This is a genomic window from Flavobacterium psychrotolerans (assembly GCF_003097635.1).
In the GTDB taxonomy this organism is placed as follows: domain Bacteria; phylum Bacteroidota; class Bacteroidia; order Flavobacteriales; family Flavobacteriaceae; genus Flavobacterium; species Flavobacterium psychrotolerans.
This window is the reverse complement of the sequence record NZ_QCZI01000007.1, coordinates 1-57,385: the sequence shown is the minus strand read 5'-3', so window position 1 is coordinate 57,385 and position 57,385 is coordinate 1. Positions and strand designations below refer to the sequence as shown.

Genomic DNA, 57,385 nt, shown 5'->3' with positions numbered 1-57,385 from the left:
ATTGTAAAAACGCCTCCTTTCCTCTAAGCCCGAAAGGACTAACCCAGGAACCGCGACTGAATTTCCAAATTTGTCTTTGGCCACCATAGTAAAATAGGAGGAATTACAGTGCTTAATTTCTCCGGATTGAATGTTTTCAGAATCTACCCGAATGCCTATCACCATGGATGTTTTACCAACATAATTCACGGATGCTTTCAGGGTAACCAATTCTCCAATTTCAATAGGGCCCAAAAAATCAACCGTGTCCACAGAAGCCGTCACGCAATAGGATCCCGAATATTTTGAGGCACAGGCAAAAGCGATTTGATCCATTAAGGACAAAATATAGCCTCCGTGTATTTTGCCATTAAAATTGGAATGGGAGGGTAACATCAATTGTGAAATAGTGATTTTTGATGCTGCTACGGTTTTAAAATTGAGACTCATCATTTACTATTAAAGGGTGATTTTTCTTTTTCGACATTGATTACAAAATACTTGCTGTCTCCCCACCACGGAAAGGTTCTAAATCGTTCAACATAAGTGACTTTTACATATTGGCCTTGCATTTCTTGTAAGTCTTCAATCACTTTTTTGTCGCGGTCCAGAACGGAAAAAGAGAAGATTTGAGCCCCCGAAATTCCTTGGCTCATTTCGCCTTCCCAGGTTTTGAAAATAACGCCCTTATGGCTCACTTTTATCAATTCGCCAGCTCGAACCCCTTCGCTATAGGTAGCAAAATACAAAAAGGTAAAATAGGCGGTAATTCCTAAAAGGATAGTTAATAACATGTAACCAAGTGTTCTTTTCATTTTTTTGCTAATTTAAAAGTTCAATTTCATCATTTTCAGCTCGTTTCAAGATGCTATCTGGTAGGGATTTCTTGGCCTTGGCCCCCATTTTTTTGAGTTTTTCCACACTCGTGATGAGGTTTCCGTTTCCAGAATAAAGTTTTTTCATAGATTCTTCATAGACTTTTTTTCCTTCGTCCATTTTTTTTCCTACCAAGACTAAATCAGTATAAAACCCTTCAAATTTATCGTATAACGCTCCAGCCTGTCTCGCAATTTCATAGGCGTTTTCCTGTTGCTTTTGGTTGGCCCACATGCTGTCGATGGTTCGTAAAGTGGCCAATAATGTTGATGGAGTAACGATCACAATGTTTTTCTCAAAGGCTTTGTTGTATAAGGCTAAATCCTCATTTAGGGCAACGGCAAAAGCAGGTTCAATAGGAATAAAAAGCAGCACAAAATCGGGGCTTTCTATTTGGTATAAATCTTGGTAATTTTTTTCTCCCAATTGCTCCACATGGCGTTTGATGGAATTGACGTGCTCCTTTAAATAACCGCTTTTTAAAGCATCGTCTTCTTCGTTAATGTATTTTTCATAAGCAGTAAGGGAAACTTTAGAATCAACAATCATCTTTTTTCCGTCAGGTAAATTAATCACCACATCGGGAAAAACGCGCTGTCCGTCACCATTAGTATGCGATTGCTGCACATAATATTCGCGATCTTTTTCCAAACCTGATTTTTCTAAAACGCGTTCCAATACCAGTTCGCCCCAATTTCCCTGCATTTTGCTATCACCTTTTAAGGCTTTGGTCAGGTTGATGGTTTCCTTACTCATTTGCTCGTTCATCTTGCTAAGGCCAATGATTTGTTGGCGTAAAGCTGCATGATAATCAATGCTTTCCTTGTGGGTGTCCTCCACTTTTTTCTCAAAAAGATGAATTTTATCCTGCAAAGGCGTTAGGATGTTTTTCATGTTTTCTTTGTTCTGTTCCGTAAATTTATTCGATTTTTCTTCCAGAATCTTGTTGGCTAGATTTTCGAATTCTTTGGTGAATTTTTCTTGTAGTTTCTCTACTTCGTCCTTTTGTTCTTTGTTGCGTTCCCACAAATTCTCAAAATCGACTTCCTTTTTGGAGAGCTGAATAGCGAGGCTATCTTTTTCATTTCGAATGGCTTCTTTTTCACTGCTGGCAACCAATAGCTGCTTTTCGAAAGCTGTTTTGTCCTTTTCAAGTTGTTCTTTCAGCAAGTTGAATTGTGAAGTTAAGGCAATCCCTTTTTCCTCCAAACTAATTTTTTCGGTTTGGAAACGGGCAGAAAATAGTAGTTTCCCCATAAAAAAACCAAGGGCAAGGGCAACGATAAAAAGAATTAAAAATGGAAATAGATTCGACATAAAAAATACTGTTTTAGTAGAAAGTAAAAGTAAGGAATAATATCAATTGTAGAATTCAAAAGAAGATAATTTCAAAATTGTATTTTTACGCAAAATTATAGCTTTCCCTATGCACCACCATTTCATTATTCACAAACCCTACGGTTATTTGAGCCAGTTCATTTACGAATTAAAGCGCAAAAAGAAATTACTGGGGGAATTGCATGATTTTCCCGCCGGAACCATGGCAATAGGCAGGCTGGACGAAGATTCCGAAGGCTTGCTTTTGCTGACCACCGACGGGAAAATGAGTGAAATAATACGCAGCAGAAAAGTTGATAAAGAATATTACGTTCAGGTGGACGGCATCATTACCCAAGAAGCGATTGAGCGGTTGCAAAACGGAATAGAAATAGGATTTGAAGGCACAAAGTATATCACGAAACCTTGCAAGGCCTTTATTGTAAATGAAATCCCAAATTTTGGACCAAGAGGAAAAAAGATTCGTGATGAACGTCACGGACCCACTTCCTGGGCCTCCATAATTGTTAACGAAGGCAAGTTCCGGCAGGTTCGGAAAATGACCGCTGCTGTGGGATTTCCAACCCTTCGATTGGTTCGCGTTCGCATAGGAAACGTACATCTAAACGATTTAAAAGCTGGAGATGTCCTAGAAGTCCCCAATTTCCCAATAACCTAACAATAAGCACCCAAAAATCAACACCACCCCCAAAATGTTAAACATCGTTTTAGTAGAACCCGAAATCCCAAACAACACTGGAAACATAGGCCGTTTGTGCGTAGGAACCGAAAGTAAATTGCACTTAATTCACCCGTTTGGTTTTGTCATTAACGACAAGAATTTGAAACGTTCCGGATTGGATTATTGGGTACACCTTGATGTCACCGAATACCAAAATGTGGAGGAGTGGACTGCTCAAATACGGGATAAGTCAAGAGTTTTTCTCATGAGCTCTCATGCCAAAACGTCTATTTATGAAGCCAACTTTCAGGATGGCGATTGGTTGGTTTTTGGCAAAGAAAGCGTGGGTTTGAGCGAGGCGGTTCTCCAGTTGTTTCCCAACCATTTAACCATTCCGATGTCTAAATTGATTCGGAGTTTTAACATTGCCAATTCGGTGGCGTTTGTGGTGGGCGAGGCGAAGAGACAGATTTTAATTAATAATGGATAATTGGCAATTGACAATTATCCATTATTCTCTGATGGCGATATTGTTTATTGGGCGATGCTCATGCCAGCAAGGGGAATACCTTTTTCCTTCTATTCCGTCATTTATCTACACAGTCAACTGTTGTAAATTTATATTTTACCCGATCAAAATCTATGGGAGCACCTTTAACAAAATAAGAGGCACCCATAGTGGTTTCTATTTTTCCATTGCCTAAAATGAGTTCGTTTCCTCGCTTTAGAAATGCCATTGGATTTTTGTACGTTGTTTTATTATTCATTCCAGCAATAAACGTGTAGCTAGCAAATAAGGTATCTCCACTAAATTCGCCGTAAATTTTTCCAACCTTGTTCGGCATCTTAAAAACTTTCATCACCATATCACCGCTAATTTTTCCGGTTTTTAAAGTGTTTATTTTTAATTCCACAGTGTCTTTTTCATACAGTGCTTTATAACACTGAACGCTTATCGGCTTTTCAGCCTGGGCTTGAGTGGCTTGATTGTTTTTTGGGCTTTGATTTTTTTTACAGCTTTGGAGTCCAACACAAGCCAAAAGCAAACAAAATAGGCCTAGATTTTTCATAGTAGTACATATTTAGTTAATAAATTGCGGCAATATCCATATCTAATTTACGCATAAATAACGTGCAATGATGCCTATTTTGCATTTAATATTAGTTGAAAATTGTCGCGATAAAACAGTCGTATTGGTAGGGTTCCTTATTCAAAGTGTTCGGTAACGCTCTGCAAAATAGGGGACTCCGTAGCGTGTTACCGAATACTTCACTCTACAGGCACTGATTGCAAATCAGCACTATAGAACCACTTATAGCTGTGACATCTGGGGTTTAATTGTGATTAACTCTGCTCCGTTCGGCTTGCAACCTCGGGTGTAGCTAATCGTGAGGCACCTAATTCTCAGCAACCATTATTTTTGCTAAAGTCACGTTTAAAAAGGATCTTATTATTTCGCGCAATATAGTCGCCCGATAGAATCAAATAGGGATGATTATTCGAATACCCTGCACTGTGGCTTCTTATACTTATTTTGTCGTTAACTTTCAGGCTTTTTAACTGCTCAAATTCCTTAGGAATAAATTGCATCATGTATTCTTCGCCATTAATTTTGACTATAAGCCATTTTGGTCCTGATGATTTCCCCTTTTCGCGCTGAAAAGTAACAGAGGTGACCACAGCCTCCATATTGGTGAACCCCTTTATGTGCTTCTTTATTATATCATAACTGGCATGCACTTTTTTACCTTCAGGAGAAACCTCCCATTCTTTGTACTTTATACCGTCAGGAGAAGCCTCCCATTTTTTCCTTTCATCCAGGTTGGCTTTCTTGTTAGCAATAGACAACGGCTTTGGGTATGGCTTAGTTTCATTTTTAATTTCACGATTAGTAAATACCAGTCCGCTTACCACAACCAGCAGTAAGATCAGCACATAGATGATTTTTTTCATATGTTTCATATCCTTATTAAATTGATACTGCGAATTTACATTGATATTTTTCGGTTTGAGAGATTGGGATTGTAAATAAAAATGTAAACTTTGTAAATAATAAATTGACACTATGCATCTTAGTCGAAATCTCCTCTCCGGAAAACGCAAATTTCTATTTGCATTGCTACTACTCTCATTTATCGGTGTAATCTGTGTGGCTTTCAGCAGTGAGGATAGTGATGACTTTGACTTTGCCAGAAGGGAAGTTTTGCTCCGCAGAATCGGACATGAAATACTGCTACAGTCGGGCGATAGTACATCAAGAGTTCTTCCCATAACAAAGATTGCTGAAAATGAATATCAGATTAGGTTTGAGAATGAGCTTACTTTTCTACCAGACTCCCTAATGAGTATTACCCGGCGTTTTTTGGACAACGCGCCACTCTCAAGTAATTATATTGTTACTGTTCTGAATTGTGATAACTCCAGTATAATCTATGGATATGCTATATCCAAAAATAAAAAAGATGATATTGTAACTTGTAAAGGAAGAAGGCAACCCAAAGCCTGTTATAGGATTAACATTAAATTCAAACCGACAGGAATAACTACAGCAAAAATGGGATATCTTTTGGGCAGCCTGTCATTTTTAGCATTTGTCGGTTTTATTTTTTTGAGAGTTGTTAAACCACGAAAAGCTTTACCTGCCTGTCAACATACTAATAGGTTCGCTTTGGGCTCGGTGTTGTTTGATGCGAAGAATCGGAAACTCATCACAGATGGAAAGACAATAGATCTGACCGGAACGGAAACCCGTGTATTGCTCATTTTCGCATCGTCTCCCAACGAGACCATAGAGCGAAGCCGAATTCAAAAAGAGATATGGGAAGATGAAGGTGTTATAGTGGGACGTAGTCTGGATATGTTCATATCAAAACTTAGAAAAAAACTGGAAATGGATCCGAATATCAAAATTGTTGTTATACGTGGCAAAGGATATAAGCTTGAAATAGCACTTGCTGCGAAGTTGGGAGACTTCGCAGAGCGTTAACGAACACTTCGCAGAGCGGGGTGTAGAGACTTCTCGGAGCGTTACTGAACACTTCGCAGAATGGGCACTGATTGCAAATCAGCGCTAACGAACCGCTTATATATGTGTGACTTCTGGGATTACTAATACATTTCTGGTGCTTTCCATTTTATCTTTTTTTGAATTTCTTCAAAACTAAAGTCTCCAATTTGTAAAATTTCTCCATTATCATTTATATATCCGTGTTTTTTACACACAATCGAGTAGTGGTGACAATCCTCTTCTTTTGCGTGCTTATCCCAAGGGATTTTATCACAACTTTCTCCAATAATTGCTTTGCCTTTATGAAATGAAGTTGCTATTTCAAATTGAGGTTTTATGATAATCTTTCCTTTATAATCGGCAAATCCAATTTTATTATTTTCATCAACAATTCTTATCTTATTCTCAATGATTTCATCAGGCGTAGGTTCTCCAAAACTTGTGTTATAAATTTTAAATAGAATCCTTTCACTACGATCTATTGCAGACCAACCGCTTTCACCCTTTATCATAAAAACAGCAAAATATCTATATCTGTCATCGTTCAATGAAATGACATATTTTGCTGTATCCAATTCTTTTATAGTTTTTCCTTTTTCGTTGACTAAGTAATAAATCGATTTCCAACTTTTTGTTTCCACTTGCTTTATCTTGAACTTTTCTTGACCAAAATTATTGAAGGAAATTAAAAACGTTATTATATAAAAGATGTGTTTCATTTTATGAGATTATTTATAAATTGTCTACAACTCGTATAATACTCACTACAAACTAGCATATCGAATTCCAAATGTACTGAAATAATATTAATTGATTGTAAGAAAACAGGGTCATGTGGGGCACTGGGACTAATCAGGGTTTTACTATCAAAACGTCGTAGCATTTGTCATGGACATTGCTAAAAGCCAATTTGGATAAATCCAACTTCTTTTCTAAAGAGATTTTACCTTTTCAAAACCTGCAGTAACAATTCTTTTTCAGATTCCAGTATTCTTATTTTTCCCTTTAGGGATTCTATTTCCACTATTGCAGCAGTATCTTTCGGGACATCGGTGGTATAATGGCTGGGTAGTTTTGCCGCTATATCTTGGAAGAAATTGTGCTCCAGCCCTACACAAATTTTGAGCATGGTTTCTAAAGGTTTGTTTCTAGTCACCGTGTACCGCAACAAATTCGAGTAGGGCATCCCTATTTTTTTGGCTAATGCCGATTTTGAAATTTTGTTTTTGCTGAAATAATTTCGGAATAATTCTCCGCTGCTAATAGATACTGGATTGCTCATGCTTTTTTTAACAAAAATAGCTTTTTTTAAGTTTACCACTATAAAATATAGGTATCACTTACATAAAATATAGGTATAACCTACATAAAATATAGGCATAACCTACATAAAGTATAGTTATAACCTACGTAAAATATAGGTATAACCTACATAAAGTATAGGTATAACCTACATAAAGTATAGGTATAACCTACATAAAGTATAGGTATCACCTACATAAAGTATAGGAGATCCTATGCAATAGTAAGGAAGGCATAAATGGAATGGGGTATTAGTTAAAATTAAACTTCCCTTTTTCGCTATCAAAAGTGATGTGTTCGTCCTGGAATAAGGTAGCAAAACTTCCTTTCGAAATCAGGTTGCAAGGTTGGTTCTGCTCCACGGTTTGGGGAGTCATGATAATGATTTCGTCGGTCAACTGGATGGCCATATCAATATCATGGGTAGAAAACAGGATGCACTTTCCGGTTTCGTGCGCCAGTTTTTTCAGCAATTTGAATACCGAAACTTTGTGCAACAAATCAAGGTGGGTTGTGGGTTCGTCCAGAATAATTAGGGGAGTGTCTTGTGCCAAAGCCCTTGCAATTAAGACCTTTTGCAGTTGCCCGTCGCTAATTTCATAATGTTTTTTGGTTGCCAAAGAACTGATTTGAGTGAGATGCATCGCCTCGTTGACTTTGGTAATGTCCTGGGGCGTTAGTTTGCCAATCCAGTTCGTGTAGGGTTGTCTGCCAAGGGCAATGAGTTCAAAAACGGTGAGGTTGCTTGGCGGCAATTTTTCGGTAAGTACCAGGCTCATTTGTTGGGCAAGGGCTAAGGGTTCGTATTCCTGTATGTTGGTGTTATTCAAAAAAACGCTTCCCGAAAGTGGTTTTTGGATGCCGGTTAGGGTTCGCAAAAGCGTCGATTTTCCTATACCGTTCGCCCCAATTAAAGCAACGAGTTTTCCTTTTTCTAGGGATATATTTAGATTTTCGGCAATAATGGTGTTCTTGCCTTTGGAATGGTATCCAATGCTGATATTTGAAGTGGAAAGTATTTCTTTGTTATAGGTCATATATAATAAATCAAATTTTTTAAACACATAGAAACATAGATTTTTATTCTTTTGGTAAATTTTTGAAATATTCATTTACTAAAGTTTTCTGTCCTTCTTTGAAAATATTGAAACAATTAAAATTTATTATAATCCCTTTTGGAGCTTTTAAAAGTTTCATATAGGTTTGAAGCTGTGCTTCAATTATAGGGTTTAGTTGCAATACCGATTTTAACTCGACGACCAAACAGTTCTCTACAAATAAATCACATCTAAAATCTACTTCAAGTTCTTTATTTTTATAAATTAAAGGAACTTTCATTTCTGATAAAAAGTTTATTTTTCTAATGGATAATTCTTCCTTTAAGCACTGATGGTAAACACTTTCTAGTAAACCTCTCCCGATGTTTTTATGCACTTCAATTGCAGACCCGATAACCTCGTAAGTCAATTCATCTAAATATTTTTGTGTAATCATTTTAATTTATTGTCATTAATTGTTACTTATTTTTTTAAGACTTATTTCAACGCTTTTCAAATTAGGCTCCAGTGATTTAGATTAGCGCTATGCGGAAAAATAATTTTCTATATTAGTTCTTTCAATTCGTTTTTTTCTATGTTTCTATGTGTTTCAATTTTCACCACACTTTTTCATCATCCCATCATTTTTTGTTTCCGAATCAACAACCAAATCACTATAGGCGCACCAATTATGGATGTAATGGCATTAATAGGCAAAATTAAATCGCTTCCCGGAAAATGGGAGAAGATATCGCAAATCAACATGATGATGGCCCCAAAAAGCAAGGTGCTCCAAAACAATACAGTGTGATTACTGGTTTGAAATGCCAACTTTGCGATATGCGGAACGGCCAGTCCCACAAAGGCTATTGGGCCAGCAAAAGCGGTGATGCTTCCAGCTAAAATGCTTGTGGCAAAAAGAATAATTAATCGGGATTTGGAGTAATTCAAGCCGAGACTTTTGGCATAATTTTCTCCAAGAAGCAAGGCATTCAAAGGTTTTATGCTGAAAAGACTTAAAAGCAATCCTACGAAAACCGAAATGGATAAAATGGATATGGAGGTCCATGATAGATTTCCGATGTTGCCGAGGGACCAAAAAGTGAATTTCTGCAATTGTTCGGCGGTGCTAAAGTAGGTGAGTACCCCTACAATGGCGCTGGTAAAACTGCCGAACATTAACCCCACAATCAGGATGGCCATGGTGTCGCGCAAGCGGTGCGAAACAAATAAAACGGCTAATAAAACCAGAAAACTCCCTAGACAGGAAGCAAGAACAATTCCGTAAGAAGACAATAGGAGCGAGGTGGCAAATTCCGGTAAAAGGCCTGCCCCAAGCACCACAAAGGCAACTCCCAAACTCGATCCCGAACTCAAACCCAAAACATAAGGCCCTGCCAATGGATTCCGGAAAAGCGTTTGCATCAACAAACCACTAATAGACAATCCCATCCCCACGAGAACGGCCGTGATGGCTTTGGGCAAACGATAATTAAGGATAATATACTGCCAGGTTTCTTTGGATAGATTCTCGCCAATCAGGCTTTTGAAAACTTCCTTGATGGGAATGGCAACCGACCCCAAACTGATATTCAATAGGAATAGGAATAGCAATAACAGGGTTAAAACTAGGAATAAAGTGTTATTTCGTTTGGAGTTTTGCATTTATTTTAAGGGCTCAAAGAAAAACAATTTATAGTCAGGTAACAACTCCGGATGCACAATTTTCAAAATGTCCTTCAAAACTAAATCGGGACGGTTGGGCGCTAATTCATAATAAATGACGCCGCCAGTTTTTCCTTTTTTGGAACTGAAGGAGTATACTTTTTTGTTTTTGAAAGCGCTGAATTGCATGTAATGGGCGTTGGCATCGGCCATTTCTTTGAAGGAAGTGAATTGTCCCGGACCAATCCAAAAATCGGCATCCTTTGCTTTTTCCAAAACGGTTTCAAAGGAAAGCGCCAGACTACCGGTTCCGTTTGTTTCTTTCCAAAGATAATCCGCAAAAGCGTCTTTTATAAAATAGCTTCCCCAGGAGTTTCCTTGTGGCATAAACCATTGGTTTTCATAAATGGCTCCGGCAAAAACGGTTGGTTTTGTTTTGGCTTTCAACGCCAGTTCCATTGTTTTTTTATATTCATTTTCGATGGTCGTGAAAATGGAATTTGCTTTTTTGTCCAAACCGTATATGGCTCCAAAAAACTTAATCCATTCGGCTTTTCCCAAAGGGGTTTCCTCGTTCCAGTCACCGTTGAGCATTACTTTTAAACCGCTTTTTTGGAGATTGTCTAGCGCGGGATTGTTGTTGTCAATACCGTAACCAATGATTAAATCGGGTGCGCTGTCTAATAAAACTTCGGTGTTTAAATCTTGGTTGTTGCCCAATTCCCTGATTTTCCCCTGTTCAATTCGGGTTCGGACTTTCTCGGAAGAAATGTATTCCAAATGCGGAAAACCGATGAGTGAATTTTCGACGCCCAGCATTTCCAGGGAAGGAATATGGGTTGTTGAGGTCACTACAATTGTTTGTATCGGCACCGCAATTGTGGTATATTGTTTTAAACTGTCGGGAACAATTCCGTTTTTTTCTTTAAGGATGTAGGTGAAGTTCTGGTTTGCTTTCGGCCAGGGATTGGAAACGTTTACAACCGAAAAGCCTTTGTATTTATAGATAGAAAAACCTTTGGCATAATGAATTTGATTTTCCGAATTTGTTTTTTTTGCCGCAACGGAATTGCTATCATTTTGTTTGCATTCCGTGAGGGAAAGCGCCAATAAGAACAGTGTAAATTTCAGGAAAAATGATTTCATCGGATGGGTTTCAAAAACGCAAAGGTATATGTAATCACATTTAAAAATCAAAAATAATTATTTATTCAAATGATAAAACTATATTTGCACCCGAATTAAGGTTGTGATTTTATTTTTAGAATCACATTAAAAGGGAATTAGGTTCAAAACCTAAGCTGTTCCCGCAACTGTAAGCTATTAAGCTTGTTGTTATCTACAAAAACCACTGTCACGCCTTGCGTGGTGGGAAGGCAAACAACAAGACGCAAGCCAGGAGACCTGCCTTTTTTCTTAACGAATATCGAACTTTCGGGAAAAAAGGTTCAGGAATTATGACTTTAAGAAAACTATTTGTTGGTTGTTTTGTATTTGGTTGCCAATTCATTTCGGCACAAAACGACAGTATCGTACCATTAAGGGAAGTAATCGTGTCCGATGCACAGCTCAAAAACTTCTCCCAAACTCAATCGGTTTCTGTACTTAATGATTCTGTCATCAAGAAAAACCAGTCGTCATTAACCTCATTGCTCAATTACAATTCGGCAATTTATTTCAAGGAAAATGGCTTGGGCATGGTTTCTTCCCCTTCCTTTAGGGGAACAACGGCACAACAAACAGCCGTGATTTGGAACGGAATCAACATCAATTCGCAGCTCAACGGACAAACCGATTTTAATACCATTACGACACGGGATTTTGACAATGTGGCGGTTCGTGCCGGAGGCGGAAGTGCCATTTACGGTAGCGGTGCCATTGGCGGAAGCATTCATCTCAACAACGACATGGTTTTTAGAGAGCAGTTTACAAACGAATTGCTACTTAATTGTGGCAGTTTCCACTTTATTGGAGCCAATTATAAAATTAGGGCTTCTACTGAAAAAGCGAGTACTCAGATTAGTGTTTCGAGAAACTCATCGGATAATGATTATAAATATTTGGACACGAATCGGAAAAACGAGAACGGACAGTTTCAGAACACCAGTATCCATGCGAATTTTGGGTATCAATTAAATCCTGCTACTATTTTGAAATTTTACAGTCAGCTTTTTGAAGGGGAAAGACATTTTTCGGGAACGTTGGCCGCACCGTCAAAAAGTAAATATCGGAATTTGGATACCCGAAATTTGATGGAATGGGATGGGGTGTTTCATTCATTTGTATCCAAATTTAAATTGGCCTTTTTGGGGGAACAGTACACTTATTTTGAAGACAAAGACCAATCCTTTTATACTACGGGACGGGCAGAAACGGTTGTTGTTAAACACGATTTGACGTATAAAGTAAATGCAAAATTGATATTTAATTCTATTGTAGATTTTACTCAAACCAAAGGATTTGGTTCGGATGTGTTGGCGCATAAACGTCAAATTGCATCTGGAATTTTTTTGATGAAGCTCCACGTTTTCAAACAGCTTCAATACGAAATCAGTGTAAGAAAAGAAGACACCCAAAACTATAAAAGTCCTTTTTTATACGCAATTGGGACAAAATACGATGTTACAAAAAATTATAATTTGAAATTGAATTTCTCCAGAAATTTCAGAATTCCAACTTTCAATGATTTGTATTGGAAAGGCAGCGGTAATGCCAGTTTAAATCCGGAAGATGCCTATCAGTTTGAAGTGGGACAAGAAATGGTTTTTAAAAACATTCGAATTTCCGCAACGGGGTTTTACAATAAAATTGAAAATATGATTAGCTGGAAGCCCAACACATCAGGGGTTTGGCGGCCAGAAAACACGAATAAAGTTCATGCCTACGGTATGGAATCTAATTTGAACCTGAATGAAAAAATCGGGAAGCATAACCTCAATTTACAGGCAAATTATGCCTATACCGTTTCTGAAAATCAGGAAACAAAAAAACAGTTGATCTATACTCCATTTCATAAAATGATCACTTCACTGGAGTATTCGTACAATAAAACGGCTATTTATTGTCAGTTTTTGTATAACGGAAAAGTTTTTACCTCTTCGGATAATTTCTATAAACTCCAGGAATACAAAGTTTTCAATATGGGGTTTGATTATGATTTTGGCAAATCAAAAACCTATAAAATAGGCTTTCAGATTTTGAATTTGTTTAACGAAAAATATCAAAGCGTGTCCATGCGCCCTATGCCAGGCATAAATTTTAATATTAATATGAACCTTAAATTATAACAACATGAATTTTAAGAAAGTAATTCTTCTAGCCCTTTTGAGTCCAATTTTTCTCGTTTCTTGTACCAAAGACGAAGATCCTATTATTGAAACTCCGCTTGGAGCTTATGACAATGGAATATTGATTTTGAATCAAGGCGGGTTTAATAAAGGGAATGCATCGATTTCCTATCTATCGAATGATTTTTCGACATTACAAAACAACATTTTTTCTTTGGTGAACCCAACATTAATCTTAGGAGACGTAGCCCAAAATATGGCGATTTATGGCGATTTGGCGTTTATTGTGGCAAATATTTCCAATAAAATTGAAGTGGTAAATCGGTATACGATGGCGCATGTTGCCACAATTACTACGGGTATGAACAATCCCAGATATATTGCTTTTGCAAATGGGAAAGGATATGTGACCAATTGGGGTAATGGAAGTAGTGTTTCGGATGATTTTGTTGCCGTTTTAGATTTGACAAACTACACTGTTTCGGGAACGATTTCAGTTGTTGAGGGGCCAGATAAAATAATTGAAAACAATGGTTACCTGTATGTTGCCCATTCCGGAGGGTTTGGATATGGAAACACGATTTCGGTAATCAATACCATTTCGGATGCAGTAACTTCGACTATAAATGTTGGAGATGTTCCTAATTCTATGGAAATTAATAACGGTTCGTTATATGTTCTTTGTGAAGGAAAATCGTCTTGGTCAGGAGCTGAAACCGCCGGGGAATTGGATAAAGTTGACTTGGGAACAAATACAGTGACCAGCAGTATCAATTTTTCCTTAACCGCCCATCCGTCTAATTTAGACATTGATAATGAAAAGTTGTATTATACTTCGGGTTCTTCAGTTTATTCTATGGGTATTGCCGCTACAACTTTACCCACTTCTGCTTTGCTTACTATTTCCGCTCAAGGGGGTAACACTATTTATAGTTTTGCTGTAAAAAACAATTATATTTATGTAGGAGATGCCGGAGATTTCAGTGCCAACGGAAAAGTCTTTACCTATTTTTCTTCGGGAACTTATGTGCATTCCCATACTGTGGGGGTTATCCCGGCGGGTTTTTGTTTTAACAAATAAGTACAGTGAAATTATTCAAAAAAAGCTTTCTGTAACGGAAAGCTTTTTTTATGCGGTTACTTCAAAAATCCTTCCAGAGCGGAATCAACATACATTTCGCTTTTCAATCGCTTTTCGGGTTGATTACCAATAACATTTTCGAAGACTTTTGCTGGATTTTTTGGTATTCTTCTGCCTCCTCCTGAAATTTTGACAATGGCAGTATTCAATAGAGGTTCATTGCCATCACCAAGAATCCCCATATTGGATACATCTTCTTTTAACAAACTATCGGGTTGTAAACCTGTAATATAATCCCCAAAACCCACTTTGTTAACGATTTTCAAAACTAGAGGTTGCATGGCGTAGTGATGGGATGGGTTTATATCCTTTTTTGTAAATGTTGGAGAATCGTATAAAGTGATGGAACCTACATTTTTTCCGGTGGTTACATCGCCAATTTGCACGACATTAATATAGGGCTTTAATCCATTTATGACCAATTCACTGGCCGATGCCGTGCTTTTTGAAGTAAGAATATAAATTTTGCTTAGATTCAAAGAATTTAGGGCAGCGTTCGTGTTGATCCTATTGGTAAATAAATTAGACAGGCCTCCCGTATTTTTGGAACTAAAATAGGCTTCTGCCTTTGCATTCCACTGTTGTTTGGCAAAAACCTGTCCCGTAAATTGCCCCGTAATCATGCTGGCCAGTCGGGTTGCCGTTGCCACGGAACCGCCGGAATTGTAACGCAAATCCAGAACAAAGTCGGTAATTCCTTGCGATTTTAGTTGGCCAAAGGCATTGTTCAGTTGATTTTCATAGTTGGGGTAAAAGCCGTTGTACATCAAATAACCAATTTTGTGAGTGCCATTTTCTATGACTTTATTGATTAAAACGGGATTTTCAGACAATACGGTTTTTGTTAAGTTGACCGATCGGGAATTCGGAGTAATGTTTCCGTTGTCATAATCGGCCAGATTAAGAGTATAGGCTTCATTTCCTAAAAGAGTATTGATATTGCTTTTATTGAGGGGTTCTCCATTTACCGCATAAAAAATATCGCCTCTGTGAATGTCTTTTTTACTGGCATCAGAATTTGGGATGACATAACGAACCACACCAAATATGGAAGTTGCGGAGGCATCTTTGTAATAGAATCCAGATTCCAAGCCGTCATTTTTTGTGGTTCCGGATAAAATGCCTTCCAATTGCGTATAATCCGAAAAGAGAACACTAAACCGGTCTATTGCCTCACCAACGGGGAATTTACTTTTAGGTTTATTTAACAAGTCTTGAAATAAATCTTCAGGTATTGGGTGTGCATATAAAAAGCCATTCAAATCCTGTTGGTTCCTAAATTGGGTATCTGCCAAATTCGGAACATCGGCTTGCCATAAATAATACAAATTTAGTCCCTTCCATACAAAATCATTCACTTTTAAATCACTTGGAGTTGATGCGTAGTTATAGTCTTCGCAGCCTTGAAAAGTAAAAAAAAGCAGAAATGATAAAAGTATAAATTTGGGAGGTATTCTCATGGTTGTAATTTTTGATATTTAATCAACGTAAAAATACTAACTTTAGTTTTATTTTATCTTCTTTGTAACAAATATATAGATCTTTCGTCTTGATAGTATAACCCAATACAATACACGCCCTTTATGAACCAAAATGAGTTTGTGCTGCTAATCGCTCCATTCAAAGACAAGGTCTTTCGGTTGGCCAAGCGATTACTCATAAGCACGGAGGAAGCTGAAGACGCAACCCAGGAAGTTTTGGTAAAATTATGGAATAAAAATGGCAGTTTGGATGGTTATAATAATGTAGAAGCTTTTGCGATGACGATGACCAAGAATTATTGTTTGGATCAGTTAAAATCAAAAAGAGCGGGAAATCTTAAAACGGTACATACTAATTTTACGGATAAGGAACCCAGTTTAGATAAGAAAGTTGAAGACGATGATAGTTTGAATTGGGTTGAAAAAATAATTAACCAACTCCCGGAACAACAGCGATTAATTATTCAGATGCGGGACATTGAGCAATATGAATTTGAAGAAATCGCAAAAATTTTAGAGATGAATGAAACCGCCATTCGGGTGTCCCTTTCAAGAGGGAGGAAAAGGATACGGGAATTTATGTTAAAAACACACAGTTATGGATTGCAATAATATAGAAGAGCTATTAGAAAAATATTTTCAAGGGGGAACCAGTATTGCCGAAGAACAGGAGTTGCGAAAATATTTCTCCTCATCAAATGTTTTGCCTCATTTAGAACAATACAAGCCTTTATTCGGATACTTTTCTCTTGTGAAAAAGGAAGAATTTGAGCGGGAGATTCTGCCGCAAACAAAGAAATACAATCTAGCATGGCTGTCCATTGCAGCTTCGGTTGTTGTTTTGCTGGGAATTGGAACATACGTATATTTGAATAACAACAAAGCAAATCAGAACCAAGATTTAGGAACCTATGATGACCCTGAGGTGGCTTATAGGGAAACACAAAAAGCATTAGCCTTATTATCAAATCATGTTAATGTTGGGATTGAAAGCGTGCAATACGTTCAGGAATATCAGAATTCAAAAAATTTAATTTTTAAACAATAATAAATCAAAAAAAATGCAAAAATTTATAATCACATTAGTACTATTGGTTTCCAATACTTTTTTCGGTCAAACCGCTTTCGATAAATTCGACGGACAGGATGATGTAACATCAATTATAGTGAACAAAAAAATGTTCGAATTGATGAGCAAGGTGAAGATGGATGCAACCGATAAACAGGCGCAACAATATCTGAATTTAATCAAGAAATTGGAAAATCTTAAAGTGTTTACCACAAAAAGTACCCGAGTGGAGAACGAAATGAAAGCTGCCACTGAGAAATATATAAAAACGGCTGGTTTGGATGAACTGATGCGGGTAAATGAAAACGGAAGGAATATAAAAATTCTAGTGAAATCAGGAACAAAAGATTCTCAAGTGAGAGAGTTGCTCATGTTTATTGAAGGTGCAAAAAGTGACGATACCGTTTTAATGTCATTGACGGGTGATTTCGATTTGAATGAAATCTCTATACTAACCGATAAAATGAGAATTCCCGGCGGAGACGATTTGAAAAAAGCAACAAAAAGATAAAAGTAATATGAAACTGATTTTTAACTTTTTGGCAATATGCAGTTTGTGTTTAACAAGTTGCAATTCAAAACCTTCCCTGCAAAAATATTTTGTGGAAAATACCGAAAACAAGAATTTCATCGCACTAGACATCGCGCCAAGCATTTTGAACATTGATAAAACAAAATTATCCGCAGAACAAAATAAAGCATTGCAATCTTTCGATAAAATGAATATTTTGGCTTTTAAATTGAATGGTACCAATAAAGCGCAATTTGAAATTGAACGGGCAAAAGTAGATACCATTTTGAAAGAGGAGAAGTACCAGCAGCTCCTGAAATTTGGTTCGGGTAAAGAAGGCGCTTCCGTAAGTTTTGTGGGTTCCGATGAGCATATTGAAGAATTTGTTCTTTTTGCCAATAAAAAGGAAAACGGATTTGCAGTGATCCGGATTTTGGGGAAAGACATGAATCCCACAAGCATCATGACCATGATGACAATCCTACAAAGTGGCAATATTGATTTGGAGCAGTTGAAACCCTTGCAAGAAATGTTTAAAAAATAGTTTTCAGCCGTTAATTCTAATGAAAAAGCGTCCCGATTATACTATCATTGACGCTTTTTTTATGAAGTATCTACTTTTTGAAATATTTAAAAGGAACCATTAACATCCCGAAACATTCTCCATCTTCTTTTCCTACATGTTTATGATGCATTTTGTGTGCCCTCCTAAGGGCTCTGGAATAGACATTATTTGCATTTCGGAATAATTTAAAGCGTTGGTGAATAAAAACATCATGAACCATAAAATAAGCCAATCCGTAAGCGAAAATCCCTAATCCTAAAGCCAATCCAATTTCTAGAATATTGTTCTGCCAAAGTAAAAAACATCCAATGCTTATTACGGCATAAAAAATAAAAAAAGCATCATTTCTTTCAAACCAGGATTCATGGTCTTTTTTATGATGATCGGCATGCAATGACCACAAAAAACCATGCATAATATATTTATGACTGAACCAAGCCATGAATTCCATGAAGAAAAAAGTAATGAAGAATACCAGAATATGCAACCACATGATTTTTGAATTTAGATAATGTTCAATTTGTATGAGAAATAACATTTGGCAAAAAGTCCGTATTTTTGATAATCGGGCACCCTGATTCGAGTGTTTTTTATTTCGGCCGAAGGCGTATTTTTTAATTTTGAAAGCAGTTTTTTGTAGTACACATAGGCCATATAGACACCAAATTTTGCTTCCAAAGGTAAATTTAGAATTCCTTCATAGCCAGCCTTGAAATCGGCTTCAATTTCTTCGATGATTTTTAATTTTGAAATTTCGTCCAATTTATTCAAATCCGTATTAGGGAAATAGGTTCTGTTCAATCCTTCAAAATCGGCTTTTAAATCCCGAAGGAAATTCACTTTTTGGAAAGCAGATCCTAATCTCATGGCGGAATGTTTCAATTCTTCAAATTGGGCAATATCTCCTTTTACAAAAACTTTCAAACACATTAAACCCACTACATCGGCCGACCCAAAAATATATTCGTTATATTCATCCTGCGTTTTATATTCGGTTTTAAACAAATCCAGTTTCATACTTTTCATGAAAGTGGCAATCAATTCTTTCGGAATATTATTTTTGGTAACTGTATGCTGGAAGGAGTTTAAAATAGGGTTTAGACTAATTTTTTGTTTCAAAGCCAAAGCTAGGTCGTATTCGAAAATATCAAATAACTCTTCTTTATTGTAATCGTGAAAACTATCTACTATTTCATCTGCAAAGCGCACAAAACCGTATATATTATAGATGTCCTGCCGTATGCTTGGTGCTAACATTTTTACTGCCGAGGAAAAAGAAGTGCTGTAGGATTTGGTTACATTCCTACTGCAATCAAAAGAGACTTTATCAAAAATAGATTTCATATATGTAAAATTTATTTGTCAGCGGTCAAATATGGTATCGCCTTTTTATTTATTGGTGTTTGCTTGGGCAAACGGCTTGTTAGTGGCGATTTCATAATTAAATATTTTTTTCTATTAATTCAGCAACTAATTTACCCGAGATCAATGCGGGAGGGACTCCTGGTCCAGGCACAGTTAGTTGCCCGGTGAAATATAAATTTTCAACTTTCTTACTTTTTAGTTTGGGTCTTAAAAATGCAGTTTGCAATAGGGTATTTGCCATTCCGTAGGCATTTCCTTTATAGGAATTATAATTAGAGACAAAATCATTTTTGCAAAATGACTGTTTAAAGATAATATTATTTTTCACGCTTTGTTGCGTCAGTTTTTCAAAACGATCTATTATTTTTTCAAAATAAGCAGTGCGCAATTCTTCAGTATCCACAATTCCTGGTGCCAATGGGATTAGAAAAAAAGCCGATTCCATTCCTTTTGGTGCCGCAGTTTCATCGGTTATTGATGGAAAATTAGCATAAAATAAAGGTTCTTTTGGCCATTTTGGTTTATCGTAAATAGCTGTCGCATGCGCATTGAAATCGACATCAAAAAATAGGGCATGATGCGTAATATTTTTTATTTTTTTGTTGAACCCTACATAGAATAGTAGGGAAGAAGGAGCAAAAACTCTGCTTTCCCAATATTTTTCAGAATAAGCCCGATATTTTTCGTCTAATAAAGTTTCCGTATGATGGTAATCTGCTCCGCTCAAAATCACATCTGCGGGGATAACTTTACCATCAATCGCTATTGCGATTGCCTTGCCTTTTTCTACAATTATTTTTTCAATATTGGAATTTACATGAAAGGTGACACCCAATTCTTTTGCCAATTTTTCTAAGGCTAAAACAACATCAAACATTCCCGTTTTTGGGTGCCAAGTACCCAATCCAAAATCGGCAAAATTCATGAAGCTATAAAATGAAGGCGTATCAGAAGCTTTTGCTCCAAGAAACAAAACCGGAAATTCTAAGATTTGAATTAGGCGTTCATTCTTGAATTTTTTGCGAACGTCTTTACTAATCGTACTAAAGAACTGACCTACTCTCATGGCAGTTTTAGCCGTAATTAATTCTAATGGAGAAACTCCCGGGCGATAAACCAAATCTTTTATGGCAATGTCATAATTGCTTTTGGCTTCAATCATGAACTCTTGAAGGATTTCTCCACTACCTTTTTCGATTTCTTCAAAAGCCACTAAGATATCGGGTAAATTGTCTGCTATGGTTATGAAATCATTGATTCCATAATATACCCTGTAGGCTGGGGATAATTTTATGAGCTCATAATAATCGAAAGTTTTTTTACCAAAATCCGCAAAAAAGCGTTCGAAAACATCGGGCATCCAATACCAGCTTGGTCCCATGTCAAACGTAAATCCGTCTTTTTTTAATTGTCGTGCTCTTCCGCCTATGGTATCATTTTTTTCGTAAACGGTTACTTTATGACCTTTTTTAGCGAGATAGCATGAAGCTGATAGTGAGGAAAAACCAGAACCGATAATTTTTATATCTTTTTTCATATTGTTCAACAAAAGTAATTAAAAGTTAAACAAAAATAAATATTCTTAACTCAAATTTACAGATTATTTACCAGTTGCGTGAGGGATTGGTGTATTATCACGTTAGCAGGTAATTTTGAAGTGTCGATAAATTCTACTAATCTACCTAAAAGCCATAATTCTGAGGTTTCATCCAGAATTTCGGTGTTCATTTTAGCGACATAATCATTCACCAAGTCTTTATTCGGCTCTACAGTCAAATAGGAAACATAAACAATAGATTCGAAATATTTTTTAAGGTCTTTTAAGCTCTCAAGAGGCACACTTTCGCCCAAATAAATGGCTTTATATCCGTGAAAAATGATTTCATAATTAAGGTACATCAATCCCAATTCATGGATTTCATTCGAAGGCAGATAGAGAATGAAAATTTTATCTGTTTTAGTTGGCTCAAGAATTTGTAGTTTCTCCGTGTTTATTAATATTTTCTGTTTAATTAAATAGCTTACAAAATGTTCGTGGGCTGGAGTAATGGTGTCCGTTTGCCACAATAGACCTACTTCATTCATTAATGGAACAAGCACATCGCAGAATATTTCACGAAAGGATTTTTCGGAAAGCAAATTATTGTAAGTGTTTAAAAATAGCCTTTGGTCAAAATTCATCATAGCGATTTTAAACGCATTGATGGCATGGTGTTTAGCGCTTTTATCAGAAATAATTTCCCGAACCAATGAGGGGATTGTTTCTGGAGGGTATTTTGATATTTTTGAAATTTTGTAGCCGTGATTGTGCAACAAAGTAATGTTCAGCAGTTTTTGTAAACTCGCTAAATCGTAGTACCGAATATTAGTTTCGGTTCGCATAGGTTCAAGTATACCGTATCTTTTTTCCCATATTCGAATGGTGTGGGCTTTGATACCCGAAAGATTTTCTAAATCCTTGATGCTAAAAATATTTTTTATATTGTTCATTGCTTTGCTTAAATCTATTAAACAAAAGTAATGTTATTATTTTGTTTGACGATAGGTCCATAAATTATTTGGTAAAATAAGTTTGAATAACTTATGGAGCCCTGTCGATATCTTACATTCATGAGACCTCATTTTTTATTTGACTCAAAAAATTAGTTATATTGAAAAATGCTCTTTCTGGCTGTAATTTAGTTTGGTCTGAGAATTAACAAATTAAATTTAAAAGGGTTCGGAGTTATAAAATAGGATGGATTGTTTTGGACTTAATCCATAAAAATTCGAATGAAGTAAAAATATCATCGAAGTTTTTGTACTATAATATGGGATTATCAGCTATATTTCAATTAAATGACAATCAATATTTATTGTGACCACGGCGGGATTTGAACCCGCACGCCCTTGCGAGCACCAGCCCCTCAAGCTGGCAAGTCTACCGTTTCTCCACGTGGCCTAAAAAAAGCAGAGACGTTGCAATGCAACGCCTCTTTTTTAATTGTGACCTGACTGGGGCTCGAACCCAGGACCCCATCATTAAAAGTGATGTGCTCTACCAACTGAGCTATCAAGTCGGAGCATGAAGATTGTAAATTTGTGACCTGACTGGGGCTCGAACCCAGGACCCCATCATTAAAAGTGATGTGCTCTACCAACTGAGCTATCAAGTCATTATCATTTCTTCAATGCGGGTGCAAATATAAGGCGTTATTATTTATTTTTCAAAGCTATTTTATTTTAAATTTGTCTTTTTTTGCTAATTGTCGTTAATGTCTTAATATTTAAGGTTTTATTATTATGAAGAAAATAATTTTAATAGGGTATATGGGCTCAGGGAAGTCAACAATTGCCAAGTTGCTGTCAAAAAGCATAAATTTTGGTTTCCAAGATCTGGATGAAACCATAGAAAAAGAGCTCAATTTATCTGTTGTAACTATTTTTGAGCAAAAAGGTGAGGTCTATTTTAGAAAATTGGAACATGAGGTTTTAAAAAAAATAGTCCAGTCCGATGATAATATGATTTTGAGTTTGGGAGGAGGAACGCCATGTTTTACCAACAATCAAGAACTATTGTATGGGGAAGGCATCACTACAATCTATCTTAAGGCATCCGTAGATAAATTATATGAAAGGTTACGTAATCAAAAAATAAATAGGCCTTTAATTGCCAATAAAAATGAGGGTGAGATGAAAGAGTTTATTGCCAAACATCTTTTTGAGAGAAGCTTTTATTATAATAAGGCTAAATATACCATCTTGACAGATAATAAATCTCCACAGGAAACGGTTTCGGAAATAAAAGCAATTTTAGTTTAGATAAGCATGACTTGATTCTTTTCCGAATACGACCTGAACGTGCTCCTGTAAGGAAGTGCTTAGTGAAATACCTTTAAAATCGGCTTTCACGGGGTATTTTTTATGATTTCTGTCTACCAACACGGCGGTTTTAAATTTCTTTAAAGGCACTTCAAGAAAATGTTTAACGCCATAGACTAGAGTTGTTCCCGAATTTAAAACATCATCTACAAGAACGAGACCTTTGTTTTCATAATCTTCTTTTGATATTGAAGTGGTGATAGTTGAATTCGGATTTGTTTTGTTGATATAAACTTCACAGAGTGTAACTTTTATACCCGAAATTGCCGTCAAAGCCTGAGCGATTTTTTCGGCAAAAATATAACCATTTTTTGCAATTCCTGCAATAACAATCACATCTTCGTCAACAAAGGTTTCGAAGATTTGATAGGCTATTCTTTTTATTTTGTGTTCTATCTCCACATTGTTAAGGATGATATTCTGTGCCATTTTTTTAATTTTTTAATAAAGGGAAAAATTGTTCTACAGGAAGGTTAATGGTCTATTTCATTTTCAGTTCCAAAATCATCTAAGTCTCTACGGTCTTTTTTGGTGGGTCTCCCATCACCCGTTTTTCTGTAATGTTCTTTGGCCAACTTCAGTAATTCTAAATGCTGATAGGCTTCTGCTGAGGTTTCGTTTTTTCTGTAAATATCTACCAATTTTGCACCAACACGGCTTTCGGGAATATCTAAAACCGTTATTATTTGCGTGATTTGATCTTTCCTAAAAGTGATTTTGTCTGTGGCAAAAACCTCTTTTGAAGGCTTTGCAATTTGGCCGTTTACAGTTATGTGATTTTTTTTGCAAGCCTCGGTAACCATATTTCGGGTCTTATAATATCGTACACACCATAAAAATTTATCAACTCTCATATTTTTCCAAAATCGACGTTAAATAGTTTACAAAAATGAATCAAAATTGTATCTTGCACTCCTAAAAAAATTCTCAATAATGAACAAATTTAAGCTTTATTTCCTTCTAATTTCTGTCACGTTTGTATTATTTTCATGCAATAAATCCGATACCGTTGCATCTGTGCCATTGAGGGAATATGGAGTTCAAAATTCAACAGATAAAGAGACAATCGAAAATTATCTCAGAACCTATTATATAGAGAGCGTCATGAATCATCCAGGATTTACTGATGATCAAGATGTAAAATTAACTAAGATTCCCGTAAATGGGAGTCAGCCGTCCATTATGTCTTTATTGGATAGCCCCACATTTCCTAAACTTTCAATTAAAAAAGTAAGGCTTCACGATATTGATTATGAAGTATATTATTTGAAATTTCGAGCTGATAATGACGTAGACGGAAAATCGCCTTGCCGCGTAGATGAGGTTTTGGCTGCATACAGCGGCTCCTATCTAACCAATAAGTCTACAACTACCAATAGTATAACTGTTACAGATATTACATCTACTGTTTTTGAAACGGTACTTTACCCGCAACAACGATTAGCATTGGACAGAACGATTAGGGGTTGGGCTGAAATTTTCCCTTTGTTTAAGACAGGTAGTTTTGATGCTACACCAAGCCCAGATCCAGCGTCGTACCTTAATTTTGGCGCAGGAGTAATGTTTTTACCCTCGGGGCTGGCATATTATAATGTTACTACTTCTACGATACCCGCTTACTCATCTCTAGTTTTCTCGTTTAAATTATATGATATGAAACGAGCGGATCAAGATGGAGATGGTATTCTTTCAGTCGACGAAGACTTAAACGGTGATGGTGATTTTACCAATGACGATACTGATGGTGATGGGGTGCAAAATTATTTGGATATTGACGATGATGGGGACGGTTATTTGACCAAAAATGAAATCAAGATTAATGGCGTGTTGCCTACAAGTTATGATTTAATTCAGGATTGTAGCGGGACAACAAATGGAATTAAAAAACATTTAAACAAAACGTGTCATTAATGTAATTGGAATATCTTTCAAATAGAAATCCCGACTTGTTCCTAAAAACGAGTCGGGATTTTTTATATTTTCCTCACCCCAACCCTCTCTCAAAAGGAGAGGAAGAGATTGGATTTGTTATTATTTTCTTTTGATTACTCTTTCAACTGCTTCAACAATCGCCTGGTTGTTCAGTTTGTATTTTTCCATTAGTTGCTCTGGAGTTCCGCTTTCTCCAAAACTATCCTGAACAGCAACAAATTCTTGTGGAGATGGGGTGTTTAATGCCAAAACTCTAGAAACGCTTTCTCCTAAACCACCAAGAATGTTATGCTCTTCGGCAGTAACAATACATTTTGTTTTAGCTAATGATTTTAAAATAGCTGCTTCATCTAAAGGTTTAATGGTGTGAATATTGATTACTTCTGCAGAAATTCCTTTGGATTCCAAAGCTTCAGCGGCGATTAAAGCTTCCCAAACCAAATGTCCTGTTGCAACAATTGTTACGTCAGTACCTTCGTTTAGAAGGATGGCTTTCCCAATTTCGAAAACTTCATCAGAAGGCATAAAGTTAGGGACAACTGGTCGTCCAAAACGTAAATAAACAGGTCCATGATGGTCCGCAATGGCCAATGTAGCCGCTTTGGTCTGATTGTAATCGCAGGTATTGATTACCGTCATTCCTGGCAACATTTTCATCAATCCGATATCTTCTAAGATTTGATGTGTAGCGCCATCTTCTCCTAATGTTAACCCAGCGTGTGAAGCGCAAATTTTTACGTTTTTATCAGAATAGGCAACCGATTGACGAATTTGGTCATAAACTCTTCCTGTAGAAAAGTTAGCAAAAGTTCCCGTAAAAGGAATTTTTCCACCAATGGTCAATCCTGCTGCAATCCCAATCATATTTGCCTCTGCAATTCCGATTTGGAAAAAGCGCTCGGGGTGATTTTTCTTAAAATCGTCAAATTTTAAAGAGCCAATTAAGTCGGCACATAACGCTACCACATTTTCGTTTTTTTGACCCAATTCAGTCATTCCTGCTCCGAAGCCTGAACGTGTATCTTTACTTCCTGTATTTGTATATTTTTTCATTTTTTCCTCCCCCAACCCCTCCGAATGAGGGGAGTTCCTATTGGGGTAAATAGGTTTTTATATTTTATTTATCAATTTTGTAGCTGTTCCTTCCCGCCGAGGCGGTAGGTAAGGAGGGGATTAATAGTCGCTTTCTCCTTCAGTATAATTTTGACCTAAAGCATTTTCTAACTGAGCATCATTAGGTGCTTTACCATGCCAAGCATGACTGAACATCATGAAGTCAACCCCATTACCCATTTCGGTATGTAACAGCACACAAACCGGTTTTCCTTTTCCAGTTCTTGATTTTGCTTCGGTCATTCCAGCAATAATGGCTTCTAAGTTATTTCCTTCTTTAATTTCCAAAACATCCCAATCAAAAGCTTCAAATTTAGCACGGATACTTCCCATACATAAAACCTCGTCCGTTGTTCCGTCAATTTGTTTTCCGTTAAGGTCGACTGTAGCAATAAGATTGTCTACTTTTTTTGCGGAAGCATACATAATGGCTTCCCAATTCTGACCTTCTTGCAACTCGCCATCACCGTGAAGTGTATAGATGATGTGATTGTCTCCATTTAATTTTTTTGCCTGGGCAGCTCCAATTGCCACAGATAATCCTTGACCCAATGATCCAGAGGCTATTCTCACACCTGGCAAACCATCATGTGTGGTTGGGTGCCCTTGTAATCGTGTATTGATAAGACGAAAAGTCGCTAATTCCGAAACGGGAAAATAGCCACTTCTTGCTAAAACGCTGTAAAAAACGGGTGAAATGTGACCGTTTGAAAGGAAGAAAAGATCTTCACCAACTCCATTCATATCAAAACCTTCTTTGCGATCCATAAGGTTTTGGTAAAGTGCTACCAAGAATTCAGTACATCCAAGAGAACCACCTGGGTGACCTGAATTTACTGCGTGAACCATGCGAAGAATGTCTCTTCTGACTTGAATTGTTAAGTCATTTAATTGTTGTATGTTAGGCTTCATTTTGTAAGTTAAAGTTAAACTGTGGCAAAAGTAATTTTTATTTTGCTTATGACAAATGATTTTAGGAATAGTTATTAAGGAATTTATAGAGATTACTAAAATCGTATACTATATTTTAAATAATCACCATATTATTTGACAATCTTGTTTATTTTTAATATTTTATTTGCTGACACTAATGAGTAGAACTACAATAACAAAAAAAGCCTGCAAGAAGCAGGCCTAATTATTTAGAGTAAAAAACCGTAACCAAAATCCTTACTGTATACCCACAGCGGCATTAGCATTAACGGCCGACATAGCGATTCCAGTCAAGGCGGCATCTGATTTTTTTTGTTCATCAAGTGTCATGGCCAATAAATTAGCAGCTTTATTTTCTCCCAATGTTTTTGCGAAGGCGTGTAAAGTGCCATAGGTTGCAATTTCATAGTGTTTTACTTTTTGTCCTGCGGCAATAATTCCAGCATCTCGTACCGCGCCTTTCACGGTTTCTTGCATGATTCCTTCGCTTTCTTTCAACAATCCTTCCATTGCTTCACATTTTTTGTCACTGGGTTTTAGCCCTGCTGCATTAAAGACCTGTTCTAAACGGGAAACTTGTGCTTCCGCTTCATTTAGATGACTTTTTAAGGCGTTGACCAATTCTGGCGAAGTGGCATTTTTAACCATTTTTGGTAACGTTCTAGTCAACACTTTTTCGGCATTGTAAATGTCTTTTAAACCAACTTCAAATAGACCTCTCAAATTTTGTGCTTCACTTGATTTAGCTTTCCCAGCTTCTTGTTTTTTAATTGTGGTTTCCATAATGATTGTTTTTAAATATTAATTTAAGGAGTTTTAGAAAGGAGTTTTATATTTAACAAACTCATTTCCTGCTTTTTAAACAACATAAAATTAAATATATTATTCTATAAACGATTGTTAATTAACTAATTGTATATAGGAATAATATGATTTAGACAAAAAAAATGTCAAGCCAAAATAATAATAGAATCTATTTTCAAAAATGCTATCCGCTTCTTATTAAAATGCCAATTCCTAAATTTTTGTAGGGATAAAGTTGTCCTTTGAAAAAAGATTGTGACTTGAAATCCAAATCAAAATTGGGAGTCATATCCCATGTTAAAGGGGGTCATAATCATCGTATTTTTCTCTGGAGAACATATAAACGAGAAGTGAAAAGAGATGATAAGAGAAATGGTTTCCATAAATGCAGCACGAAAATTTTATAGAAATAAAGTATAATTATTTTTAGTTTTTATCTTTAAACAGTCTTGTTAAATAAAATACTAAATCGCAATTCCTAAATCTTAAATAAATTATCTTTGCCGACTGAAAAATGATTTTATGAAATTTGATTTACTGCAAAAAGATCCCCATACGAAAGCTAGAGCTGGAAGTATTACCACTGATCATGGTGTGATTGAAACTCCAATTTTTATGCCGGTGGGTACCGTAGCTTCTGTAAAAGGGGTGCACCAACGGGAATTGAAAGAAGAAATAAACCCCGATATTATTTTAGGAAACACCTATCATTTATACCTGCGTCCGCAAACCCAAATCTTGGAAAAAGCGGGCGGGTTGCACAAATTCATGAATTGGGACCGAAATATTTTAACTGATTCTGGCGGGTATCAAGTGTATTCGCTTTCTGCAAATCGGAAAATTAAGGAAGAAGGCGTAAAATTCAAATCGCATATTGATGGTTCTTATCATTTTTTTACACCCGAAAACGTAATGGAAATTCAGCGTACCATTGGGGCTGACATCATTATGGCCTTTGATGAATGCACTCCTTATCCTTGTGATTTTAGGTATGCGCAGCGGTCTATGCACATGACACATCGTTGGTTAACCCGTTGCATTAATCACTTAGAAAAAGTGCCAACAAAATATGGTTATGATCAAACTTTTTTCCCTATTGTTCAAGGAAGCACTTACAAGGATTTGAGGATACAATCGGCAGAATACATAGCAAATTCGAGGCAACAGGGTAACGCCATTGGTGGACTTTCAGTGGGAGAACCCGCCGAAGAAATGTACGCCATGACTGAGGTGGTTTGTGATATTCTGCCGGAGGATAGACCACGATATTTAATGGGTGTGGGAACTCCTATAAATATACTCGAAAATATTGCTCTAGGAGTAGATATGTTCGATTGTGTAATGCCAACACGTAACGCCAGAAACGGAATGTTGTTTACCGCAAACGGAACCATCAACATCAAAAACAAAAAATGGGAAGACGATTTTTCTCCTTTGGATGAAATGGGATTAACCTTTGTGGATACCGAGTATACGAAGGCCTATTTGCGGCATTTGTTTGCTGCCAATGAATATTTAGGAAAACAAATTGCTACGATTCATAATCTTGGATTTTATATGTGGTTGGTTCGTGAAGCCAGAAAGCATATCTTAGCGGGAGATTTTAGAGTTTGGAAGGAAATGATGGTGAAACAAATGAGCCAGAGATTGTAAAAAAAAGGTTAGAAAGTTTATGAGTTTAGGAAAGTTTAGCGCAGATGAAAGTTATTAGCTGAAAATCTATATACTAAAACCCAATACCTAAAACTCAACACCCAAAACAATATGCTAAAAATAATAGATAAATACATTCTTAAAAGATACTTAACCACTTTTTCGGTTATGTTGTTGATGTTTATTCCTATAGGAATTGTAATAGACGTTTCTGAAAAGGTCAATAAAATGATCGAGAACAAGGTTCCTTTTAAAGAGATTGCCAATTATTATTTTTATTTTATTATCCATTTTGCCAACTTTCTTTTTCCTATTTTTCTATTTCTTTCCATCATTTGGTTTACCTCTAAATTAGCAAATAAAACTGAGATTATTGCGATTTTGAGTTCTGGAATTTCTTTTACTCGTTTTTTGAGACCCTATATTGTGGGAGCAACAATTGTTTCCTTTGGCGCCTTAATCATGGGTTTTTTCCTAGCTCCAAAAGCCAATGAAGTGTATAATGATTTTAGATACACCTATCTTATTGGCGGAGGTCAAGAGGAAATGCGCCAAAGTTCAGATGTGTTCAGACAAATTAATGACGATGAATTTATTTATGTCAGTAATTTTAATATGATATCAAAAACAGCCTTCAATTTTTCATTGGAGAAATTTAAAGGCGATCAACTTGAATACAAAATTACTGCCAACAGAATTAAATGGAACCCAATAAGTAAAGATTATTCGATGTTTGGGTACACTAAAAGAACGGTTGGTCAATTGGGGGATGTTATAGAAAAATCAGATAAAAAAAATGCAAAGTTCAAATTTGATTTAGATGATTTGACCCCCACAGTATATGTTGCAGAAACGCTAAGTTATGGAGATTTGATTCATTTTATTGAAAGAGAAAAGCGAAGAGGAAATGCGAACATTAACGTTTATCTAACGGTTTTGTATAAAAAATACAGCGTTCCGGTTTCGGCATTTATTTTAACCATTATAGCTGTTGCTGTTTCCTCCATGAAACGTCGTGGAGGGATGGGAGTGAATTTAGCTATTGGGATTCTATTGGCTTTTGCCTATGTGTTTTTCGATAAAATTTTTGGTGTAATGGCTGAGAAATCAACGATTCCTCCCATCTTTGCCGTTTGGATTCCAAATATAGTTTTCGGTATTTTGGCCATCTTTCTTTTGCGAAATGCCAAACGATAAATTAAAGAGTTATCTGCATCTCCACTTCATCGTGTTTGTTTGGGGATTTACTGCGGTTTTAGGCGCTTTAATTTCACTTGATGCCTTGCCTTTGGTTTGGTACAGAATGTCAATCGCCTCCGTATTTATTGTTTTATATATTTGGTTCCAAAAAGGATCGTATAAAGTTCCTACACGAGCTGTTTTGGGATTTCTTTTTGCCGGATTAATCATTACGTTGCATTGGCTCTCTTTCTTCAAGGCTATTAAAGTATCTAACGTTTCCGTGACTTTGGCTTGTCTTTCAACAGGAGCTTTTTTTACTTCTTTGCTAGAGCCTTTATTGCACGGCAGAAAAATCATTTTGTATGAAGTTTTTTTCGGAATAATGGTAATTGTTGGGCTGGGGATTATCTTTGAGGTAGAAAGCCATTACATTGAAGGTATTTTCTTTGCACTAATTGCTGCGTTTCTTTCGGCCTTATTTTCGGTTGTAAATAGCAAATATGCCAAAGTGTATAGTCCGTCTATTATTTCTTTTTATGAAATTTTTGGAGGTGTGCTTTTTCTCTCCATTTATTTGATTTTCACCAATGGTTTTGATTCCAAATTTTTTGAAATCACGATGGCTGACTGGATGTATCTTACTGTTTTAAGTTCTATTTGCACTGCGTATGCTTTCATTGCATCAGTAAAAGTCATGAAATTCTTAAGCCCATATACCGTTATGCTTACAGTCAATTTAGAGCCTATTTACGGTATTATACTTGCGGTATTAGTCTTTCACGAGAAAGAAAAAATGAGTGCAGGATTCTATATTGGTGCTCTCATTATACTTTCCACGGTTATCTTGAACGGAATTGTAAAATACTATAAGAGGTAATCCTTTAAAAAATAGAGATTTCCAATTTTATCATCACCCCAAAAGACATTTTGACAAAAATGTTTACAACTATAATTAAAATATTTCTTTCGTTGACAATATTAAATTTTATCTTTGTTCTCCTAAATAAAATAAAACATCACATATAATATGGAATATTTAGATTTTGAACTTCCGATAAAAGAATTGGAAGACCAGTTAGACAAATGTCAAATAATTGGTTTGGAATCCAATGTGGATGTAACAAACACCTGCAAACAAATCGAGAAAAAACTTGAAGAGACCAAGATAAAAATATACAAAAATCTTACCGCATGGCAGAGGGTTCAGTTGTCCCGACATCCAAATAGACCATATACTTTAGAACACATAACGAATTTAACCAAAGGAACTTTTTTAGAACTTTTTGGGGATAGAGGTTTTAAAGATGACAAGGCGATGATTGGAGGATTAGGGAAAATTGAAGGTCAGTCCTTTATGCTTATTGGCCAACAAAAAGGAATAAACACTAAAATGCGTCAGTTTCGTAATTTTGGTATGGCAAATCCGGAAGGATATAGGAAAGCACTGCGTTTAATGAAAATGGCAGAAAAATTTGGAATTCCTGTAGTAACTTTAATCGATACACCAGGAGCTTATCCCGGATTAGAAGCGGAAGAACGTGGACAAGGAGAAGCGATTGCGAGAAATATTTTTGAAATGATTCGTCTTAAAACGCCAATAATATCCGTTATAGTGGGAGAAGGTGCTTCGGGTGGTGCATTAGGAATTGGTGTTGGAGATCGCGTATTGATGATGGAAAACACTTGGTATTCTGTGATTTCTCCTGAATCCTGCTCTTCCATTTTATGGAAAAGTTGGGAATATAAAGAACAAGCCGCGGAAGCTTTAAAACTGACTTCTGCCGACATGAAAAAACAAAAGTTAGTTGACGATATCATACCAGAACCTCTTGGCGGAGCGCATTATGATAAGGCGACTGCTTTCAAGACGGTGGAACAATATATTATGAAAGCATTCTACGAATTGAAAGATTTATCAACAGACGAATTAGTTGCCCAAAGGATGGATAAATACTGTAAAATGGGCGAGTATAAAGGGTAAATTCTTACAGAATTATTCTAAATCCGAAGCCCAATGGTTTCGGATTTTTTTTTGGTTATAAACAAAAAATAAGGATTTATCAACATCCATTTCTAACAACTCTAACTTCATTTTTTTTATTTTATTGTTACATTCGCATCATGGAAAATTTCAAAAACATAAACCCGATTAAAGTGGCTAAAACCACAATTATCAATTTAGAGAAAGGCAAGTTACCTCCGCAAGCGCTAGATCTTGAGGAAGCGGTTCTTGGTGCCATGATGATTGATAAAAAAGGAGTTGATGATGTAATAGATATTCTTCAAGCAGATGCTTTTTATAAAGAAGCACACAAACATATTTTTGAGGCCATTGTCCAGTTATTCACAGACACACAGCCAATTGACTTATTAACAGTTTCAGCTCAATTAAAAAAGAATGCAAAGTTAGACTTGGCCGGTGGCGATTTTTACCTTATTCAACTTACCCAAAAGATAGCTTCCTCAGCGCATATTGAATTTCACTCCCGAATTATTTTACAGAAATACATTCAGCGTAGTTTAATTCGGATTTCATCTGAAATTATAGAAGAATCCTATGATGAAACCACCGACGTTTTTGACTTATTAGACAAGGCCGAATCGAAACTATATGAAGTTACCCAAGGAAACATCAAGCGAAGTTCTGAAACTGCCCAAAGTTTGGTCATTCAAGCAAAGAAACGAATTGAAGAAATAGCCGGTAAAGAAGGTTTAAGCGGAATCGCAACGGGTTTCGATAAGTTAGACAAGTTAACTTCTGGTTGGCAACCAAGTGATTTAATAATCATTGCAGCCCGTCCGGGTATGGGTAAGACTGCATTTGTGCTTTCTATGGCAAGAAATATTGCAATCGATTTTGGTCATCCTGTCGCTTTGTTCTCATTAGAGATGTCTTCAGTTCAATTAATCACGCGTTTGATTTCTTCGGAGACTGGCTTGTCTTCTGAGAAATTAAGAACCGGAAAATTAGAAAAACACGAATGGGAGCAGTTGAGTATCAAAGTCAAAAATTTGGAAAAAGCCCCACTTTTTATTGATGATTCTCCATCGCTTTCCATATTTGATTTAAGAGCTAAATCCAGACGTTTGGCCTCACAACATGGCATTAAATTAATCATTGTCGATTATCTTCAATTGATGACTGCTGGAGGAAACGGAAAAAATGGAGGGAATAGAGAGCAAGAGATTTCTACAATTTCAAGAAACTTAAAAGCTTTAGCCAAAGAATTAGGTGTACCAGTTATTGCCCTGTCACAATTGTCACGTGCTGTGGAAACCCGAGGATCGAGTAAAAGACCATTGCTTTCTGACCTTAGGGAATCGGGAGCGATTGAGCAAGATGCCGATATCGTGTCCTTTATTTACAGACCCGAATATTATAAAATTGATGAATGGGATGATGATGAACAATCACCTACTGCAGGGCAGGCGGAGTTTATCATTGCAAAACATAGAAATGGTTCACTAGAAAATATCCGATTAAAGTTCATTGGGAATCTAGGTAAATTCGACAATCTTGATGATTACAATGGCAGTTATGATGATTTACCTTCAAAAATGAATCATGATGAAAACCCTTTTAACACAAAAACGCTTCCTTCAGCACATGAAGCTTTTGGAAGCAATTTGAATAATAATGAAGAGGACGACAGTGATGTTCCATTTTAAACCAAAAGTAAATCGTTAATTTATTATTTCCTTTTTTTCTAACGGAGGCACAAGAGCCTTGTCAATTTCTCTTTCTATTTGTTCAACATAAACCGCAAACTCAGCTGGTTCAATTTTACGTCCGACGTAATTGGCGTAAACTCTTGTGAATTCTACTCCAAAATAAACAATGACCGCGGAATAATAAATCCATACTAAAACAATGATTAGTGATCCGGCTGCACCATAGGCCGAGGCGGTAACCGCAGTTTCAATATAAAGACCAATTAAAAACCGTCCCACCATAAAGAGACAGGCGGTAAAAAAAGCGCCTATTTGAACGTCTTTCCATGCAATTTTAACATCAGGCAATACTTTGAAAATAATACCGAAAAGTACAGTAATCACTCCAAAACTGATGACTATATTCAGGATGTTAAATATAATGATGGTAACATTTGGAAAATAACCTTTCAATAAATTATTCATGGCTAAAAGAGCAATGTTGACAACCAATGAAACAATCAGTAAGAACCCGAGCCCTCCAATAAGCCATAACGATAGGAGTCTATTTTTTAGAACTTTTAGCCAGCCCCTTTTTGGTTTTACCTTTACTCTCCAGATCATATTTATTGAATCCTGTATTTCTCCAAAAACACTGGTGGCTCCTATAATAAGCGTAATAATCCCAACAACCACGGCAGTTGTCGTTTTACCGGATAGTTCCATATTTTTAACCATTTCCTGAATTTGAACCGCAACTGCATTTCCGAAAACTCCATTTATCTCTGAAAACAATTGGCCTTGGATTGCATCTCTACCCAGAAAAAAACCCGCAAGAGAAATCAGTAAAAGTAGTAGCGGCGCTAAGGAAAAAAGGGTGTAGTATGAAAGAGAGGCACTTAATTTTAAACATTTATCGTCTATAAATCCATTGAATGTGTCATTAAGTATTTTAAGGTCTGTTTTAAAAGCTTTCAGGGTGAAGTATTTCTTCATAATATGCATTTTTCTTATATGCAATATTAATGCATTGAGTTTGATAATTTGTTATATAATTTTGGGTAAATAATATTAGTTATTTTAAGTTATCTTTGAAATAAAAATTAAAAAATGCCTTTCAAGAAATTAGTATATATCGGATTAATACTTGTTTGCTTTTCTGTAAAAGCTTCTTTTATTTTGCTTCCGATGGACGAAACTACCCAGAAAAATCATCTTAAAGCCTATGGTATTACGTATTGGTGCTTAGATAGGCAATACAAGGCGAGTTGGCTATTAAATTATCGCGGGGGCTCTTTTTTATTGCCAGATGCTCCTGAAATTAGAAAAGAATGTCAAATTCGAGGGGTGAGTTTTGAAATCTTAACTGATGGGGAGGAAGAGACCATTTTGCAGGAAATTTCAAGTCCATCACAAAATATGGATGCGGTGGTATTAGAAAAAGCCCCAAAAATTGCCGTTTATACCCCAAAGGGGAAACAGCCCTGGGATGATGCGGTCACGATGGTTTTGACTTATGCAGAGATTCCGTTTACGCCTATTTACGATGAAGAAGTTTTAAGTGATCAGTTGTTATTATTTGATTGGTTGCATTTACATCACGAGGATTTTACTGGGCAATATGGTAAATTTTATGGAATTTATAGAAATGCACCTTGGTATATCGAACAGAAAAAAGGAGCCGAAGCTTTAGCTACTAAATTAGGCTATAACAAAGTTTCAGAGGAGAAATTGGCCGTAGCAAAAAAAATTAGGGATTTCGTTATTGGTGGCGGTTTCATGTTTGCGATGTGTTCTGCAACAGATAGTTTTGACATTGCATTGGCAGCTGAAGGGGTTGATATTTGTGAACCCATGTTTGATGGTGATGCGAGTGAAGGGAACTACCAATCTAGAATAGATTATACCAAAACCTTTGCTTTTAAAAATTTCATTCTTGACAGAAAACCGGAGCATTATGAATTTTCGGATATTGATATGACTGAAAAAAGGAGAATTCCAATGGAGAAAGATTACTTTACTTTAATGGATTTTTCTGCTAAATGGGATCCAATCCCGAGTATGTTGTGTCAAAATCATACTCAATTGGTGAAGGGCTTTATGGGGCAAACCACATCTTTTGAAACGGAATTAATTAAATCGAATGTGTTGGTAATGGGTACTTGTGAGTTAAATGGCGAATCACGTTACATTCATGGTGAAAAAGGCAAAGGCATGTTTACCTTTTTTGGAGGTCATGATCCGGAGGATTACCAGCATAGAGTAGGTGATGAGCCCACGGTTTTAGACTTGCATCCCAATTCTCCCGGATTCCGATTGATTTTGAACAATGTTTTGTTTCCAGCCGCTAAAAAGAAAAAACAGAAAACTTAAAAAAAAACGAAAATGAATTTCAGTTTTTTTATGACCTAAACGAAGTTATTCAATCGTTAGTTTACTTATTATTTTCCATCACATAGTTTAATACCTTGGTCATTAAATGCACTCGATCTTTACCAGTAACATTGTGTTTGTGCATGGGATATGGAAAAAAATCTACTTGTTTTCCTGCTTCAATAAATTTTTTGACAAGAGAAAAATTGTTTTGCATTACGACAACATCATCACTTGTTCCGTGAATTAAGAGTAGTTTTCCTTTTAAATCTTTTGCATAGTTTAATGTACTGGCTTCCTCAAACCCTTTTAGATTTTCGTCAGGTGTATCCATGTAGCGTTCTCCATACATGATTTCATAGTACTTCCAGTCGGTCACAGGTCCGCCGGCAACACCTACTTTAAATACATCGGGTCTGCGCAATAGCATAGAGGTTGTCATGAATCCTCCAAAACTCCAACCGTGAACTGCAAGGCGATTGCCATCAACATAAGGCAATGATTTTAAATAGGCTACTCCTCTCATTTGATCGTCAATTTCGTTTACGCCAAGCCTTCCGTGAATTACACTTTCAAAGGCAAATCCCCGATTATCGGAACCTCGATTGTCTACCGTGAAAACCAAATAACCTTGTTCTGCCAACCAATACATCCAAAGATTTGCTCCGTCCAAATAGGAGTTCGTAATCATTTGTGCATGAGGTCCTCCATATACATAGACTAAAACGGGGTATTTTTGGGTAGAATCGAAATTACTGGGTTTAATTAAACGCGTGTATAAATCGGTGACACCGTCAGCGGCTTTAATGGTTTTTATTTCAGATGTTCCCATTTCATAACCGTCGTATTTGTTTTTGCTTACCAATAATGGAGTTGCTTTTAAATTGTTATTGTACAATACCGATTTTGATGGCGTGGAATGATTTGAAAATTCATCAAAAAACCAATCTCCATCTGCAGAAACTGTTACATTGTGAATCCCAGCATCTTTAGTAAGTAAAGTTTGTTTGCCTTTTAAAGTTACTTTGTAGGCCAACATATTCATTGGGTTTTCTCCGGTAGCAGAAAAGTAAATTTCGGTTCCGAGTAGATTACTTCCCAAAATTTCTTTTGCAGGGAATTTATTGGACGTCAATTGTTTGATTAATTTTCCTTCAATAGAATAATGGTACAAGTTATTGAAACCGTCTTGTTCGCTTATCCAAACAAAGTTATTGGATTTGTTATTTGGAAAATAGGCAGGATGTTCCGGTTCTACCCAATTATCATTTTTCTCGTTTAAAAGTGTCCGAACAAATTTGCCAGATACCGCATCATACAAATTCAGATGCATGTCATTTTGTTTCCGATTTAATTCGGCAATGACAACAAATTTTTCGTCGGGTGTCCATGACAAATTAGTTAAATAATCATCGGAGTTTCCGCTTGGAGTAATAAAAACCGTTTTTTGTGTAGCTAAGTTATAAATTCCAATTCTTGGTTTTTCGCTTTTTTGACCCACCATAGGATATTTAATACTTTCTAATTTTCCGGAAGTTTCGGTAATGTCCAGTAAAGGATAATCGGCCACTTCAGTTTGATCTTTTTGATAGAAGGCTAAAAAGTTCGATTTGCGAGACCAAAAAATCCCGTTTTTTATCCCGAATTCATTTCTGGCGAAAAATTGACCGGAAACAATTGCTTCGTTAGATTCAGAAGTAATGGCAATTTTATCTTTATTCTTTTTTAAGATAAAGAGATTGTTTTTTTCGGTAAAAGCAATGTTTTCTTTTGCGGTGTCAAAAGTCTGATTCTCAGCGATATCGGTAAATTCTGCAATTTCTTTTCCTATTTTGGTTTGAATGTTATACTCAAAGTATTTGGTTCCGCTAGTAATGATGAAAGTATTAGCATCTTTCCAGTCTATTTCATTGAATTTTTTTAAGTCACTTCCAATGGCTTTGTTCAAATCAGAAAGGGGTAATAATTCCTCTGCTTTTGAATCTGTGGTTGTGGCGGTCATGAGCTTTTTTCCGTTTTCTGCTAAATAAATATATTTGTGAGTGTTTGGAATCCATTGAAACCCCAGTAATTTATCGGCTTTATATTGACGATTTTGCTGTAAAACAGCTTCTTCAAGTGTCAGTTTTTTGGCTTGACCGAAAGTGGCAATTGAGATAAAGCAACTTAAAATAAAAACAGAAAATTTATTCATGTGGTATTTTTGATGTGAAACGAAAATATTTAAAAAAGGATAATGACTATAGACTTTATTTGTCGATTATCATTATCCTTTGTAATTAAAAAAATAAAATTAAATTATTCCTTGCTCATTTTCTTTGTCTAAATATTCCTGGACAATATCAATGGCGTTGGTTACTACGTCACTTAAAGCAACGATAAAAGTGCCGTTTTCTGCACTATTTATGGCATGTTTTATGGCTTCCGTTTCTTTAGGAATAATTTCATAAGTCACGATTTTTCCAGAACTGACAATTCCTTCCAGTATTAAATTAATGATTTCTTCTTCGGTTCTTCCGCGAAGGTACTTTTCCTGACGAATGATAATGTGGTCAAACATCCGTGCAGCAATTTTTGCACATTCTTTGATATCCGAATCGCGACGATCACCGACTCCCGCAATTATTCCAATTTTTTTATTGGCTTCCACGCTTAGTAAAAAATCTTCTATCCCAAGATAGCCTGTTGCATTGTGAGCAAAATCAATTAATACTTTGAATTTCTTGAATTCAAAGATATTCATACGGCCTGGAGTTTGTGCAGCACTAGGAATAAAGGTTTGTAGTGACAAACTAATATCCTCGGTCTTGAACCCCCATAAATAGCTCGCTAGTGTCGCTGCAAGTACATTAGAAATCATGAATTTAGCTTTTCCACCAAGTGTTAAAGGGACATGAGTGGCGCGTTCTATACGGATTTTCCATTCTCCCTTTTTGATGGTGATGAATCCGTTTTCATAAACGGCAACTATTTTTCCTTGTTTGCAAAGTTCTTTTACAAATGGATTTTCTTCATCCATACTAAAATAAGCTACGTTGCAATTTAACTCTTTCCCAATTTTTATACAATGGGTATCTTCAGCATTTAAGATTGCCCAGCCATCCTTTTTGATGCTTTTTACTACTGTAGCTTTTACACGAGCTAAATCGTCGAGGGTATGTATGTCACTTAACCCTAAATGGTCTTCTTGAATGTTGGTAATTATTCCAATATCACAGCGACTAAAACCCAAACCCGAGCGAAGAATTCCTCCTCGAGCCGTTTCAAGAATAGCGAATTCTACTGTGGGATCTTTTAAGATATACTCAGCCGAAATGGGGCCAGTGGTATCTCCTTTTTCCAACATGTGATTTTGAACATATATCCCATCCGAAGTGGTAAAGCCAACTTTATACCCGTTATTTTTTACAATGTGGGCCAAAAGTCTTGTAGTGGTTGTTTTTCCGTTGGTTCCCGTTACCGCAATGATGGGGATTCGACTTGGTTTTCCTGGGGGATATAACATATCTATTACCGGAGAAGCTACATTTCTTGGCAATCCTTCAGAAGGAGCCAAGTGCATGCGAAAACCCGGAGCAGCGTTAACTTCTAGTATGCAACCACCGTTTTCTTTTAAGGGTTGGGTCAAATTTTCGGCCATAATATCTACGCCACAAATGTCTAGACCAATAACTCTTGAAATTCTTTCAGCAAGGAAAATATTCTCAGGATGCATCATATCCGTTACGTCTACAGATGTTCCTCCAGTGCTTAAATTAGCGGTAGATTTTAAATATACAATTTCATCTATTTTTGGAATGGTGTCTAATGTGTATTCTAGTTTATCCAATAAATCCAAAGTGTCTCTATCAACATCAATTTGGGTCAAGACATTTTCATGTCCATATCCACGTCTCGGATCCAGATTAGTGGTATCGATTAACTGTTGAATGCTGTCTTTCCCATTCCCAATTATGTGAGCGGGAACCCTTTTCGCGGCTGCCACCAGTTTATTGTCTATCACTAATACTCGAAAGTCAAAACCCGTTATGAATTTTTCTACAATAATTTTGTGACTGTATTTTTTTGCATAAACTAAGCCTTCAACGGCATCTTCCCAATTTATTACATTTATAGAAGCGCCTTTCCCATGATTTCCGTCAAGTGGTTTTAGCACTATAGGGTAGCCAATTTTTTTTATGGTCTCGGCCAAGTCTTCTTCGTCAACACAAATCCCACCACTGGCAACCGGGATTGATGCGTTGTCGAGCATTTTCTTAGTGAGTTCTTTATTACAGGCAATGTCTACGGCAATGCTACTGGTTTTGCAAGTGATAGTAGCCTGAAAGCGCATTTGATTCACACCATAACCCAATTGAACTAACGAATTCGTGCCCATACGAATCCAAGGAATATCCCTTGCAACCGCCTCTTCCACGATACTTCCGGTACTTGGCCCTAGACGAACTCGTTCGCGTATTTCTCTCATTTTTTGAATATCACCTTCAATATCATATTCGGTTCCGGAAATTAATGCCTCAGCAATGGCAACCGAACTTTCCGCTGCAAATAGACCTACATTTTCTTCGGTGTAACTAAAAACGACATTATAAATCCCGGAAGTTTTGGTTTCGCGAGTTCTGCCAAATCCAGTTTCCATTCCTGCTAAAGTTTGAATTTCGAGTGCAATGTGTTCAATGACGTGCCCCATCCAAGTGCCTCGTTCAATACGGGAAAAGAACCCGCCTCGGCAACCTTCAGAACAGCGATGCTCAATCATGGTAGGGAACATGGCCTCTATTCTCTCCTTAAATCCTTCTATTTTATTAGTGGGAAATTGTTCCATTTCCTCCAAATCCAATCGCATTTGGATTAGTTTTTTTCTTTGAACGCTCCAAATGTTTGGACCACGAAGTGCTTGTATTTTTAGTATTTTCATTAATGCTATTTTTTCTCTGATTTTGTTAAATGTAAGGAGTTTTTGCTTTCAAAGTTTTTTTTTAAACGGGTTTAACAAAAATTATTTGACTTTACTGGTTTTTATGTAAAGAAAATAAGGAATTAAAATTACAAGTTCTTCTGAAAAAAAATAATTTTCAGATTAGAATAAATCAATTAAATTTTAGAATAGCTCCACAAAGCAGGTGTCATTTGTGGGGTACAAACAAAGATGAAGTCGAAATCAGTAAGTGTGGTTCAGCAAATATCAAAAGTTTTACTTCAAAAATGAAATTTGGGTTGCTTTATTTCAATTTTTGGTTATTTTTACCAAATGAATATACGTGGAAAATTAATCATCATTGGCGGAGCAGTAGATAAAGGAAGTTTTACTGAAACCGATTTAGATAAAAATGCTGTAAAAAACTTGAATTTTTTTGAAGCAGGAATTCTAAAACGAATTATTGACGAATCGAAGCATAAAGAGGAATCCCGAATTGAAATTATTACTACAGCTTCAAAAATCCCAAGAGAGATTGGGCCAGAATATGTAAAGGCATTGAACTATCTTGGTGCCAAAAATGTAGATGTTTTACATATTGAAAAACGGGAACAGGCAATGGATCCTGAAGTTTTAGAGCGGTTGAAAACTGCCGATGTAGTAATGTTTACTGGTGGTGACCAATTGCGATTGACTTCCATTTTAGGAGGGACTCCTTTTCATGACATTATATTAGATAAATATAAAAAAGAGGATTTCATTTATGCGGGTACTTCTGCCGGGGCTGCTGCGGCATCTAATAACATGATTTATCAAGGAAGTAGCTCAGAGGCATTGTTGAAGGGTGAAGTAAAAATAACGAGTGGTTTAGGTCTGATTGATGGCGTAATTATTGACACGCATTTTGTGCAACGCGGCAGAATTGGCAGGTTGTTTCAAACGGTTGTGGGAAATCCAAAAGTATTAGGAATTGGACTGGGAGAAGATACGGGTTTATTAATCACAAATAATCAGATGGAAGCTATTGGCTCTGGATTGGTGATTTTGGTTGATGGGAGGGAGATAAAAGATACCAATTTGACTCAAATAGAATTAGGCCAGCCCATTTCAATTAACCACCTTGTAACTCATGTCATGAGTAAATTTGATACTTTCAATTTAGATACTTTTAAAATGCACATTCAGTCTTCGCAATATGTTTAGATAATTAAATATTTAGACTTCTTTAATTATAAGGATGCCTAAAAAAATAAATAGGTCTAGAAATTTAAAATCCAATACACTAAGATGTCTAAAATTATTATTCACGGCGGATTTTTTTCGGAATCATCAACTAATCATGAAACAAAAGTAGCTAAGCAAGAAGCGTTAGTTCATATTGTGAAGGAATCGTACGTGTATTTAAAAACCCATTCGGCTATAGAAACGGTAGTTTTTGCAGTTTCGCTTTTGGAAGATGACGAATTATTTAATGCTGGTATTGGTTCACAAATTCAAAGTGACGGAAAAATCAGGATGAGTGCTGCAATTATGGATGGGACAACCCAGAAAATGAGTGGAGTTATAAATATAGAATCGGTAAAGAACCCCATTCAGGTTGCGGAATTGTTGATGCAATATGACGACAGAGTTCTGGGAGGGAGTGGAGCAACAAATTTTGCAAGACAACATGGTTTTGAGAAGTTTTCTACAGAAATTCCACAACGTCGAGCCGAATATGAAGCAAAATTAGTTGCTACCGGTACAGGAACTGTTGGTTGTGTGGCCTTGGATAAAGAAGGGAAAATTGCTGTTGCAACATCAACAGGAGGAAAAGGATTTGAAATGCCCGGTAGAATCTCTGATTCGGCTACAGTTGCAGGAAATTTTGCAAATGAATTTTGTGGTGTAAGTTTAACAGGAGTTGGTGAAGATATTGTAAGTAATGCCACTGCGGCCAAAATAGTAACTCGAGTAACGGATGGATTTCCGATTAAAAAAGCTTTTGAAAAAACGTTCAACGAATTAAAATTTTACGATGGTTTTGCCGGTGCCATTGCTATAGATAAGAAAGGAAATATGTTTCATCAAGATTCACATCCCAGTATGGTTTTTGCGAGTTTTGACGGAGAAAATTTCGAAGTTTTCAGTTGATTTTCAGAATCTCATTTAAGTAAATTTTTATATTATAAACCTGATAAATTTTTTAAAATTTGTCGGGTTTTCTTTTTAGAATAATACTTGTTCCTTTATTGTCTGAAGCTTATAACCTTCATTATGTTGTAGAAGGAGAATTATTATTTTAAACTGATTATGCAAATGTGAAAAGCCTGAAAAATGATTTTTATCATGCCTTGCATTATTTTTATACTGTTAATTTGCAGTGAATTTTTATTTAAAATTGTTTAATTAAATCCATACACCATGTTTAGAAACGCATTAAAAATATTTGTAATTTTGTTTCCTCTGCTTGTTTTAGGACAAGTCCATTCTGAAAAAGAGATTAAGAATCAGACGCAGTCTTGGTTCAGTTTGAATAATAATTTGAAATTTAATGATCATTGGTCTTTACTGGCCGATTTCCATATCAGAAGAAATAATTTTGTCAGTGATGACAGTTTTTATTTCGTAAGAGGAGGGCTTAGTTATATGCCAAATTCCAAAGTGTCATTTGCATTAGGATACGGTCATATGTGGGTTGCTCCCTCAAAACCGGAATGGAATACTTTTTCTGATGAAAACCGGATTTATCAACAGACTCAGCTAAGCACTAAAATAGGAGAAGTGGGTATTTTGCAAAGAATACGGAATGAACAACGATGGCAAGAAAAAATTGTGAATGACGAACCAACTGGTATTAATCGATTTACCGATAGGGTTCGTTATCTTTTAAGTGTAAACATTCCTGTTTTTAAGAAAAAAAACATGCCATCATTAGTGATAGCAGACGAGATTCTGATTCATTTTGGGAAGGAAGTTGTGTTTAATACTCTTGATCAGAACCGAATTTTCATTGGAATCAAACAAGCTATAAATCCGAAACTTAGTTTTGATTTTGGATATATGAATGTCTATCAGCAAAAATATTCGGGGTATCAATATGATTCGAATCATACTTTAAGGCTGTTCTTTTATTACAATAATAGCATCAAATCATTAACGCATTTTGGAAATCACGAATCAGGAGATTAGTGTTTTTTTATTGTTGAAAACAAAAAACCCATTCAATAGTGAATGGGTTTTTCTATAAGTAAGTAATCTAAATCTTGTTGATAAAACGTTTATTTTACTTTATTAAGTATTGCTTTGAAAGCTACTGGGTGATTCATGGCTAAATCTGCAAGAACTTTACGGTTCAATTCGATGTTATTCTTTTTGATTTTTCCCATTAGTTGTGAATAAGACATTCCTTCTAATCTAGCTCCAGCGTTGATACGTTGAATCCATAAAGCACGGAAATTTCTTTTGTTCACTTTTCTGTCACGGTAAGCATAGCACATTGCTTTCTCAACCGCATTTTTAGCAACTGTCCAAACGTTTTTACGACGACCAAAGAAACCTTTGGCTTGCTTCATTATCTTTTTTCTTCTTGCTCTTTTAGCAACTGAATTTACTGATCTTGGCATAATTTTTCTGATTTTTTGTAGCAGGCGTCCCGAATTGAATCAAGAGAACTTAAGGCCATACTCCAAGGTTATTGAAATTGTTTTAACCTAAAGAATTATTTTTTGGTAATTGACAATTGTAATTGTCGATTAGATAATTCTTAATTGTTGTTTGATGCTTTTTTCATCTGTTTTGTGAACTAGCGCTGAGTGTGTCAAAGCTAATTTACGTTTTTTAGATTTCTTGGTCAAAATGTGACTTTTGAAAGCATGCTTTCTTTTAATTTTTCCAGAACCAGTAACTTTAAATCGTTTCTTGGCGCTAGATTTGGTTTTCATTTTAGGCATTTTTTCCTAGTGTTTTAATTTATTCTTACTTACTTATCTTTTAGTTTAAAGTTTGAAAGTCTAAAGTTTGAAAGTCTAAAGTTTGAAAGTCAGTTGCTGACTTTTTACTTTACGACTTACGACTTTATGACTTACTTCTTTTTCTTCGGAGCAATGAACATAATCATTCTCTTTCCTTCCAATACGGGCATCGCTTCTACTTTTCCAAACTCTTCAAGATCTGTGGCCAATCTCAACAATAAAATTTGACCTTGATCTTTATAGATGATAGACCGTCCTTTAAAGAATACAAAAGCTTTCAATTTTGATCCGTCTTTCAGGAATTTCTCTGCATTTTTTCTTTTAAATTCATAATCATGCTCGTCTGTTTGTGGACCAAAACGAATTTCCTTCACTACAATTTGAGTAGATTTTGCTTTAAGTTCTTTTTCGCGCTTTTTTTGCATGTAAACGAACTTTTTATAGTCCATTATTTTACAAACGGGCGGTTCTGCATTTGGAGAAATCTCAACAAGATCCAATTCGAACTGGTCTGCCAATCGTAAAGCTTCGGCTGTTTTATATACACCGGGCTCTATATTTTCTCCTACAAGACGTACTTCAGGAACACGAATAAGATTATTTATTCTATGTGCATCTTTTTTTTCTACTCGAGGTTGGTAACCTCTATTGCTTCTTATTGCTATGGCTTTATAATTTAAGTTAAACTGTAAATACTTTTAGTGTTTTGCTTATTTCTTCGTTTACAATTGCGGCAAATTCTTCAATTGTAACGCTAACATTGCCTTTTCCTTCTTGTCCATGACGACGGATAGAAATGGTTCCGTTTTTCTCTTCTTCCTCTCCTACAATCAGCATAAACGGCATTTTCTGCATTTCTGCATCTCTAATTTTCTTCCCGATTGTCTCGTTTCGGTTGTCAATGAGGGCGCGAATTTCGTGATTTTCTAGCAGACTTAAAACTTTTTTTGCATATATTTCATATTTCTCGCTCAAAGACAATATAATAGCCTGTTCTGGCATCAGCCAAAGCGGGAATTTTCCTGCCGTGTGTTCTATTAAAATAGCAATAAAACGCTCCATCGACCCAAAAGGAGCTCTATGGATCATGACAGGTGTATGCAATTGATCGTCAGAACCTTTGTAAGTCAATTCAAAACGTTCTGGCAGGTTGTAATCTACCTGAATAGTTCCTAATTGCCATTGTCTGCCAAGGGCATCTTTGACCATGAAATCTAATTTCGGACCATAGAAAGCGGCCTCACCATAAGCCACAACTGTTTTGAGTCCTTTGTCGGCGGCGGCATTGATAATCGCATTTTCCGCTTTCTCCCAATTCTCGTCGCTACCTATGTATTTTTCTCTGTTTTCTTGGTCACGTAACGAAATTTGAGCGGTGAAATTTTCAAATCCAAGGGAACCAAATACATACAAAACCAAATCAATTACGTTTTTAAACTCTTGATCCAATTGGTCTGGCGTGCAAAAAATATGGGCATCATCTTGAGTAAATCCACGAACACGAGTCAAACCGTGCAATTCACCACTTTGTTCATATCTGTAAACGGTACCAAATTCAGCATAACGCTTCGGCAAATCTTTGTAGGACCAAGGTCTTACATTATATATTTCACAGTGATGCGGGCAGTTCATCGGTTTCAGCAAAAATTCTTCTCCTTCTGCGGGAGTATTTATGGGTTGAAAACTATCCGCTCCGTATTTTGCATAATGTCCAGAAGTCACGTACAGTTCTTTTTGTCCGATATGTGGCGTAACCACTTGTTCGTAACCCGCTTTTTTCTGTGCTTTTTTCAAAAACTGCTCCAGTCTGTCACGCAAAGCAGCTCCCTTCGGTAACCACAGCGGCAAACCTTGACCCACTTTTGCTGAAAAAGCAAACAATTCCAGTTCCTTTCCCAGTTTTCTATGGTCTCTGCGTTTGGCCTCTTCCAGCAATTCCAAGTATTCTGTTAAATCCTTTTGTTTTGGGAATGACGTTCCGTAAACTCGTGTTAGTTGTTTGTTTTTTTCGTTTCCTCTCCAATAAGCACCTGCAATGCTCATGATTTTCATGGCCTTGATGATTCCAGTGTTTGGGATATGACCGCCACGACACAAATCGGTAAAAGTGGCGTGATCGCAAAATGTAATCGTTCCGTCTTCAAGATTTGTAATTAATTCCGTTTTATATTCATTGTCTTTATACATTTCCAAAGCATCGGCTTTAGAAACAGGGTGCAATTTAAATTCGTGTTTTTCTCTTGAAATTTCTAAAACACGATCTTCAATTTTCTTGAAATCAGCTTCTGTAATTTTAGCATCACTAAAATCGACATCATAATAGAATCCGTTTTCAATTGCTGGACCTAATGTTAGTTTCAAGCCTGGGTACATTTCTTCTAAAACCTGAGCCATTACGTGTGAAGTTGAATGCCAAAATGCTTTTTTGCCTTCCTTGTCATTCCAAGTATACAAAATAAGAGAACCATCTGTCGTCAAAGGGGTTGCTGTTTCAATTGTTGTACCGTCAAAAGAGGCAGATATGACATTTCTTGCCAATCCTTCACTAATGCTTTTAGCAACATCCATTGGAGTTAATCCTTTTGCAAACTCTTTAACTGACCCATCGGGTAAAGTAATCTTAATCATCTTTCGTATTTTGTGACCGCAAATATAAGGATTAGAAAAAAACATACAATATATATATGTATGGTAATTCAAATAATTTCTAACAGATAAGTATTCTGTAATTTTATTGAGTCACTTGGCGCTATCTTTTTCAAATCGAATTCACTTAATCGGTGTATAAATTGAAGTTTAGTAATGGGAGTAAGAGAAAATACTTTTTTGAATTATGAAAATTCAAGAACTTCAGGTGGATTATTAAATCGAAAAAGGCCATTTCAAATAAAGAAATGACCTTTTGTAAATGTTTTAAAGTCGGAATATTTTGCTTTTACTAGAGAATAGTGTTCTAGTAAAAAGACATAAGAGATGGAGAATCATAGCTTCATTTGTGTTTATGTTGAATAAAAGTGATACTCTTTTTAGGAAATTAACTCATATGTTCATCTGCAATACTCAAAGCCTGAGAAATGATAGCTAAGCCTTCGTCTATTTCTTTTTCATTAACACACAATGGAGGAGCAATAAATATGTACCCCCAACGAACGAAAGTGTATAAGCCTAATTCTCTCACTTTTGCAGCAATTAGATTGGTAACTTTCAAATCGTCTCCACTTGCATTATACGGAGCAATAAGTTCTCCGGTAGTTTTGTTTTTTAAAATATCCAAACATCCTAAAAGTCCGGTGTTTCTAAAAGCGCCCATGCTTGGATGTTTGCTTCTCATGGCTTCTATTTTGGATTCCAGATAAGCGCTCATCTTTCGAGTATTTTCTATTAACTTGTCGCTTTCATAAATGTTTATTACCGCTAATGCTGCCGCTAATGCTACTGGATGTGCATTATAGGTCAATCCAATCATCATAGGAGTACTTTCAAACTTAGCAGCAATTTTATCAGATACCATTAAACATCCCAATGGTAAGTATGAGGAGGTTAATCCTTTTGCCATACATACCATGTCTGGAATAATATCGTGATTTTCAAATCCGAACCATTTTCCAGTTCTACCAAATCCGCTCATTACTTCATCGGCAATAAATAGAATACCATATTTTTCACAAAGTACTTTGATTCCTTTTAAATATCCTTTTGGATAATGTAAACATCCAGAAGAACCACTTTCGCCTTCAAAAATAAAGGCAGCTATATTAGTTTTACCTTCAAAATGAATTATTCTTTCTACATATTCTAGGCTCAAACTCAATTTAGTGTCTTCGTCCAAATCTTTCATTCCAAAGAAATAGTACGGATCGTCTAAATGAAGCGCGTTAGGCATTTGTTGCGAATCGTTAGCTAATTTTCTCGGATCTCCGCCTACGGTCATACCGCCTATTGAGCCACCGTGAAAAGCTCTATATCTTCCAATGATTTTGTGTCTTCCGGTATATAAACGGGCTAATTTGATGGCATTGTCTACAGAAGAAGTTCCGCACAAAGTATAAAATGCTTTATTTAAGTCACCTGGACATATTTCTGCCAATTTGCGTGATAATTTGGCTCTGATTTCTGTCGTACAAGTAGGGGTAACAAAACTCACTTTTTGCATTTGTTCCACTACGGCATTGGTTACACGTTGATCTCCATGCCCAATATTTACTGACATTAATCCAGAAGAAAAATCGATGATTCTTTTGCCATCAATTTCATATAAATAAACACCTTCGGCTCTTTCTATAGCAATTGGATTTACGCTTGCTTGTGCAGACCATGAGAATAAGCTAAATTCTTTACTGTCCGCTATTATTTGTTCTTTTGTCATTTCTGTGTTCTTAAATTTTCTGCTTTAATTATAAAATTTATTTTTTAACTCATCCAATTTGTTCCCGCTTCTGGATTCCATTTGGTGGTTGTTTTCTTTTCTTTAGTAAAAAACACAATGGAACTTTTTCCAGTGATATCACCCGAACCAAATCGGGATTCATTCCATCCGCCAAAACCAAATGGTTCTCTTGGTACAGGAACTCCAATGTTTACTCCACACATTCCAGCCGAAGCATTTTCGGATACATAATTAGCCAATCCACCACTTTGTGTAAATACGGAACAGGCATTTCCATAAGGATTTGCATTTTCAATAGCCAAAGCTTCATCAATAGTTTTTACGCGAACAATGGCAAGAACTGGTCCGAAAATCTCTTCTTTAGCAACACGCATATCGGCGGTGGCATAATCTATAATAGTTGGACCTACATAAAAACCATTTTCTTTCCCTGGAACAGTAGTATTTCTTCCGTCCAAAATAATTTTAGCTCCTTGCTGTTCGGCTTCTGTAATATAGGTTTCAATTCTTTCTTTGGCAGCTTTTGAAATTACGGCTCCTAAAGTTGTGCCGCATTTTATTTTAAGTGCATCTCCTATTAATTTATCAAGAATAGCGTCGCAATTTCCTACTGCAATCAAAGTTGCGGCAGCCATACAGCGTTGGCCGGCACATCCGCTCATCGATGCAACAATATTTGAAGAAGCCATATCGGGATGTGCATCCGGTAATAAAATAATGTGGTTTTTTGCTCCGCCAAGTGCTAAAACTTGTTTCAAATTTTGGCTGGCTCTTTGATATACAATTTTGGCCACTTTGGTGGAACCTACAAAAGTTATGGCTTTAATGTCGGGATGGTCACATAGGTTTTCAACAGTAGATTGAGTTCCATTGATAATATTGAATAGTCCGTCAGGAAGTCCCGCTTCTTTTAATAATTTTGCAATATATTGGCTACTTATTGGTACTGATTCTGATGGCTTTAAAATCATGGCATTTCCCAATGCAATTGCATTTACAACGGTCCAATGAGGAACCATACTTGGGAAATTGAAAGGGACAATGGAGGCTACAACTCCTAAAGGATGTTTTGTTGAAGAACAATAAACTCCTTTACTCACTTCCATATTTTCGCCATTCACAAATTGAGGTAGGGAACAGGCAAACTCGGTAAGTTCAATGGCTTTGTCTATTTCTGCTTTTGCTTCGCCATGAATTTTTCCGTTTTCAAGGTATATGATTTCGGTTAGTTCAGCGCTATTTTTTTCTAATAATTGTTTGTATTTATAGAAAACTTGTGCTCTTTCTTTTATGGTAACTTTTTGCCATGCCTTTTGTGCCTTTTGTGCAAAATTCACAATCTCATTCAAATCGTCTATTGTAGATTCCTTGAAGGTAGTTAATTCTCCACCATCCAAAGGAGAAATTACAGTATGTGTTTTACTAGAACTTCCGGATTTAAACTCTCCGTTTATAAAATTTTTTACTTCGTTAAATATCATAATTACGTTTTTTTATTTTTCAAATATAATGTATTTTGCAAAAATAGTAATAATATTTTTTTGTTTGCCCTGATTATATTGTTAAATTTATAAAATACTGACATATTTATTAGTTTATCTGCAATTTTAAATATTTGTATTATGAAGAGCGAGTTAGTTAGATAAAAAATGAATAAACTAAAAAAAGCAAGTTGTCAGTTTTACTATTAATTTGTAGAGTATTGTTGTCTCGCAATCCAGATAAATAGCTTCTATAACTAAAGGGATTTTATAAATGTCATTATTATTTGAAATGATATGGATGGCTTTTCATTATTTTTTCATATAATCTTGAAACCAAGAAAAGCAAAATTTATATGGTTTTTTAAAATTTAATTTTTTTCAGATTGTTTTTATTGTAAGGTAATACTTATATAATTTATTTCTATTGAATTGGGTGTAATATCAGATTGCCATTTTTTTTAAAATAAAATAAGAAAGTGCCATTTTTTTTTAGGGATATTTCACTTAAAATGTAAAAATTTATACTTTTTTATATAAAAAAAAGGGGGGTTTGTCAAAATTAATTATGTTTGCGGAGTGAAAAAAAATAATTGTTTTCATGAGTATTAAAATATTGCAAACTAAAATTATTAATTAAAACAAAAACTGAACATGAAAAAAACGGTACTTATTTTAGCTTTAATGCTAACAGCAAGCATGACATTTGCACAAGATGCAGCGGTAACACCATCAGCTACTACATTTGCGGGGTCTGCAGATATGTATTACAAAGTAGATTTTTCTCAACAACAAGGTAATGGTAAAACAAGTTTTACCAATTCCCATAATTCATTTGAATTAGGGATGGCTTCTATCGAAGCATCACATAAATCAGGTAAAGCTTCTGTTTTCGTAGATTTAGGATTTGGTAAGCGAGCAAAAGATTTTTCATATAATGATGGAGCAAATACATTTATGATTAAACAATTGACTTTTGCGTATGACATTAGTAGTAGTTTTAAAGTTACAATGGGAACTTTTGGAACACATATTGGTTACGAACTATTAGATGCTGTTGATAATAAAAATTACAGTATGTCCTATGCGTTTACTAATGGCCCATTCTTTAACACAGGTGTAAAAGCGCAATATACTAAAGGTAAATTTAGTTTTATGGCGGGTGTTACAAATCCTACCGATTTTAAAACGGCAATTGAAGCTGGATCTACACAAAAAACTTTTATAGGTCAGGTTGCTTATGTTGGGGATACTGAAAGTTTGTACTTTAATGTAACAACGGGTAGTACCAATCCAAACTTAGGTTTGCCAAGTTCGTTGAAAAACAAAACCCAATTTGATGTGGTGGCCTCTAAAAAACTGGATGCAAAATTATCTTTAGGTTTTAATGGTACTTATGCAATCGTTAACGATGATGTTGACAGTTCTTTAGATGGGAAATGGTTTGCATTGGTAGGTTATGCCAGTTATGTTGTAAAAGAAGATATTAATTTAGCATACAGATTAGAATATTTTAGTGATAAAGATAAAGTTGTTTATGGTGTTGACGGTCTTGGTGTAATAGCTAATACCTTGTCTTTGAACTATAAAGTTGGAAACTTAACAATTATTCCTGAGTTAAGAGTTGACACGACATCAAAAGATTTTTTCACAAATCATTCGGGTAACCCAACAGGTCTAAATGCTTTTGCTTTACTAGCAACAACATATACTTTCTAACTAGAAATAACAGTAAAAAAGCGCCATTCAAATTTTTGAATGGCACTTTTTTTATAGGCAATATTCAAGAAAAGAGCTCCGAATCAAAATAGATTTGGGGCTCTTTTTTTACATTTTTACGGCGCAAATAATTTTATGGATATTCATAATTTAATTTAGAAACGCTTAGTTTTCTTATAATTAAAGTTAGACGGGATTCTCAATATTCTTGATAAACGCATCATATTCCAAATAAAATAGTTCTATAGCACTCATCTTTTCGTTGAAAAAAATGAAAATTTCATTCCAACAGTTGCGATTGCTCACGGTAATGCCAAGTTGTTCCACCCAAATTCGGCTAATCGTTTTTCCGTTTTCCAAGGTACATTTTTTCTCGAAAACTAAATTAGGAATGAATTCATCTTCTAGAATGTTCTTTAAGGCGACAAGTTTTTCAAAGTACAACTCTCTTTTTTCCTCATTTCTATGTTCTATGTCAATGCTTACTTGGGCCTTGGTATTGTCTACAAAAAACTTAAAAGAAAAATCTTTAATCTTCGTATCGTACAATATCCATTTTCTAGGATATTTTTCAGAAAAAGTGATCCAGAATTCTTGTTTTAATTTTTGATTTTCTTGTTTGGAATACATGCTTTAATAATTTTTTAATCTGGATTCGCTCAAATTCCTTCAGATTTTTTGAGTTTATTTTTGAAATAATTTAGATTTTTCTATTTTAAACATCTGAATTTGATTGTATTTATGTAAATTCGTATAGGAACCAATCTCTAAATATTTTTAGATTGTAAAAATAAGCATTGATTATGGATTTTCAGGACTTTCTTAATTGTATTCCCAAAATTGTTACAGAACCCCTTCTTGCTGATTTGGCACACCAAATAATGGAGCCACCCGAACGTAAAGCCTTGATGAATAACTTCGATGTTGTAAGTGAAAATCCTAGGAAAGCAGCAGTGATGATGTTATTTTATCCGAAAAATATTAAAACACACTTGGTTTTGATTGTCAGAAATTCGTATCCCGGTGTTCATTCTTCACAAATTGCTTTTCCCGGTGGAAAAGTGGAGCTTGAAGATCTTTCTATCGAACATGCTGCTTTGCGCGAAACAGAAGAGGAAATTGGGGTTTCAGTTAACAAAATCAACGTTATTAAGGCCTTTACTCAGGTGTACATTCCTCCTAGTAATTTTATGGTTTTCCCGTTTTTGGGTTATAGCACCGAAGAGCTCATTTTTAATCCCGATCCTACTGAAGTTTCTGGAATAATCGAACTTTCGATTGTAGATTTCTTAGATGAGAATGCCATCGTAAACAAAACCATGAGCACTTCTTATGCTAAAGACATTCAAGTTCCAGCTTTTAAAATTCAGGAACATTATGTTTGGGGAGCCACCGCAATGATATTGAGCGAGTTGAAAGAAACCTTGAAAAAAATCTTATAAACTGTAAAAAATTGTAAGTTTGTCACTCATGTTTTTTAATTAATTATGGGATTGTTTAAGAGAAACCCTTTCGGGCATATATTATTTGTGAAAAAATGGTTGATCCGTATTTTTGCAGTCCTAACGCACAAACGGTATAGAGGTTTTAACGAATTGCAGATAGAAGGTTCTGAAATTATCAAGAATCTTCCGGATACCAACGTACTTTTTATATCAAATCATCAAACCTATTTTGCAGATGTCACCGCAATGTTTCACGTTTTTAATGCTAGTTTAAGTGGTCGTCAAGACACAATTAAAAATGTTGGATATATTTGGCAACCTAAAATGAATATCTATTATGTTGCCGCAAAAGAAACCATGGAACGTGGAATACTACCCAGAATTTTAGCTTATGTTGGCGCCATAACTGTAGAAAGAACTTGGAGAGCCAAAGGTAAAGATGTTGCCGAAAAGCGAGATGTAAACCCAAATGATACAGAAAACATAAAAATTGCTTTGAATGACGGCTGGGTAATTACATTTCCTCAAGGAACTACTAAATCTTTTAAACCCGTTCGAAAAGGAACAGCTCATATCATTAAACAGCACAAGCCTCTCGTGGTTCCAATAGTAATTGATGGTTTTCGACGTTCTTTTGATAAAAAAGGACTTCGCATGAAGAAAAAAGGAATCCTGCAAACATTCACAATAAAAGAACCATTACGTATTGATTATGAGAACGATACGATAGAGCAAATCGTTGAGAAAATTGAATACGCCATTGAGCAACATTCTTCTTTCTTAAAAGTGATTCCAGTTGAAGAATTAGAAGCCCAAGAAGAATTAAACCGATTGCGGAAATGGTAAGATTAAATCGGAAATAATTTAAATTTTTTGAAACAATTTAAAGTCGTTTTCGTCTCGATTTTATCAATAAAAGTTAAGGGAAGTTATAAATCTATTTTTTCCAATTCGCTATAATTTGCATAAAGCTTTTTTAGTAAAATGCCATAAAGTAATTTGTAAAACAACCAGAACAAACCAATTATTACTCCAATAAACAGTGCAGAAATCCCCGTGCTAATAATTATAAAAAGTATTTTGTGTCCCTTTGAATTTGCCTTTTCCATCATTGAAATTATTTCCGGATTATGATAAAATAATAATACAATAGAAATAATGATGCTTATCGCAGCCATGGTAAGATTGTACCAAATGTAATTCCGGACGGTCTTTTTCGTTTTCAATATGTTCTCCATCAGTTGATGCGTAGAATCGGTAGTGGAAATGGTCTTGTAGTTTTTATAAAAAACAGCTATAAATGCTATAATAATCAAGTAGTTTACACAGTTTATGGCAAACATCATCTTCTCGATGCCGTATTCATGGAGCTTATTCTGATAGCCATCGTCCGTTAATAATAAAGTTATGACACTCCAAAAAATAAATTCTAAAACACTAATTATCAATATCCACCTCACAACTGAAGATGATTTTTTATGCAACATCTTATAAATTTCCATTTCTGAAATGGGTGTAAAAGAATTTTCATTCTTCTGCCAATCTTTTTTCAATAAATCCAGCTCTTCCATAATCCTTAAGGATTTAATATTTTTTTCAACTTCCCTTTAATTCTATTCATTTTCACTCGCGCATTTACTTCACTAATACCCAGGGTTTCCGATATTTCCGCATAATCTTTGTCTTCAAGATACATAAAGACCAACGCTTTTTCAATGTCATTCAGTTGATAAACCGCCTGGTACATTAATTTTATTCGATCTTCCTCCTCAAAATTATAATCTTCCTGACTAATAAAAAACTGGTGTTTTTCATAATCCACCGTCATTACTGATCGGGTATTTTTCCGATACAAGGTGATAGCCGTATTTAAGGCCACACGATAGGCCCAAGTCGAAAACTTGCTGTCGCCACGAAACTTTGGAAATGCCTTCCACAATTGGATCGTAATTTCTTGAAACAAATCCTTGTGGGCATCATCACCAACGGTATATAGCCTACAAATTTTGTGGATTATATTCTGATTGTCTTTAAGTTGCTTTACAAAAGATAGTTCTAAATCCTTACTCATAATTTCATTAGTAATCTAAGACTCGATTTCGTTACAAAATACGACATTTTTTAGAAGTCCTGTTTACTATAAATTATTTACAATGCAATCGGGTGCGTAAATCTTCAGCATTCCAATTGAATATTGTACTTGAATCTATTTTAAATCATAAAAAAGTTACCTTAATATATAGCTATATTTTTACCAGGATTCAGCGCGTCATACAGAAGGTTGTTTTCAAATGAAAAGCATTATAAATGAACTTAATGCAGCATCTCATGCTTATTGGATAATAAATCCCCACTGTTCATTTTATTATCAGGAGCTATTTCCCGCTTTTCGTTACAATCTTTCCCACGCTAAAAAGCGATGTGAAAGGATTTCCACTGCAATCGGGGCTATGGCATCTGGATAAAACAAGCACTTTTCTATAAAAACCATAAAAGAGTTTCATTTATCATTTAAGGAATCCCAAAGCTAAGGTTTCTGCAAAAAACAGATCGCCAGCAGCTTACGTGCCTTTTAAAAAAAACTTTCAAAAAAAGGGCTAAAAAGATTTGGAAAGCTAAAAATACTAACTACTTTTGCACCCGCATTGAAGCAGACGTTCTACCTTATTTATTGAAAATCGCGAGTTTATTTGGG

56 protein-coding genes, 3 tRNA genes and 1 riboswitch (1 of these 60 cut by a window edge) are annotated in these 57,385 nt (G+C 35.7%); of the genes, 23 read left to right on the top strand and 36 right to left on the bottom strand.

Translation table 11 applies throughout. The annotated features are described in order from the left end of the window. The 3 genes in view from DB895_RS07170 to rmuC are tightly spaced (at most 7 nt apart) and all read right to left on the bottom strand, a layout consistent with a single transcriptional unit that may run on beyond the window. A protein-coding gene (locus DB895_RS07170) for an acyl-CoA thioesterase (protein ID WP_116724760.1) crosses the window boundary here: on the bottom strand, nucleotides 1-429 show its 5' portion. It extends 114 nt beyond the left edge of the window; the window shows 429 of its 543 coding nt (coding positions 1-429); the start codon lies at nucleotides 427-429; its stop codon lies off the left edge, out of view. Then, nucleotides 429-794 carry a 6-phosphogluconate dehydrogenase gene (locus DB895_RS07165; protein WP_116724681.1) on the bottom strand — a complete coding sequence of 122 codons (366 nt, stop codon included), beginning with the start codon at nucleotides 792-794 and terminating at the stop codon, nucleotides 429-431. The genes DB895_RS07170 and DB895_RS07165 overlap by 1 nt, the downstream gene beginning before the upstream one ends. Before the next feature lie 7 nt (nucleotides 795-801). Continuing rightward, complete coding sequence (gene rmuC / locus DB895_RS07160; protein ID WP_116724680.1) at nucleotides 802-2,172, bottom strand: DNA recombination protein RmuC; 1,371 nt, start codon at nucleotides 2,170-2,172, stop codon at nucleotides 802-804. Between the two features lie 109 nt (nucleotides 2,173-2,281). On the opposite strand from rmuC, the gene DB895_RS07155 reads away from it, so the two are divergent. Continuing rightward, nucleotides 2,282-2,851 (top strand): pseudouridine synthase, encoded by a 570-nt coding sequence (locus tag DB895_RS07155; RefSeq protein ID WP_116724679.1) that lies wholly within the window; start codon nucleotides 2,282-2,284, stop codon nucleotides 2,849-2,851. A gap of 34 nt (nucleotides 2,852-2,885) precedes the next feature. Then, a complete protein-coding gene (locus DB895_RS07150; protein WP_116724678.1) occupies nucleotides 2,886-3,344 on the top strand; it encodes a tRNA (cytidine(34)-2'-O)-methyltransferase in 459 nt (152 codons plus the stop codon). Between the two features lie 97 nt (nucleotides 3,345-3,441). Here DB895_RS07150 and DB895_RS07145 read toward each other — a convergent pair whose 3' ends face one another. Continuing rightward, nucleotides 3,442-3,924, bottom strand: a complete 483-nt coding sequence (locus DB895_RS07145; RefSeq protein WP_116724677.1) for a hypothetical protein — start codon at nucleotides 3,922-3,924, stop codon at nucleotides 3,442-3,444. A gap of 335 nt (nucleotides 3,925-4,259) precedes the next feature. Then, nucleotides 4,260-4,808: a hypothetical protein gene (locus DB895_RS07140; protein ID WP_116724759.1), complete on the bottom strand. Its 549-nt coding sequence runs from the start codon at nucleotides 4,806-4,808 to the stop codon at nucleotides 4,260-4,262. Nucleotides 4,809-4,971: 163 nt separating this feature from the next. On the opposite strand from DB895_RS07140, the gene DB895_RS07135 reads away from it, so the two are divergent. Further along, on the top strand, nucleotides 4,972-5,841 hold the full coding sequence (locus tag DB895_RS07135) for a winged helix-turn-helix domain-containing protein (RefSeq protein WP_243694638.1): 870 nt from the start codon (nucleotides 4,972-4,974) through the stop codon (nucleotides 5,839-5,841). A 122-nt stretch (nucleotides 5,842-5,963) separates the two neighbouring features. Here DB895_RS07135 and DB895_RS07130 read toward each other — a convergent pair whose 3' ends face one another. The 6 genes from DB895_RS07130 to DB895_RS07105 all read right to left on the bottom strand — a co-directional run bounded on the left by DB895_RS07130 (nucleotide 5,964) and on the right by DB895_RS07105 (nucleotide 11,012). Next, nucleotides 5,964-6,581, bottom strand: a complete 618-nt coding sequence (locus tag DB895_RS07130) for a WG repeat-containing protein (RefSeq protein WP_116724675.1) — start codon at nucleotides 6,579-6,581, stop codon at nucleotides 5,964-5,966. A gap of 224 nt (nucleotides 6,582-6,805) precedes the next feature. Beyond that, nucleotides 6,806-7,144 (bottom strand): hypothetical protein, encoded by a 339-nt coding sequence (locus tag DB895_RS07125; protein WP_133242654.1) that lies wholly within the window; start codon nucleotides 7,142-7,144, stop codon nucleotides 6,806-6,808. Nucleotides 7,145-7,415: 271 nt separating this feature from the next. Next, nucleotides 7,416-8,201, bottom strand: a complete 786-nt coding sequence (locus DB895_RS07120; protein ID WP_116724758.1) for an ABC transporter ATP-binding protein — start codon at nucleotides 8,199-8,201, stop codon at nucleotides 7,416-7,418. Nucleotides 8,202-8,244: 43 nt separating this feature from the next. Further along, nucleotides 8,245-8,658 (bottom strand): GxxExxY protein, encoded by a 414-nt coding sequence (locus DB895_RS07115; protein WP_116724673.1) that lies wholly within the window; start codon nucleotides 8,656-8,658, stop codon nucleotides 8,245-8,247. A 176-nt stretch (nucleotides 8,659-8,834) separates the two neighbouring features. Then, nucleotides 8,835-9,866 carry an iron ABC transporter permease gene (locus DB895_RS07110; RefSeq protein ID WP_116724672.1) on the bottom strand — a complete coding sequence of 344 codons (1,032 nt, stop codon included), beginning with the start codon at nucleotides 9,864-9,866 and terminating at the stop codon, nucleotides 8,835-8,837. After that, on the bottom strand, nucleotides 9,867-11,012 hold the full coding sequence (locus DB895_RS07105; RefSeq protein WP_116724671.1) for an ABC transporter substrate-binding protein: 1,146 nt from the start codon (nucleotides 11,010-11,012) through the stop codon (nucleotides 9,867-9,869). It abuts the gene before it with no gap. A gap of 81 nt (nucleotides 11,013-11,093) precedes the next feature. Next, nucleotides 11,094-11,292: riboswitch (cobalamin riboswitch) on the top strand. Nucleotides 11,293-11,323: 31 nt separating this feature from the next. On the opposite strand from DB895_RS07105, the gene DB895_RS07100 reads away from it, so the two are divergent. Beyond that, complete coding sequence (locus DB895_RS07100; RefSeq protein WP_116724757.1) at nucleotides 11,324-13,153, top strand: TonB-dependent receptor plug domain-containing protein; 1,830 nt, start codon at nucleotides 11,324-11,326, stop codon at nucleotides 13,151-13,153. 4 nt (nucleotides 13,154-13,157) lie between these two features. Further along, the gene (locus DB895_RS07095; protein WP_116724670.1) at nucleotides 13,158-14,234 is read left to right on the top strand and encodes a YncE family protein; all 1,077 of its coding nucleotides are present in this window, start codon (nucleotides 13,158-13,160) and stop codon (nucleotides 14,232-14,234) included. A gap of 56 nt (nucleotides 14,235-14,290) precedes the next feature. Here the strand turns inward: DB895_RS07095 and DB895_RS07090 are convergent, their stop codons facing one another. Further along, nucleotides 14,291-15,754, bottom strand: coding sequence for a S41 family peptidase (locus tag DB895_RS07090; protein WP_116724669.1), 1,464 nt, complete (start codon nucleotides 15,752-15,754; stop codon nucleotides 14,291-14,293). Nucleotides 15,755-15,877: 123 nt separating this feature from the next. Here DB895_RS07090 and DB895_RS07085 point away from each other — a divergent pair, with 123 nt between their 5' ends. From DB895_RS07085 to DB895_RS07070, 4 genes are read left to right on the top strand one after another with little or no spacing between them, the layout of a single operon-like run. After that, nucleotides 15,878-16,387: an RNA polymerase sigma factor gene (locus DB895_RS07085; RefSeq protein WP_116724668.1), complete on the top strand. Its 510-nt coding sequence runs from the start codon at nucleotides 15,878-15,880 to the stop codon at nucleotides 16,385-16,387. Next, on the top strand, nucleotides 16,374-16,823 hold the full coding sequence (locus DB895_RS07080; RefSeq protein WP_116724667.1) for a hypothetical protein: 450 nt from the start codon (nucleotides 16,374-16,376) through the stop codon (nucleotides 16,821-16,823). The genes DB895_RS07085 and DB895_RS07080 overlap by 14 nt, the downstream gene beginning before the upstream one ends. A gap of 13 nt (nucleotides 16,824-16,836) precedes the next feature. Beyond that, nucleotides 16,837-17,355, top strand: coding sequence for a DUF4252 domain-containing protein (locus tag DB895_RS07075; RefSeq protein ID WP_116724666.1), 519 nt, complete (start codon nucleotides 16,837-16,839; stop codon nucleotides 17,353-17,355). A gap of 7 nt (nucleotides 17,356-17,362) precedes the next feature. Next, nucleotides 17,363-17,899, top strand: coding sequence for a DUF4252 domain-containing protein (locus tag DB895_RS07070; RefSeq protein WP_116724665.1), 537 nt, complete (start codon nucleotides 17,363-17,365; stop codon nucleotides 17,897-17,899). 70 nt (nucleotides 17,900-17,969) lie between these two features. Here the strand turns inward: DB895_RS07070 and DB895_RS07065 are convergent, their stop codons facing one another. The 7 genes from DB895_RS07065 to DB895_RS07035 form a co-directional block, all read right to left on the bottom strand. Then, complete coding sequence (locus tag DB895_RS07065; protein WP_116724756.1) at nucleotides 17,970-18,413, bottom strand: sterol desaturase family protein; 444 nt, start codon at nucleotides 18,411-18,413, stop codon at nucleotides 17,970-17,972. 11 nt (nucleotides 18,414-18,424) lie between these two features. Next, nucleotides 18,425-19,264, bottom strand: coding sequence for a phytoene/squalene synthase family protein (locus DB895_RS07060; RefSeq protein ID WP_116724664.1), 840 nt, complete (start codon nucleotides 19,262-19,264; stop codon nucleotides 18,425-18,427). Between the two features lie 97 nt (nucleotides 19,265-19,361). Continuing rightward, nucleotides 19,362-20,822, bottom strand: coding sequence for a phytoene desaturase family protein (locus DB895_RS07055; RefSeq protein WP_116724663.1), 1,461 nt, complete (start codon nucleotides 20,820-20,822; stop codon nucleotides 19,362-19,364). Between the two features lie 56 nt (nucleotides 20,823-20,878). After that, nucleotides 20,879-21,775: a MerR family transcriptional regulator gene (locus DB895_RS07050; protein WP_116724662.1), complete on the bottom strand. Its 897-nt coding sequence runs from the start codon at nucleotides 21,773-21,775 to the stop codon at nucleotides 20,879-20,881. A 368-nt stretch (nucleotides 21,776-22,143) separates the two neighbouring features. Then, nucleotides 22,144-22,226: transfer RNA gene (locus DB895_RS07045), tRNA-Leu, on the bottom strand. Between the two features lie 45 nt (nucleotides 22,227-22,271). Further along, nucleotides 22,272-22,344, bottom strand: a tRNA-Lys gene (locus tag DB895_RS07040). 23 nt (nucleotides 22,345-22,367) lie between these two features. Next, nucleotides 22,368-22,440: transfer RNA gene (locus DB895_RS07035), tRNA-Lys, on the bottom strand. A gap of 127 nt (nucleotides 22,441-22,567) precedes the next feature. On the opposite strand from DB895_RS07035, the gene DB895_RS07030 reads away from it, so the two are divergent. Further along, nucleotides 22,568-23,086: a shikimate kinase gene (locus DB895_RS07030; protein WP_116724661.1), complete on the top strand. Its 519-nt coding sequence runs from the start codon at nucleotides 22,568-22,570 to the stop codon at nucleotides 23,084-23,086. Here DB895_RS07030 and DB895_RS07025 read toward each other — a convergent pair. Beyond that, nucleotides 23,078-23,575, bottom strand: coding sequence for a phosphoribosyltransferase domain-containing protein (locus DB895_RS07025; protein ID WP_116724660.1), 498 nt, complete (start codon nucleotides 23,573-23,575; stop codon nucleotides 23,078-23,080). The genes DB895_RS07030 and DB895_RS07025 overlap by 9 nt on opposite strands. Before the next feature lie 44 nt (nucleotides 23,576-23,619). Further along, nucleotides 23,620-24,000: an RNA-binding S4 domain-containing protein gene (locus DB895_RS07020; protein ID WP_116724659.1), complete on the bottom strand. Its 381-nt coding sequence runs from the start codon at nucleotides 23,998-24,000 to the stop codon at nucleotides 23,620-23,622. A 79-nt stretch (nucleotides 24,001-24,079) separates the two neighbouring features. Here DB895_RS07020 and DB895_RS07015 point away from each other — a divergent pair, with 79 nt between their 5' ends. Further along, entirely contained in the window at nucleotides 24,080-25,057 is a 978-nt protein-coding gene (locus DB895_RS07015; RefSeq protein WP_116724658.1) for an FKBP-type peptidylprolyl isomerase, read from the top strand. A gap of 120 nt (nucleotides 25,058-25,177) precedes the next feature. Here DB895_RS07015 and DB895_RS07010 read toward each other — a convergent pair whose 3' ends face one another. The 3 genes from DB895_RS07010 to DB895_RS07000 form a co-directional block, all read right to left on the bottom strand. Continuing rightward, a complete protein-coding gene (locus tag DB895_RS07010; RefSeq protein WP_116724755.1) occupies nucleotides 25,178-26,131 on the bottom strand; it encodes a transketolase family protein in 954 nt (317 codons plus the stop codon). Nucleotides 26,132-26,251: 120 nt separating this feature from the next. Then, complete coding sequence (locus tag DB895_RS07005) at nucleotides 26,252-27,103, bottom strand: transketolase (protein ID WP_116724657.1); 852 nt, start codon at nucleotides 27,101-27,103, stop codon at nucleotides 26,252-26,254. Between the two features lie 258 nt (nucleotides 27,104-27,361). Then, on the bottom strand, nucleotides 27,362-27,907 hold the full coding sequence (locus DB895_RS07000; RefSeq protein WP_116724656.1) for a YciE/YciF ferroxidase family protein: 546 nt from the start codon (nucleotides 27,905-27,907) through the stop codon (nucleotides 27,362-27,364). Nucleotides 27,908-28,450: 543 nt separating this feature from the next. On the opposite strand from DB895_RS07000, the gene tgt reads away from it, so the two are divergent. From tgt to dnaB, 5 genes are all read left to right on the top strand, one after another. Beyond that, on the top strand, nucleotides 28,451-29,581 hold the full coding sequence (gene tgt, locus DB895_RS06995) for a tRNA guanosine(34) transglycosylase Tgt (RefSeq protein WP_116724655.1): 1,131 nt from the start codon (nucleotides 28,451-28,453) through the stop codon (nucleotides 29,579-29,581). Nucleotides 29,582-29,692: 111 nt separating this feature from the next. After that, nucleotides 29,693-30,778, top strand: a complete 1,086-nt coding sequence (locus tag DB895_RS06990) for an LptF/LptG family permease (protein WP_116724654.1) — start codon at nucleotides 29,693-29,695, stop codon at nucleotides 30,776-30,778. Further along, nucleotides 30,765-31,640 (top strand): DMT family transporter, encoded by an 876-nt coding sequence (locus tag DB895_RS06985; RefSeq protein WP_116724653.1) that lies wholly within the window; start codon nucleotides 30,765-30,767, stop codon nucleotides 31,638-31,640. Before DB895_RS06990 ends, DB895_RS06985 begins: the two co-directional genes overlap by 14 nt. A gap of 150 nt (nucleotides 31,641-31,790) precedes the next feature. Next, nucleotides 31,791-32,744: an acetyl-CoA carboxylase carboxyltransferase subunit alpha gene (locus DB895_RS06980; RefSeq protein WP_116724652.1), complete on the top strand. Its 954-nt coding sequence runs from the start codon at nucleotides 31,791-31,793 to the stop codon at nucleotides 32,742-32,744. A gap of 140 nt (nucleotides 32,745-32,884) precedes the next feature. Further along, nucleotides 32,885-34,432, top strand: coding sequence for a replicative DNA helicase (gene dnaB / locus DB895_RS06975; protein ID WP_116724651.1), 1,548 nt, complete (start codon nucleotides 32,885-32,887; stop codon nucleotides 34,430-34,432). A gap of 15 nt (nucleotides 34,433-34,447) precedes the next feature. Here dnaB and DB895_RS06970 read toward each other — a convergent pair whose 3' ends face one another. Next, entirely contained in the window at nucleotides 34,448-35,410 is a 963-nt protein-coding gene (locus tag DB895_RS06970; RefSeq protein ID WP_116724650.1) for a YihY/virulence factor BrkB family protein, read from the bottom strand. A gap of 114 nt (nucleotides 35,411-35,524) precedes the next feature. Here DB895_RS06970 and DB895_RS06965 point away from each other — a divergent pair, with 114 nt between their 5' ends. Beyond that, nucleotides 35,525-36,787, top strand: a complete 1,263-nt coding sequence (locus DB895_RS06965) for an asparagine synthetase B (protein ID WP_116724649.1) — start codon at nucleotides 35,525-35,527, stop codon at nucleotides 36,785-36,787. A 61-nt stretch (nucleotides 36,788-36,848) separates the two neighbouring features. Here DB895_RS06965 and DB895_RS06960 read toward each other — a convergent pair whose 3' ends face one another. Continuing rightward, nucleotides 36,849-38,981 carry a S9 family peptidase gene (locus DB895_RS06960; RefSeq protein ID WP_116724648.1) on the bottom strand — a complete coding sequence of 711 codons (2,133 nt, stop codon included), beginning with the start codon at nucleotides 38,979-38,981 and terminating at the stop codon, nucleotides 36,849-36,851. A gap of 99 nt (nucleotides 38,982-39,080) precedes the next feature. Further along, nucleotides 39,081-41,705 carry a cyanophycin synthetase gene (cphA, locus tag DB895_RS06955; protein WP_116724647.1) on the bottom strand — a complete coding sequence of 875 codons (2,625 nt, stop codon included), beginning with the start codon at nucleotides 41,703-41,705 and terminating at the stop codon, nucleotides 39,081-39,083. A 333-nt stretch (nucleotides 41,706-42,038) separates the two neighbouring features. Between cphA and DB895_RS06950 the strand changes: the two genes are divergently transcribed. From DB895_RS06950 to DB895_RS06940, 3 genes are all read left to right on the top strand, one after another. Beyond that, nucleotides 42,039-42,908, top strand: coding sequence for a cyanophycinase (locus DB895_RS06950; protein WP_116724646.1), 870 nt, complete (start codon nucleotides 42,039-42,041; stop codon nucleotides 42,906-42,908). Nucleotides 42,909-42,992: 84 nt separating this feature from the next. Continuing rightward, nucleotides 42,993-43,838 carry an isoaspartyl peptidase/L-asparaginase gene (locus DB895_RS06945; RefSeq protein WP_116724645.1) on the top strand — a complete coding sequence of 282 codons (846 nt, stop codon included), beginning with the start codon at nucleotides 42,993-42,995 and terminating at the stop codon, nucleotides 43,836-43,838. 270 nt (nucleotides 43,839-44,108) lie between these two features. After that, complete coding sequence (locus DB895_RS06940; protein WP_116724644.1) at nucleotides 44,109-44,876, top strand: DUF2490 domain-containing protein; 768 nt, start codon at nucleotides 44,109-44,111, stop codon at nucleotides 44,874-44,876. An 89-nt stretch (nucleotides 44,877-44,965) separates the two neighbouring features. Here the strand turns inward: DB895_RS06940 and rplT are convergent, their stop codons facing one another. The 6 genes from rplT to DB895_RS06910 all read right to left on the bottom strand — a co-directional run bounded on the left by rplT (nucleotide 44,966) and on the right by DB895_RS06910 (nucleotide 51,526). Then, nucleotides 44,966-45,310, bottom strand: a complete 345-nt coding sequence (rplT, locus tag DB895_RS06935; protein WP_116724643.1) for a 50S ribosomal protein L20 — start codon at nucleotides 45,308-45,310, stop codon at nucleotides 44,966-44,968. A 129-nt stretch (nucleotides 45,311-45,439) separates the two neighbouring features. Further along, nucleotides 45,440-45,637: a 50S ribosomal protein L35 gene (rpmI, locus tag DB895_RS06930; RefSeq protein WP_011921545.1), complete on the bottom strand. Its 198-nt coding sequence runs from the start codon at nucleotides 45,635-45,637 to the stop codon at nucleotides 45,440-45,442. Nucleotides 45,638-45,768: 131 nt separating this feature from the next. Then, nucleotides 45,769-46,323 carry a translation initiation factor IF-3 gene (infC, locus tag DB895_RS06925; RefSeq protein ID WP_394336329.1) on the bottom strand — a complete coding sequence of 185 codons (555 nt, stop codon included), beginning with the start codon at nucleotides 46,321-46,323 and terminating at the stop codon, nucleotides 45,769-45,771. Between the two features lie 16 nt (nucleotides 46,324-46,339). Beyond that, nucleotides 46,340-48,286 carry a threonine--tRNA ligase gene (gene thrS / locus DB895_RS06920; RefSeq protein WP_116724641.1) on the bottom strand — a complete coding sequence of 649 codons (1,947 nt, stop codon included), beginning with the start codon at nucleotides 48,284-48,286 and terminating at the stop codon, nucleotides 46,340-46,342. 406 nt (nucleotides 48,287-48,692) lie between these two features. Beyond that, a complete protein-coding gene (locus DB895_RS06915) occupies nucleotides 48,693-50,024 on the bottom strand; it encodes an aminotransferase class III-fold pyridoxal phosphate-dependent enzyme (RefSeq protein ID WP_116724640.1) in 1,332 nt (443 codons plus the stop codon). A gap of 44 nt (nucleotides 50,025-50,068) precedes the next feature. Next, entirely contained in the window at nucleotides 50,069-51,526 is a 1,458-nt protein-coding gene (locus tag DB895_RS06910; RefSeq protein WP_116724639.1) for a CoA-acylating methylmalonate-semialdehyde dehydrogenase, read from the bottom strand. Between the two features lie 654 nt (nucleotides 51,527-52,180). Between DB895_RS06910 and DB895_RS06905 the strand changes: the two genes are divergently transcribed. Then, a complete protein-coding gene (locus DB895_RS06905) occupies nucleotides 52,181-53,245 on the top strand; it encodes an outer membrane beta-barrel protein (protein ID WP_116724638.1) in 1,065 nt (354 codons plus the stop codon). A gap of 186 nt (nucleotides 53,246-53,431) precedes the next feature. Here DB895_RS06905 and DB895_RS06900 read toward each other — a convergent pair whose 3' ends face one another. Beyond that, a complete protein-coding gene (locus DB895_RS06900; protein ID WP_116724637.1) occupies nucleotides 53,432-53,875 on the bottom strand; it encodes a DUF4268 domain-containing protein in 444 nt (147 codons plus the stop codon). Between the two features lie 173 nt (nucleotides 53,876-54,048). Between DB895_RS06900 and DB895_RS06895 the strand changes: the two genes are divergently transcribed. Next, a complete protein-coding gene (locus DB895_RS06895; protein WP_116724636.1) occupies nucleotides 54,049-54,687 on the top strand; it encodes an NUDIX hydrolase in 639 nt (212 codons plus the stop codon). A gap of 45 nt (nucleotides 54,688-54,732) precedes the next feature. Further along, nucleotides 54,733-55,536, top strand: coding sequence for a lysophospholipid acyltransferase family protein (locus DB895_RS06890; protein WP_116724635.1), 804 nt, complete (start codon nucleotides 54,733-54,735; stop codon nucleotides 55,534-55,536). 83 nt (nucleotides 55,537-55,619) lie between these two features. Here the strand turns inward: DB895_RS06890 and DB895_RS06885 are convergent, their stop codons facing one another. Together DB895_RS06885 and DB895_RS06880 are read right to left on the bottom strand one after the other, a co-directional pair. Beyond that, entirely contained in the window at nucleotides 55,620-56,261 is a 642-nt protein-coding gene (locus tag DB895_RS06885; protein ID WP_116724634.1) for a hypothetical protein, read from the bottom strand. Between the two features lie 5 nt (nucleotides 56,262-56,266). Then, nucleotides 56,267-56,761: an RNA polymerase sigma factor gene (locus DB895_RS06880; RefSeq protein WP_116724633.1), complete on the bottom strand. Its 495-nt coding sequence runs from the start codon at nucleotides 56,759-56,761 to the stop codon at nucleotides 56,267-56,269. Between the last annotated feature and the right edge of the window lie 624 nt (nucleotides 56,762-57,385).

Excerpts from the sequence above, each read along its gene's own strand:
- DB895_RS07165 (WP_116724681.1), bottom strand. The coding sequence starts at position 794 with ATGAAAAGAACACTTGGTTACATGTTATTAACTATCCTTTTAGGAATT.
- rmuC (WP_116724680.1), bottom strand. The coding sequence starts at position 2,172 with ATGTCGAATCTATTTCCATTTTTAATTCTTTTTATCGTTGCCCTTGCC.
- DB895_RS07155 (WP_116724679.1), top strand. The coding sequence starts at position 2,282 with ATGCACCACCATTTCATTATTCACAAACCCTACGGTTATTTGAGCCAG.
- DB895_RS07150 (WP_116724678.1), top strand. The coding sequence starts at position 2,886 with ATGTTAAACATCGTTTTAGTAGAACCCGAAATCCCAAACAACACTGGA.
- DB895_RS07145 (WP_116724677.1), bottom strand. The coding sequence starts at position 3,924 with ATGAAAAATCTAGGCCTATTTTGTTTGCTTTTGGCTTGTGTTGGACTC.
- DB895_RS07140 (WP_116724759.1), bottom strand. The coding sequence starts at position 4,808 with ATGAAAAAAATCATCTATGTGCTGATCTTACTGCTGGTTGTGGTAAGC.
- DB895_RS07130 (WP_116724675.1), bottom strand. The coding sequence starts at position 6,581 with ATGAAACACATCTTTTATATAATAACGTTTTTAATTTCCTTCAATAAT.
- DB895_RS07125 (WP_133242654.1), bottom strand. The coding sequence starts at position 7,144 with ATGAGCAATCCAGTATCTATTAGCAGCGGAGAATTATTCCGAAATTAT.
- DB895_RS07120 (WP_116724758.1), bottom strand. The coding sequence starts at position 8,201 with ATGACCTATAACAAAGAAATACTTTCCACTTCAAATATCAGCATTGGA.
- DB895_RS07115 (WP_116724673.1), bottom strand. The coding sequence starts at position 8,658 with ATGATTACACAAAAATATTTAGATGAATTGACTTACGAGGTTATCGGG.
- DB895_RS07110 (WP_116724672.1), bottom strand. The coding sequence starts at position 9,866 with ATGCAAAACTCCAAACGAAATAACACTTTATTCCTAGTTTTAACCCTG.
- DB895_RS07105 (WP_116724671.1), bottom strand. The coding sequence starts at position 11,012 with ATGAAATCATTTTTCCTGAAATTTACACTGTTCTTATTGGCGCTTTCC.
- DB895_RS07100 (WP_116724757.1), top strand. The coding sequence starts at position 11,324 with ATGACTTTAAGAAAACTATTTGTTGGTTGTTTTGTATTTGGTTGCCAA.
- DB895_RS07095 (WP_116724670.1), top strand. The coding sequence starts at position 13,158 with ATGAATTTTAAGAAAGTAATTCTTCTAGCCCTTTTGAGTCCAATTTTT.
- DB895_RS07090 (WP_116724669.1), bottom strand. The coding sequence starts at position 15,754 with ATGAGAATACCTCCCAAATTTATACTTTTATCATTTCTGCTTTTTTTT.
- DB895_RS07085 (WP_116724668.1), top strand. The coding sequence starts at position 15,878 with ATGAACCAAAATGAGTTTGTGCTGCTAATCGCTCCATTCAAAGACAAG.
- DB895_RS07080 (WP_116724667.1), top strand. The coding sequence starts at position 16,374 with ATGGATTGCAATAATATAGAAGAGCTATTAGAAAAATATTTTCAAGGG.
- DB895_RS07075 (WP_116724666.1), top strand. The coding sequence starts at position 16,837 with ATGCAAAAATTTATAATCACATTAGTACTATTGGTTTCCAATACTTTT.
- DB895_RS07070 (WP_116724665.1), top strand. The coding sequence starts at position 17,363 with ATGAAACTGATTTTTAACTTTTTGGCAATATGCAGTTTGTGTTTAACA.
- DB895_RS07065 (WP_116724756.1), bottom strand. The coding sequence starts at position 18,413 with ATGTGGTTGCATATTCTGGTATTCTTCATTACTTTTTTCTTCATGGAA.
- DB895_RS07060 (WP_116724664.1), bottom strand. The coding sequence starts at position 19,264 with ATGAAATCTATTTTTGATAAAGTCTCTTTTGATTGCAGTAGGAATGTA.
- DB895_RS07055 (WP_116724663.1), bottom strand. The coding sequence starts at position 20,822 with ATGAAAAAAGATATAAAAATTATCGGTTCTGGTTTTTCCTCACTATCA.
- DB895_RS07050 (WP_116724662.1), bottom strand. The coding sequence starts at position 21,775 with ATGAACAATATAAAAAATATTTTTAGCATCAAGGATTTAGAAAATCTT.
- DB895_RS07030 (WP_116724661.1), top strand. The coding sequence starts at position 22,568 with ATGAAGAAAATAATTTTAATAGGGTATATGGGCTCAGGGAAGTCAACA.
- DB895_RS07025 (WP_116724660.1), bottom strand. The coding sequence starts at position 23,575 with ATGGCACAGAATATCATCCTTAACAATGTGGAGATAGAACACAAAATA.
- DB895_RS07020 (WP_116724659.1), bottom strand. The coding sequence starts at position 24,000 with ATGAGAGTTGATAAATTTTTATGGTGTGTACGATATTATAAGACCCGA.
- DB895_RS07015 (WP_116724658.1), top strand. The coding sequence starts at position 24,080 with ATGAACAAATTTAAGCTTTATTTCCTTCTAATTTCTGTCACGTTTGTA.
- DB895_RS07010 (WP_116724755.1), bottom strand. The coding sequence starts at position 26,131 with ATGAAAAAATATACAAATACAGGAAGTAAAGATACACGTTCAGGCTTC.
- DB895_RS07005 (WP_116724657.1), bottom strand. The coding sequence starts at position 27,103 with ATGAAGCCTAACATACAACAATTAAATGACTTAACAATTCAAGTCAGA.
- DB895_RS07000 (WP_116724656.1), bottom strand. The coding sequence starts at position 27,907 with ATGGAAACCACAATTAAAAAACAAGAAGCTGGGAAAGCTAAATCAAGT.
- tgt (WP_116724655.1), top strand. The coding sequence starts at position 28,451 with ATGAAATTTGATTTACTGCAAAAAGATCCCCATACGAAAGCTAGAGCT.
- DB895_RS06990 (WP_116724654.1), top strand. The coding sequence starts at position 29,693 with ATGCTAAAAATAATAGATAAATACATTCTTAAAAGATACTTAACCACT.
- DB895_RS06985 (WP_116724653.1), top strand. The coding sequence starts at position 30,765 with ATGCCAAACGATAAATTAAAGAGTTATCTGCATCTCCACTTCATCGTG.
- DB895_RS06980 (WP_116724652.1), top strand. The coding sequence starts at position 31,791 with ATGGAATATTTAGATTTTGAACTTCCGATAAAAGAATTGGAAGACCAG.
- dnaB (WP_116724651.1), top strand. The coding sequence starts at position 32,885 with ATGGAAAATTTCAAAAACATAAACCCGATTAAAGTGGCTAAAACCACA.
- DB895_RS06970 (WP_116724650.1), bottom strand. The coding sequence starts at position 35,410 with ATGAAGAAATACTTCACCCTGAAAGCTTTTAAAACAGACCTTAAAATA.
- DB895_RS06965 (WP_116724649.1), top strand. The coding sequence starts at position 35,525 with ATGCCTTTCAAGAAATTAGTATATATCGGATTAATACTTGTTTGCTTT.
- DB895_RS06960 (WP_116724648.1), bottom strand. The coding sequence starts at position 38,981 with ATGAATAAATTTTCTGTTTTTATTTTAAGTTGCTTTATCTCAATTGCC.
- cphA (WP_116724647.1), bottom strand. The coding sequence starts at position 41,705 with ATGAAAATACTAAAAATACAAGCACTTCGTGGTCCAAACATTTGGAGC.
- DB895_RS06950 (WP_116724646.1), top strand. The coding sequence starts at position 42,039 with ATGAATATACGTGGAAAATTAATCATCATTGGCGGAGCAGTAGATAAA.
- DB895_RS06945 (WP_116724645.1), top strand. The coding sequence starts at position 42,993 with ATGTCTAAAATTATTATTCACGGCGGATTTTTTTCGGAATCATCAACT.
- DB895_RS06940 (WP_116724644.1), top strand. The coding sequence starts at position 44,109 with ATGTTTAGAAACGCATTAAAAATATTTGTAATTTTGTTTCCTCTGCTT.
- rplT (WP_116724643.1), bottom strand. The coding sequence starts at position 45,310 with ATGCCAAGATCAGTAAATTCAGTTGCTAAAAGAGCAAGAAGAAAAAAG.
- rpmI (WP_011921545.1), bottom strand. The coding sequence starts at position 45,637 with ATGCCTAAAATGAAAACCAAATCTAGCGCCAAGAAACGATTTAAAGTT.
- thrS (WP_116724641.1), bottom strand. The coding sequence starts at position 48,286 with ATGATTAAGATTACTTTACCCGATGGGTCAGTTAAAGAGTTTGCAAAA.
- DB895_RS06915 (WP_116724640.1), bottom strand. The coding sequence starts at position 50,024 with ATGACAAAAGAACAAATAATAGCGGACAGTAAAGAATTTAGCTTATTC.
- DB895_RS06910 (WP_116724639.1), bottom strand. The coding sequence starts at position 51,526 with ATGATATTTAACGAAGTAAAAAATTTTATAAACGGAGAGTTTAAATCC.
- DB895_RS06905 (WP_116724638.1), top strand. The coding sequence starts at position 52,181 with ATGAAAAAAACGGTACTTATTTTAGCTTTAATGCTAACAGCAAGCATG.
- DB895_RS06900 (WP_116724637.1), bottom strand. The coding sequence starts at position 53,875 with ATGTATTCCAAACAAGAAAATCAAAAATTAAAACAAGAATTCTGGATC.
- DB895_RS06895 (WP_116724636.1), top strand. The coding sequence starts at position 54,049 with ATGGATTTTCAGGACTTTCTTAATTGTATTCCCAAAATTGTTACAGAA.
- DB895_RS06890 (WP_116724635.1), top strand. The coding sequence starts at position 54,733 with ATGGGATTGTTTAAGAGAAACCCTTTCGGGCATATATTATTTGTGAAA.
- DB895_RS06885 (WP_116724634.1), bottom strand. The coding sequence starts at position 56,261 with ATGGAAGAGCTGGATTTATTGAAAAAAGATTGGCAGAAGAATGAAAAT.
- DB895_RS06880 (WP_116724633.1), bottom strand. The coding sequence starts at position 56,761 with ATGAGTAAGGATTTAGAACTATCTTTTGTAAAGCAACTTAAAGACAAT.